This is a genomic window from Aequoribacter sp. (assembly GCF_965659035.1).
Taxonomy (GTDB): domain Bacteria; phylum Pseudomonadota; class Gammaproteobacteria; order Pseudomonadales; family Halieaceae; genus Aequoribacter.
This window is the reverse complement of the sequence record NZ_CBFHWH010000009.1, coordinates 1-51,486: the sequence shown is the minus strand read 5'-3', so window position 1 is coordinate 51,486 and position 51,486 is coordinate 1. Positions and strand designations below refer to the sequence as shown.

The 51,486-nt window shown below is 51.5% G+C and carries 64 protein-coding genes and 1 pseudogene; 52 read left to right on the top strand and 13 right to left on the bottom strand.

What is annotated here, in order from left to right:
• A pseudogene (tuf, locus tag ACTF5Z_RS03070) lies at positions 1 to 297 on the top strand (elongation factor Tu); the annotation flags it as partial.
• Positions 298 to 358: 61 nt separating this feature from the next.
• On the opposite strand, the gene ACTF5Z_RS03065 reads toward tuf, so the two are convergent.
• Positions 359 to 1,279 (bottom strand): DMT family transporter, encoded by a 921-nt coding sequence (locus ACTF5Z_RS03065; RefSeq protein ID WP_438984451.1) that lies wholly within the window; start codon positions 1,277 to 1,279, stop codon positions 359 to 361.
• Complete coding sequence (locus tag ACTF5Z_RS03060) at positions 1,273 to 1,689, bottom strand: NINE protein (protein WP_438984450.1); 417 nt, start codon at positions 1,687 to 1,689, stop codon at positions 1,273 to 1,275. The genes ACTF5Z_RS03065 and ACTF5Z_RS03060 overlap by 7 nt, the downstream gene beginning before the upstream one ends.
• 260 nt (positions 1,690 to 1,949) lie before the next feature.
• Here ACTF5Z_RS03060 and rpsJ point away from each other — a divergent pair, with 260 nt between their 5' ends.
• The 28 genes from rpsJ to rplQ all read left to right on the top strand — a co-directional run bounded on the left by rpsJ (position 1,950) and on the right by rplQ (position 15,720).
• Positions 1,950 to 2,261 (top strand): 30S ribosomal protein S10, encoded by a 312-nt coding sequence (gene rpsJ / locus ACTF5Z_RS03055; RefSeq protein ID WP_009577347.1) that lies wholly within the window; start codon positions 1,950 to 1,952, stop codon positions 2,259 to 2,261.
• A gap of 108 nt (positions 2,262 to 2,369) precedes the next feature.
• A complete protein-coding gene (gene rplC / locus ACTF5Z_RS03050) occupies positions 2,370 to 3,005 on the top strand; it encodes a 50S ribosomal protein L3 (RefSeq protein WP_438984449.1) in 636 nt (211 codons plus the stop codon).
• A 16-nt stretch (positions 3,006 to 3,021) separates the two neighbouring features.
• Positions 3,022 to 3,639 carry a 50S ribosomal protein L4 gene (rplD, locus tag ACTF5Z_RS03045; RefSeq protein ID WP_423848841.1) on the top strand — a complete coding sequence of 206 codons (618 nt, stop codon included), beginning with the start codon at positions 3,022 to 3,024 and terminating at the stop codon, positions 3,637 to 3,639.
• Entirely contained in the window at positions 3,636 to 3,932 is a 297-nt protein-coding gene (gene rplW, locus ACTF5Z_RS03040) for a 50S ribosomal protein L23 (RefSeq protein WP_423848840.1), read from the top strand. The genes rplD and rplW overlap by 4 nt, the downstream gene beginning before the upstream one ends.
• 10 nt (positions 3,933 to 3,942) lie before the next feature.
• Positions 3,943 to 4,770: a 50S ribosomal protein L2 gene (rplB, locus tag ACTF5Z_RS03035; protein ID WP_160195574.1), complete on the top strand. Its 828-nt coding sequence runs from the start codon at positions 3,943 to 3,945 to the stop codon at positions 4,768 to 4,770.
• Between the two features lie 32 nt (positions 4,771 to 4,802).
• On the top strand, positions 4,803 to 5,078 hold the full coding sequence (rpsS, locus tag ACTF5Z_RS03030) for a 30S ribosomal protein S19 (RefSeq protein ID WP_009577325.1): 276 nt from the start codon (positions 4,803 to 4,805) through the stop codon (positions 5,076 to 5,078).
• Between the two features lie 26 nt (positions 5,079 to 5,104).
• Positions 5,105 to 5,443: a 50S ribosomal protein L22 gene (gene rplV / locus ACTF5Z_RS03025; RefSeq protein WP_009577326.1), complete on the top strand. Its 339-nt coding sequence runs from the start codon at positions 5,105 to 5,107 to the stop codon at positions 5,441 to 5,443.
• Between the two features lie 11 nt (positions 5,444 to 5,454).
• Positions 5,455 to 6,129 carry a 30S ribosomal protein S3 gene (gene rpsC / locus ACTF5Z_RS03020; RefSeq protein ID WP_009577327.1) on the top strand — a complete coding sequence of 225 codons (675 nt, stop codon included), beginning with the start codon at positions 5,455 to 5,457 and terminating at the stop codon, positions 6,127 to 6,129.
• A gap of 11 nt (positions 6,130 to 6,140) precedes the next feature.
• On the top strand, positions 6,141 to 6,554 hold the full coding sequence (gene rplP / locus ACTF5Z_RS03015; protein WP_009577328.1) for a 50S ribosomal protein L16: 414 nt from the start codon (positions 6,141 to 6,143) through the stop codon (positions 6,552 to 6,554).
• Positions 6,554 to 6,748: a 50S ribosomal protein L29 gene (rpmC, locus tag ACTF5Z_RS03010; protein WP_160195575.1), complete on the top strand. Its 195-nt coding sequence runs from the start codon at positions 6,554 to 6,556 to the stop codon at positions 6,746 to 6,748. The genes rplP and rpmC overlap by 1 nt, the downstream gene beginning before the upstream one ends.
• Entirely contained in the window at positions 6,748 to 7,014 is a 267-nt protein-coding gene (gene rpsQ / locus ACTF5Z_RS03005; protein ID WP_009577415.1) for a 30S ribosomal protein S17, read from the top strand. The genes rpmC and rpsQ overlap by 1 nt, the downstream gene beginning before the upstream one ends.
• Positions 7,015 to 7,054: 40 nt before the next feature.
• Positions 7,055 to 7,423, top strand: coding sequence for a 50S ribosomal protein L14 (gene rplN / locus ACTF5Z_RS03000; RefSeq protein ID WP_009577414.1), 369 nt, complete (start codon positions 7,055 to 7,057; stop codon positions 7,421 to 7,423).
• Between the two features lie 27 nt (positions 7,424 to 7,450).
• Positions 7,451 to 7,762 (top strand): 50S ribosomal protein L24, encoded by a 312-nt coding sequence (gene rplX / locus ACTF5Z_RS02995; protein WP_423848838.1) that lies wholly within the window; start codon positions 7,451 to 7,453, stop codon positions 7,760 to 7,762.
• A gap of 28 nt (positions 7,763 to 7,790) precedes the next feature.
• The gene (gene rplE, locus ACTF5Z_RS02990) at positions 7,791 to 8,330 is read left to right on the top strand and encodes a 50S ribosomal protein L5 (protein WP_423848837.1); all 540 of its coding nucleotides are present in this window, start codon (positions 7,791 to 7,793) and stop codon (positions 8,328 to 8,330) included.
• A 13-nt stretch (positions 8,331 to 8,343) separates the two neighbouring features.
• Positions 8,344 to 8,649 carry a 30S ribosomal protein S14 gene (gene rpsN / locus ACTF5Z_RS02985; RefSeq protein WP_009577411.1) on the top strand — a complete coding sequence of 102 codons (306 nt, stop codon included), beginning with the start codon at positions 8,344 to 8,346 and terminating at the stop codon, positions 8,647 to 8,649.
• 16 nt (positions 8,650 to 8,665) lie between these two features.
• A complete protein-coding gene (gene rpsH / locus ACTF5Z_RS02980; RefSeq protein WP_438984448.1) occupies positions 8,666 to 9,061 on the top strand; it encodes a 30S ribosomal protein S8 in 396 nt (131 codons plus the stop codon).
• Between the two features lie 23 nt (positions 9,062 to 9,084).
• Positions 9,085 to 9,612, top strand: a complete 528-nt coding sequence (gene rplF / locus ACTF5Z_RS02975; protein WP_423848835.1) for a 50S ribosomal protein L6 — start codon at positions 9,085 to 9,087, stop codon at positions 9,610 to 9,612.
• A gap of 10 nt (positions 9,613 to 9,622) precedes the next feature.
• Entirely contained in the window at positions 9,623 to 9,973 is a 351-nt protein-coding gene (gene rplR / locus ACTF5Z_RS02970) for a 50S ribosomal protein L18 (RefSeq protein WP_423848834.1), read from the top strand.
• A 14-nt stretch (positions 9,974 to 9,987) separates the two neighbouring features.
• Positions 9,988 to 10,494 (top strand): 30S ribosomal protein S5, encoded by a 507-nt coding sequence (gene rpsE / locus ACTF5Z_RS02965; RefSeq protein ID WP_009574397.1) that lies wholly within the window; start codon positions 9,988 to 9,990, stop codon positions 10,492 to 10,494.
• 27 nt (positions 10,495 to 10,521) lie between these two features.
• The gene (rpmD, locus tag ACTF5Z_RS02960) at positions 10,522 to 10,704 is read left to right on the top strand and encodes a 50S ribosomal protein L30 (protein WP_423848833.1); all 183 of its coding nucleotides are present in this window, start codon (positions 10,522 to 10,524) and stop codon (positions 10,702 to 10,704) included.
• Between the two features lie 16 nt (positions 10,705 to 10,720).
• Positions 10,721 to 11,155, top strand: a complete 435-nt coding sequence (rplO, locus tag ACTF5Z_RS02955; protein WP_040815749.1) for a 50S ribosomal protein L15 — start codon at positions 10,721 to 10,723, stop codon at positions 11,153 to 11,155.
• Positions 11,156 to 12,487: a preprotein translocase subunit SecY gene (gene secY / locus ACTF5Z_RS02950; protein ID WP_438984447.1), complete on the top strand. Its 1,332-nt coding sequence runs from the start codon at positions 11,156 to 11,158 to the stop codon at positions 12,485 to 12,487.
• Positions 12,488 to 12,511: 24 nt separating this feature from the next.
• Positions 12,512 to 12,628: a 50S ribosomal protein L36 gene (rpmJ, locus tag ACTF5Z_RS02945; protein ID WP_083814305.1), complete on the top strand. Its 117-nt coding sequence runs from the start codon at positions 12,512 to 12,514 to the stop codon at positions 12,626 to 12,628.
• A 124-nt stretch (positions 12,629 to 12,752) separates the two neighbouring features.
• The gene (rpsM, locus tag ACTF5Z_RS02940; RefSeq protein ID WP_423848831.1) at positions 12,753 to 13,109 is read left to right on the top strand and encodes a 30S ribosomal protein S13; all 357 of its coding nucleotides are present in this window, start codon (positions 12,753 to 12,755) and stop codon (positions 13,107 to 13,109) included.
• A gap of 85 nt (positions 13,110 to 13,194) precedes the next feature.
• Positions 13,195 to 13,587: a 30S ribosomal protein S11 gene (gene rpsK / locus ACTF5Z_RS02935; protein ID WP_009574403.1), complete on the top strand. Its 393-nt coding sequence runs from the start codon at positions 13,195 to 13,197 to the stop codon at positions 13,585 to 13,587.
• Between the two features lie 20 nt (positions 13,588 to 13,607).
• Entirely contained in the window at positions 13,608 to 14,228 is a 621-nt protein-coding gene (gene rpsD / locus ACTF5Z_RS02930) for a 30S ribosomal protein S4 (RefSeq protein WP_423848830.1), read from the top strand.
• A gap of 33 nt (positions 14,229 to 14,261) precedes the next feature.
• Positions 14,262 to 15,266, top strand: coding sequence for a DNA-directed RNA polymerase subunit alpha (locus ACTF5Z_RS02925; RefSeq protein WP_009574405.1), 1,005 nt, complete (start codon positions 14,262 to 14,264; stop codon positions 15,264 to 15,266).
• A 58-nt stretch (positions 15,267 to 15,324) separates the two neighbouring features.
• Positions 15,325 to 15,720, top strand: a complete 396-nt coding sequence (gene rplQ / locus ACTF5Z_RS02920; RefSeq protein WP_423848829.1) for a 50S ribosomal protein L17 — start codon at positions 15,325 to 15,327, stop codon at positions 15,718 to 15,720.
• Positions 15,721 to 15,837: 117 nt separating this feature from the next.
• On the opposite strand, the gene uvrA is transcribed toward rplQ, so the two are convergent.
• Positions 15,838 to 18,663: an excinuclease ABC subunit UvrA gene (gene uvrA, locus ACTF5Z_RS02915; protein WP_438984446.1), complete on the bottom strand. Its 2,826-nt coding sequence runs from the start codon at positions 18,661 to 18,663 to the stop codon at positions 15,838 to 15,840.
• An 86-nt stretch (positions 18,664 to 18,749) separates the two neighbouring features.
• Here uvrA and ACTF5Z_RS02910 point away from each other — a divergent pair, with 86 nt between their 5' ends.
• The 5 genes from ACTF5Z_RS02910 (at position 18,750) to ACTF5Z_RS02890 (ending at position 23,172) form a co-directional block, all read left to right on the top strand.
• Complete coding sequence (locus tag ACTF5Z_RS02910; RefSeq protein ID WP_438984445.1) at positions 18,750 to 19,967, top strand: MFS transporter; 1,218 nt, start codon at positions 18,750 to 18,752, stop codon at positions 19,965 to 19,967.
• Between the two features lie 90 nt (positions 19,968 to 20,057).
• On the top strand, positions 20,058 to 20,549 hold the full coding sequence (gene ssb, locus ACTF5Z_RS02905) for a single-stranded DNA-binding protein (RefSeq protein ID WP_438984444.1): 492 nt from the start codon (positions 20,058 to 20,060) through the stop codon (positions 20,547 to 20,549).
• Between the two features lie 40 nt (positions 20,550 to 20,589).
• Positions 20,590 to 21,465, top strand: a complete 876-nt coding sequence (locus ACTF5Z_RS02900; protein ID WP_438984453.1) for a sugar nucleotide-binding protein — start codon at positions 20,590 to 20,592, stop codon at positions 21,463 to 21,465.
• Positions 21,458 to 21,976, top strand: a complete 519-nt coding sequence (moaB, locus tag ACTF5Z_RS02895; protein WP_423848825.1) for a molybdenum cofactor biosynthesis protein B — start codon at positions 21,458 to 21,460, stop codon at positions 21,974 to 21,976. Before ACTF5Z_RS02900 ends, moaB begins: the two co-directional genes overlap by 8 nt.
• Positions 21,973 to 23,172, top strand: coding sequence for a molybdopterin molybdotransferase MoeA (locus ACTF5Z_RS02890; protein ID WP_438984443.1), 1,200 nt, complete (start codon positions 21,973 to 21,975; stop codon positions 23,170 to 23,172). The genes moaB and ACTF5Z_RS02890 overlap by 4 nt, the downstream gene beginning before the upstream one ends.
• Here the strand turns inward: ACTF5Z_RS02890 and fabB are convergent.
• A complete protein-coding gene (fabB, locus tag ACTF5Z_RS02885) occupies positions 23,169 to 24,392 on the bottom strand; it encodes a beta-ketoacyl-ACP synthase I (RefSeq protein ID WP_438984442.1) in 1,224 nt (407 codons plus the stop codon). The genes ACTF5Z_RS02890 and fabB overlap by 4 nt on opposite strands.
• 3 nt (positions 24,393 to 24,395) lie before the next feature.
• Positions 24,396 to 24,911 carry a 3-hydroxyacyl-[acyl-carrier-protein] dehydratase FabA gene (fabA, locus tag ACTF5Z_RS02880; RefSeq protein WP_009574415.1) on the bottom strand — a complete coding sequence of 172 codons (516 nt, stop codon included), beginning with the start codon at positions 24,909 to 24,911 and terminating at the stop codon, positions 24,396 to 24,398.
• 186 nt (positions 24,912 to 25,097) lie between these two features.
• Here fabA and ACTF5Z_RS02875 point away from each other — a divergent pair, with 186 nt between their 5' ends.
• Together ACTF5Z_RS02875 and galU are read left to right on the top strand one after the other, a co-directional pair.
• Positions 25,098 to 26,522 (top strand): mannose-1-phosphate guanylyltransferase/mannose-6-phosphate isomerase, encoded by a 1,425-nt coding sequence (locus ACTF5Z_RS02875; protein ID WP_438984452.1) that lies wholly within the window; start codon positions 25,098 to 25,100, stop codon positions 26,520 to 26,522.
• Between the two features lie 18 nt (positions 26,523 to 26,540).
• Positions 26,541 to 27,371: a UTP--glucose-1-phosphate uridylyltransferase GalU gene (gene galU, locus ACTF5Z_RS02870; RefSeq protein WP_438984441.1), complete on the top strand. Its 831-nt coding sequence runs from the start codon at positions 26,541 to 26,543 to the stop codon at positions 27,369 to 27,371.
• On the opposite strand, the gene ACTF5Z_RS02865 is transcribed toward galU, so the two are convergent.
• A complete protein-coding gene (locus ACTF5Z_RS02865) occupies positions 27,368 to 28,330 on the bottom strand; it encodes a polyprenyl synthetase family protein (RefSeq protein WP_438984440.1) in 963 nt (320 codons plus the stop codon). The genes galU and ACTF5Z_RS02865 overlap by 4 nt on opposite strands.
• 238 nt (positions 28,331 to 28,568) lie before the next feature.
• On the opposite strand from ACTF5Z_RS02865, the gene rplU reads away from it, so the two are divergent.
• The 4 genes from rplU (at position 28,569) to proB (ending at position 31,560) form a co-directional block, all read left to right on the top strand.
• Complete coding sequence (gene rplU, locus ACTF5Z_RS02860) at positions 28,569 to 28,877, top strand: 50S ribosomal protein L21 (protein WP_423848819.1); 309 nt, start codon at positions 28,569 to 28,571, stop codon at positions 28,875 to 28,877.
• Between the two features lie 18 nt (positions 28,878 to 28,895).
• Complete coding sequence (gene rpmA / locus ACTF5Z_RS02855; RefSeq protein WP_009574420.1) at positions 28,896 to 29,153, top strand: 50S ribosomal protein L27; 258 nt, start codon at positions 28,896 to 28,898, stop codon at positions 29,151 to 29,153.
• 86 nt (positions 29,154 to 29,239) lie between these two features.
• Positions 29,240 to 30,427, top strand: coding sequence for an Obg family GTPase CgtA (gene cgtA, locus ACTF5Z_RS02850; RefSeq protein ID WP_438984439.1), 1,188 nt, complete (start codon positions 29,240 to 29,242; stop codon positions 30,425 to 30,427).
• Positions 30,427 to 31,560 (top strand): glutamate 5-kinase, encoded by a 1,134-nt coding sequence (gene proB / locus ACTF5Z_RS02845; protein WP_438984438.1) that lies wholly within the window; start codon positions 30,427 to 30,429, stop codon positions 31,558 to 31,560. Before cgtA ends, proB begins: the two co-directional genes overlap by 1 nt.
• 68 nt (positions 31,561 to 31,628) lie before the next feature.
• On the opposite strand, the gene rpsT is transcribed toward proB, so the two are convergent.
• Positions 31,629 to 31,895 (bottom strand): 30S ribosomal protein S20, encoded by a 267-nt coding sequence (rpsT, locus tag ACTF5Z_RS02840; RefSeq protein WP_009574424.1) that lies wholly within the window; start codon positions 31,893 to 31,895, stop codon positions 31,629 to 31,631.
• Between the two features lie 183 nt (positions 31,896 to 32,078).
• Between rpsT and ACTF5Z_RS02835 the strand changes: the two genes are divergently transcribed.
• Positions 32,079 to 32,855 carry a tyrosine-protein phosphatase gene (locus ACTF5Z_RS02835; protein ID WP_438984437.1) on the top strand — a complete coding sequence of 259 codons (777 nt, stop codon included), beginning with the start codon at positions 32,079 to 32,081 and terminating at the stop codon, positions 32,853 to 32,855.
• A 21-nt stretch (positions 32,856 to 32,876) separates the two neighbouring features.
• Here ACTF5Z_RS02835 and ACTF5Z_RS02830 read toward each other — a convergent pair whose 3' ends face one another.
• Together ACTF5Z_RS02830 and ACTF5Z_RS02825 are read right to left on the bottom strand one after the other, a co-directional pair.
• Positions 32,877 to 33,137: a hypothetical protein gene (locus ACTF5Z_RS02830; RefSeq protein WP_438984436.1), complete on the bottom strand. Its 261-nt coding sequence runs from the start codon at positions 33,135 to 33,137 to the stop codon at positions 32,877 to 32,879.
• Positions 33,138 to 33,261: 124 nt separating this feature from the next.
• Positions 33,262 to 33,483 carry a hypothetical protein gene (locus tag ACTF5Z_RS02825; RefSeq protein ID WP_423848814.1) on the bottom strand — a complete coding sequence of 74 codons (222 nt, stop codon included), beginning with the start codon at positions 33,481 to 33,483 and terminating at the stop codon, positions 33,262 to 33,264.
• A 187-nt stretch (positions 33,484 to 33,670) separates the two neighbouring features.
• On the opposite strand from ACTF5Z_RS02825, the gene ACTF5Z_RS02820 reads away from it, so the two are divergent.
• Genes ACTF5Z_RS02820 through ACTF5Z_RS02810 form a run of 3 tightly spaced genes read left to right on the top strand, consistent with a single transcriptional unit; the run spans position 33,671 to position 37,225 of the window.
• Positions 33,671 to 34,807, top strand: a complete 1,137-nt coding sequence (locus ACTF5Z_RS02820; protein WP_438984435.1) for a 1-acyl-sn-glycerol-3-phosphate acyltransferase — start codon at positions 33,671 to 33,673, stop codon at positions 34,805 to 34,807.
• The gene (dinG, locus tag ACTF5Z_RS02815) at positions 34,808 to 36,892 is read left to right on the top strand and encodes an ATP-dependent DNA helicase DinG (RefSeq protein WP_438984434.1); all 2,085 of its coding nucleotides are present in this window, start codon (positions 34,808 to 34,810) and stop codon (positions 36,890 to 36,892) included.
• 3 nt (positions 36,893 to 36,895) lie between these two features.
• Entirely contained in the window at positions 36,896 to 37,225 is a 330-nt protein-coding gene (locus ACTF5Z_RS02810; RefSeq protein WP_438984433.1) for a YqcC family protein, read from the top strand.
• A 13-nt stretch (positions 37,226 to 37,238) separates the two neighbouring features.
• Here ACTF5Z_RS02810 and ACTF5Z_RS02805 read toward each other — a convergent pair whose 3' ends face one another.
• From ACTF5Z_RS02805 to ACTF5Z_RS02790, 4 genes are all read right to left on the bottom strand, one after another.
• Complete coding sequence (locus tag ACTF5Z_RS02805; RefSeq protein WP_438984432.1) at positions 37,239 to 38,537, bottom strand: ribonucleotide-diphosphate reductase subunit beta; 1,299 nt, start codon at positions 38,535 to 38,537, stop codon at positions 37,239 to 37,241.
• 15 nt (positions 38,538 to 38,552) lie between these two features.
• Positions 38,553 to 41,420, bottom strand: coding sequence for a ribonucleoside-diphosphate reductase subunit alpha (locus ACTF5Z_RS02800; protein ID WP_438984431.1), 2,868 nt, complete (start codon positions 41,418 to 41,420; stop codon positions 38,553 to 38,555).
• Between the two features lie 314 nt (positions 41,421 to 41,734).
• Entirely contained in the window at positions 41,735 to 42,646 is a 912-nt protein-coding gene (gene argF / locus ACTF5Z_RS02795; protein WP_438984430.1) for an ornithine carbamoyltransferase, read from the bottom strand.
• A gap of 4 nt (positions 42,647 to 42,650) precedes the next feature.
• Positions 42,651 to 43,832: an aspartate aminotransferase family protein gene (locus ACTF5Z_RS02790; RefSeq protein WP_438984429.1), complete on the bottom strand. Its 1,182-nt coding sequence runs from the start codon at positions 43,830 to 43,832 to the stop codon at positions 42,651 to 42,653.
• A 182-nt stretch (positions 43,833 to 44,014) separates the two neighbouring features.
• Here ACTF5Z_RS02790 and grxD point away from each other — a divergent pair, with 182 nt between their 5' ends.
• The 8 genes from grxD (at position 44,015) to mltB (ending at position 51,329) form a co-directional block, all read left to right on the top strand.
• On the top strand, positions 44,015 to 44,344 hold the full coding sequence (gene grxD / locus ACTF5Z_RS02785) for a Grx4 family monothiol glutaredoxin (protein ID WP_438984428.1): 330 nt from the start codon (positions 44,015 to 44,017) through the stop codon (positions 44,342 to 44,344).
• A gap of 221 nt (positions 44,345 to 44,565) precedes the next feature.
• Positions 44,566 to 45,822, top strand: coding sequence for a glutamate-5-semialdehyde dehydrogenase (locus tag ACTF5Z_RS02780; RefSeq protein WP_423848805.1), 1,257 nt, complete (start codon positions 44,566 to 44,568; stop codon positions 45,820 to 45,822).
• Positions 45,819 to 46,463, top strand: a complete 645-nt coding sequence (nadD, locus tag ACTF5Z_RS02775) for a nicotinate-nucleotide adenylyltransferase (protein WP_438984427.1) — start codon at positions 45,819 to 45,821, stop codon at positions 46,461 to 46,463. Before ACTF5Z_RS02780 ends, nadD begins: the two co-directional genes overlap by 4 nt.
• A 30-nt stretch (positions 46,464 to 46,493) precedes the next feature.
• Entirely contained in the window at positions 46,494 to 46,841 is a 348-nt protein-coding gene (gene rsfS, locus ACTF5Z_RS02770; RefSeq protein WP_423848803.1) for a ribosome silencing factor, read from the top strand.
• The gene (gene rlmH, locus ACTF5Z_RS02765; protein WP_423848802.1) at positions 46,831 to 47,301 is read left to right on the top strand and encodes a 23S rRNA (pseudouridine(1915)-N(3))-methyltransferase RlmH; all 471 of its coding nucleotides are present in this window, start codon (positions 46,831 to 46,833) and stop codon (positions 47,299 to 47,301) included. The genes rsfS and rlmH overlap by 11 nt, the downstream gene beginning before the upstream one ends.
• Positions 47,302 to 47,318: 17 nt before the next feature.
• Positions 47,319 to 49,199: a penicillin-binding protein 2 gene (gene mrdA, locus ACTF5Z_RS02760; RefSeq protein ID WP_438984426.1), complete on the top strand. Its 1,881-nt coding sequence runs from the start codon at positions 47,319 to 47,321 to the stop codon at positions 49,197 to 49,199.
• Entirely contained in the window at positions 49,192 to 50,328 is a 1,137-nt protein-coding gene (rodA, locus tag ACTF5Z_RS02755; protein WP_438984425.1) for a rod shape-determining protein RodA, read from the top strand. The genes mrdA and rodA overlap by 8 nt, the downstream gene beginning before the upstream one ends.
• A gap of 11 nt (positions 50,329 to 50,339) precedes the next feature.
• Positions 50,340 to 51,329, top strand: coding sequence for a lytic murein transglycosylase B (gene mltB / locus ACTF5Z_RS02750; protein WP_438984424.1), 990 nt, complete (start codon positions 50,340 to 50,342; stop codon positions 51,327 to 51,329).
• Positions 51,330 to 51,486 lie beyond the last annotated feature (157 nt).

Sequence of the window (51,486 nt, the reverse complement as noted above, 5' to 3'; positions counted from 1 at the left end):
GGTAGCGTTAAGCCGCACACGAAGTTTGAAGCAGAAGTCTACGTATTGAGCAAAGATGAAGGTGGTCGTCACACGCCATTCTTCAAAGGCTACCGTCCTCAGTTTTACTTCCGTACGACGGACGTAACGGGTGCGTGTGAATTGCCTGATGGCGTAGAGATGGTTATGCCAGGTGACAACATTCAGATGGTTGTTACTCTGATTGCACCGATTGCGATGGAAGACGGTTTGCGATTTGCGATCCGTGAAGGTGGTCGTACGGTTGGTGCTGGCGTTGTAGCCAAAATCATCGAGTAATCGATACCAGCCTTGGGTTGGGGTGTTGCCCCAGCCCGCTGAGCCGAATGGCTGCTTGCAGTTATTCGGCTTTGTTGTTTATACGTCCTATAATTTGCTCATTTGGCACGATCCTTTTGCTAGCTCCCCGGATCTGAAAGACGCATGCGGCCACAATCAAGGCCGTGCCGCTGAGCGTATTTAGACTGATAGTTTCGTCAAATACAATCCATCCTAAGGCAGCGGCCCAGATGAAAGCAGTGTATTCCAGTGTTACCAAGCTCGCAGTGACTGCGTGTCGGTAAGCGTATGAAAAGCAGATGAGGGCACCTAAAGCTAAGCTTGCTGCCGTTGCGGCAAGAATACCTGTGCGTAAATCGGGTAATGGCTCAGCCCACCACGGTGCGAGTAATGCGAGGCCTACAAAGGTGACTAGTGTCTGATAAAAGCTGATTTCAAGTGGCTGCGCTATGAGGGCTTGTTGTCTCTGTAAAATCAGATTGTAAGCATACATTACGGCCGACAGAAGAACAGCTGCGCTGCCTAACAGCGATTGCATTTCAAATTTTAAAAGCTCCTCAAGTAAGAGCACGCCGACCCCAAGAAGCGCGATCACTGAGGCGATATAATCGTTTGGGACGATAGGCTCGTTAATGAGCCAGGCCGCCAAAAATAGGGCAATGATAGGGGCGATAAAGGAAAGCCCCACCGCCTGCGCCAGTGGGATCTGTGTTAGGCCCCAAAAAAATAGCGATGCCATCACCAGCGTAAGCGCCCCCCGTTTGACGTGAAGGCGGAGAGTATGGCGTGATGGCTTACTCGGTCTGCCGGTGAGATAGAGTGCGCCGATAATGATGATTCCGAAACTCATACGCCAGAACATGGCGTTATAAACGCCATGTTGAAGCGATAGTGATTTCATGGTCGCATCCATGCCAGAGAACAGTGCGACGCCGGCTGCGCCGGCTAAGAGGGCGAGTCTGCCTTGTGCGGGTGTTACCACGCGCGGCGTTGCGCGTTTTCTTGGGTGATTTGCTCGTTCAGGGTATACAAATCATAGAGCCACCCAAGCAAGAATAAGCCGCCAGTAAAAAGGTACAGTAAGCCCGTGAATATCTTGCCCATGTAAAAGCGATGAACTCCGAAAATGCCTAGAAAGGTCAACAAGATCCACGCCAGGCTGTAATTGATAGGCCCCTCAGTGAAACGCCAGTCAGCTTGCTTATCCATACTGGGAATTAAAAAAAGATCAACGATCCAGCCCACAAAGAACAAGCCCAAGGTGAAAAACCAAATGGTACCGCTCACCTGCTTACCGTAATAGAATCGGTGAGCGCCCATGAACCCAAAAATCCACAATAAATAGCCCATTAACATCGAATGCGTATTGGTATTGTTATTTGAAGGTGCCATAGAAAGATCCTCGTTTTAGAAGCGTCTAGCTTCTTCTATTTTCGGACTTTGGGCAACTGTGAGCGCGCCGAATCGATGGGGACTTGAGTTGGAAAGAACGCTTAGGTCCACTGTCGGGTAATTTTCCACTTCTCCCGAACTTTTTGTCTTTTCGGTGTAACTACGCTTGACAGCGCTTGGCCTCGTCTTTAGAATTCGCGTTCCTTTTTCGGGGGTCTCCTTGCGAGCTCTCGGTTATTTATATTTTGGAGACTAGTCACGTGCAAAACCAACGCATTCGTATTCGCCTGAAAGCTTTCGATCACCGTTTGATTGATGCTTCAACGCAAGAGATTGTTGAAACCGCGCGTCGCACTGGGGCTCAGGTTCGCGGACCTATCCCTTTGCCGACTCGTAAAGAGAAGTTTACTGTGTTGATTTCGCCTCACGTAAACAAGGATGCTCGTGACCAGTATGAGATTCGTACCCACAAACGGTTGCTCGACATCGTGGAGCCAACAGAAAAAACGGTTGACGCTTTGATGAAGCTCGACTTGGCAGCAGGTGTGGAAGTACAGATTAGTCTTGGTTAACGACAATTCGTAGCAAGACCTGCCCGCAGTACTCCAATCTGCGGGCGTGTAACGTTCAGCGATGGACGGCCATAGAGGGTTAGCCCCGTACACTGAGAGGTTAGAAAAATGACTATTGGTTTAGTCGGCCGTAAAACCGGTATGACTCGTGTTTTTACCGAAGACGGCGTATCAATTCCAGTAACCGTAGTGGAGGTGTCTCCAAACCGCGTTACTCAGATCAAAGAGCTTGATGCCGATGGGTATCGTGCTATTCAGGTAACAACTGGAACTCGCAAAGCAAGTCGCGTCAATAAATCTGCTGCTGGGCACTATGCTAAAGCTGGAGTTGAAGCGGGTGTTGGTTTGTGGGAGTTTCGCCTTGAAGCTGGTGAAGATGCTCCTGAAGTAGGTGCCGAGCTGACTGTAGGTCGATTCGAAGCAGGCCAGAAAGTTGACGTCGCTGGAAAGTCGAAGGGTAAGGGCTTTCAGGGTGGCGTGAAGCGTTGGAACTTTAAGATGCAGGACGCAACCCACGGTAACTCTTTGTCGCACCGTGCGCCAGGTTCTATCGGTCAGTGTCAGACACCGGGTCGCGTGTTTAAGGGTAAGAAAATGGCCGGCCAGATGGGTAATGTTGCTGTTACCACCCAGGGTCTCGAGGTTGTGCGTGTTGATGCAGAGCGCAACTTGTTATTAATCAAAGGTGCGGTTCCAGGTGCGCCAGGCGGTGATGTTGTTGTGCGTCCCGCTGTAAAGGCATAAGTTAGGGGATTCGAACGTGGAATTAAATGTATTGAAGCCCGGGAATGCATCAGCTGGCACAGTATCTGTGTCCGACGTTGCTTTTGCTCGTGAATACAATGAAGCTTTGGTTCACCAAGTTGTCACTGCCTACCTGGCAGGTGCTCGCCAAGGTACGCGTGCTCAGAAGACTCGTTCAGAAGTGAGCGGCGGTGGTAAGAAGCCATGGCGTCAGAAGGGTACAGGTCGCGCTCGAGCCGGAACCATCCGTTCGCCCATCTGGCGCACAGGTGGTGTGACTTTTGCGGCTAAGCCTCAGGATCACAGCCAAAAAGTTAATCGTAAAATGTATCGCGCGGCGATCCGTTCGATTCTGTCAGAGCTGGCTCGTCAAGAGCGTCTGTTGGTGGTTGAGTCAATGGATGTCGAGGCGCCCAAAACTAAGTTGCTGGTCAAGCAGTTGGGTGAGTTTGGTTTGGATAACGTGTTAATCGTCGCATCTGAGGTTAACGAAAACCTGTACCTTGCGTCTCGTAACTTGCACTCGGTTGATGTGCGTGACGTTGAAAGCGTGGATCCAGTGAGTTTGATTGCATATGACAAGGTTGTTGTAACTGTCGATGCTGTGAAAAAGTTTGAGGAGATGCTCGGATGAACCAGGAGCGATTGTTTCAAGTAATTAGAGCGCCTCACGTTTCTGAAAAGGCTGCGGTCGTTGCTGATATTAACAATCAGTACGTTTTCCGTGTAGCGCTCGATGCGAACAAGGCAGAAGTTAAGGCGGCTGTCGAGAAGTTTTTCAAAGTGAACGTAGAGTCTGTTAGCACCTTGCGTGTTAAAGGTAAAACTAAGCGTAATCGCTTCGGTTTTACGACTAAGCCAAGTTGGAAAAAGGCTTACGTTACGTTGGCGCAGGGTCAAGAAATTGACTTTGCTACCGTGGAATAAGGGGTAGGTCATGGCTGTATTAAAAAGTAAACCCACATCTGCCGGTCGCCGCCATGTCGTGCGCGTCGTCGAGCAGGATTTGCACAAGGGTGCACCCCATAAGCCTTTGCTGGAAAGCCAAAGTAAGTCAGGCGGTCGCAACAATAATGGTCGTATCACGACACGCCATGTCGGTGGTGGTCACAAGCAGCATTATCGCATCATTGACTTTAAACGTAACAAAGACGGTATGCCTGCGAAGGTTGAGCGGTTGGAATATGACCCAAATCGCACGTCGCACATCGCGTTGATTTTGTTCCCCGATGGCGAGCGTCGTTACATTCTCGCGCCCAAGGGTCTGAAGGCAGGTGATGTGGTGCAAAACGGTCCAGCAGCGCCGATCAAGGCGGGAAACTGCTTGCCCATCCGAAATATTCCTGTCGGCTCTGTCATTCATGCGATCGAGCTTAAGCCCGGTAAAGGTGCTCAGTTGGCGCGCTCGGCGGGTGCGGCAGTACAGTTGGTGGCCCGTGAAGGCGCGTACGCAACGATTCGTTTGCGCTCTGGTGAAATGCGTAAAGTGCTGAGCGACTGTCGCGCTACTATCGGCGAAGTGTCGAATTCAGAGCATAGCCTGCGCAAGCTGGGTAAAGCCGGTGCGAAGCGTTGGCGCGGCGTCCGTCCTACCGTACGCGGTGTGGCGATGAACCCGGTAGATCACCCGCATGGTGGTGGTGAGGGTAGAACATCTGGTGGACGTCACCCTGTCAGCCCATGGGGTACTCCGACTAAAGGTTATAAGACACGTTCTAACAAGCGTACCGATAAATTGATTGTTCGCCGTCGCGGCAAGAAGTAAGCGACTAGGTCGATAGGATAGAGGATAGTATTGTGCCCCGTTCATTAAAAAAAGGCCCCTTCATTGATCTGCACCTGCAGAAAAAAGTAGAAGCCGCACTTGAGAGCAACGACCGTCGTCCAATCAAAACCTGGTCGCGTCGTTCAATGGTATCGCCCGATATGGTTGGTTTGACCATCGCCGTCCACAACGGACGCCAGCATGTGCCTGTGTTGATCAACGAAGACATGGTAGGTCACAAGCTAGGTGAGTTCGCGGTCACGCGTACTTTCAAAGGGCACATCGTAGATAAGAAGGCGAAGCGTTAAGCGTCGCGTAGGAGAGGTAAGCAACCATGGAAGTGGCAGCAAAATTACGAGGAGCGCGAATCTCGGCACAGAAAGCCCGTTTGGTGGCTGACCAGGTTCGCGGCTTGCCCGTAGAAAAGGCATTAGACGTGCTTGCGTTCAGCCCTAAAAAAGCGGCGCATATAGTGAAAAAGGTGCTGGATTCCGCAATCGCAAATGCGGAAAACAACGAAGGTGCCGACGTGGATGAGTTGAAAGTATCAACCATCTTTGTGGATGAGGGTATGACAATGAAGCGCTTGCGTCCTCGCGCTAAAGGTCGTGCAGATCGTATTTTAAAGCGCACTTGTCACATCACTGTGAAAGTCGCAGACGGCGAAGGTTAGGAGAAGACCATATGGGTCAGAAAGTACATCCAACCGGTATTCGGTTAGGTATTGTTAAAGACCATAACTCAGTATGGTACGCGGATTCAAAAAATTACGCGCGTCAGCTGATCACTGATTTAGAAGTACGCCAGTACATCGAAAAAGTGCTAGACAATGCCTCTGTAAGCCGCATTTTGATCGAGCGTCCTGCACAGACAGCGCGTATTACGATTTCTACTGCGCGTCCAGGTATCGTTATTGGTAAGAAAGGCGAAGATGTCGATAAGTTGCGCAAAGATTTGAGCGCACGCATGGGTGTGCCCGTGAATATCAACATCGAAGAGATTCGTAAGCCTGATCTTGATGCGAAATTAGTTGCTCAAAACGTTGCTCAGCAGCTCGAGCGCCGCGTCATGTTCCGTCGCGCCATGAAGCGTGCGGTTCAGAACGCACTCCGTCAGGGTGCAGAGGGCGTAAAAATCCAAGTCAGTGGCCGTTTGGGCGGCGCTGAAATTGCACGGGCGGAATGGTACCGTGAAGGTCGAGTACCGCTGCACACTTTGCGTGCAGATATCGACTATGCAACATACGAAGCTTCTACTACTTACGGCATTATTGGCGTCAAGGTGTGGATTTTCAAAGGCGAGGTCATCGGCGGACAAGAGTCTGCACAAGATGGCGGCAAGAAACCAGCGGCTAATTAAGGTTCGGTGCTATGTTACAGCCTAAGCGTACAAAATTTAGAAAAATGCAGAAGGGCCGCAACCGCGGTTTGGCTCTGCGCGGTAGCAAGGTCAGTTTCGGTGAGTTTGGTCTGAAAGCGGTAGGTCGCGGTCGTATTACGGCGCGTCAAATCGAGGCTGCTCGTCGTGCAATGACACGTCACATTAAGCGTGGCGGTAAAATCTGGATTCGTGTGTTTCCAGACAAGCCTATCACTGGTAAGCCTTTAGAGGTTCGTCAGGGTAAAGGTAAGGGTAACGTCGAGTACTGGGTAGCTCAGGTTCAGCCTGGCAAGGTACTTTACGAAGTGCAGGGTGTTTCTGAGCAGTTGGCGCGTGAAGCGTTTACCTTGGCGGCAGCAAAGATTCCTGTGGCAACAAAATTTGTTAAGCGATCGGTGATGTGATGAAAACGAGTGAGTTGCGAGAAAAATCGGCGCAAGAACTCAATGAGACTTTGTTGAGTTTGCGTGAGGAGCAGTTCAAGTTGCGTATGCAAAAGGCAACCGGCCAGCTCGGACAGACACATTTATTGAAAGACAACCAGCGAGCGATTGCGCGTGTTAAGACGCTGCTCACTGAGAAAGGCGGTGAAGGCTGATGGCAACGACAGAAAAACGTATTCGTACGGCTACCGGCAGGGTAGTTAGTGACAAAATGGACAAAACAATCACAGTGTTGATTGAGCGTCGCGTTAAGCACCCGGTGTATGGCAAGTACATCACTCGCTCATCAAAGATCCACGCACACGACGAAGCAAACGAGTGTTCGATCGGAGATACAGTGGTTGTTCGTGAGAGTCGCCCTTTGTCAAAGTCTAAAACTTGGACTTTGGATCAAGTGGTAGAAAAGGCTGCGGAACTTTAAGTCAGCAAGAAACCGACCGTCAGGTCTTTCGGAGTAGAGCATGATTCAAACTCAGTCATATTTAGAAGTTGCTGACAACAGTGGTGCGCGTCGCGTGATGTGCATCAAGGTGTTGGGCGGCTCAAAGCGTCGATACGCTCGTGTTGGTGACTTGATTAAGGTTACCGTTAAAGAGGCGATTCCTCGCGGTAAGGTTAAAAAAGGTCAGGTAATGACCGCGGTTGTCGTTCGCACTCGCAAGGGTGTTCGTCGACCCGATGGTTCGTTGATTAAGTTCGACGACAACGCGGCGGTGTTGTTAAACAACAACCAGGCGCCGATTGGTACGCGTATTTTTGGCCCCGTAACCCGTGAATTGCGTGGCGAGAAGTTTATGAAGATTATTTCGCTTGCGCCGGAAGTTATTTAACCCGGCAGCAGACGACGAGGAATAGACATGAAAATTAAACGAGATGACGAAGTCATTGTGCTTGCCGGTAAAGATAAAGGTAAGCGTGGCAAGGTGCGTAAGGTAATTGGTAGCGATCGTTTGATTGTGACCGGTATCAACCGCGTGAAGAAGCACACCAAGCCTAACCCCCAGGCGGGTATTGCTGGTGGTATTGTGGAGCAGGAAGCCTCTATTCATGTCTCCAATGTTGCGATTTACAACGCGCAAACAAACAAGGCGGATCGTGTTGGTTACAAGGCCGAAGATGGCAAGAAAACGCGGATCTATAAATCAACTGGCGAAGCGATTGACGCGTAGCGCGAGCTGCGGATTGAGGTTGAAATAAATGGCCACTTTGAAACAAAAATATCGGGACGAACTCGCACCCGCTCTTAAAGAAGAGCTAGGCCTGCGTAACGTAATGGAAGTCCCACGCATAACCAAAATCACTCTGAATATGGGTGTGGGTGAAGCTGTCGGTGACAAGAAGGTGTTGGAAAACGCTGTTGCTGACATGACAAAGATTTCTGGACAGAAGCCTATCATTACCAAGGCTCGTCGTTCGATTGCAGGCTTCAAGATTCGTGATGGTTGGCCGATCGGTTGTAAGGTTACCTTGCGTTCGGATCGCATGTACGAGTTTTTGGAGCGTTTAATCGGCATCGCCATTCCTCGAATTCGTGATTTCCGCGGTATCACACCGAAAGCGTTTGACGGTCGCGGCAACTTTGCGATGGGTGTGACTGAGCAGATCATCTTCCCTGAAATCAACTACGATGAAGTCGACAAGTTGCGTGGTATGGATATTACCATCACAACAACGGCGCGCACTGACGACGAAGGTCGTGCACTGCTTCGCGCGTTCAACTTCCCGTTTAAAGGCTAAGAGGTAGATCCACATGGCAAAGAAATCCATGATTGCACGCGAAACCAAGCGCACCCGTACCGTCGCTAAATTTGCGGCGAAACGCGCTGAGTTGAAAGCGATTATCGCAGACGTCAATGCTTCAGAGGATGCGCGTTGGGATGCACAGGTCGCGTTGCAAAAGCTGCCTCGTAATGCTAGCCCAGTTCGTCAGCAGCGCCGGTGTCAGATAACGGGTCGTCCGCACGGTGTTTACCGTAAGTTCGGACTGTGTCGTAACAAGTTGCGCGAAGCAGCCATGCGTGGTGATGTGCCTGGCTTAGTTAAGTCTAGCTGGTAACAAGAGAGATTCGATTATGAGTATGCAAGATCCATTGGCTGATATGCTAACGCGAATTCGCAATGCACAAATGGCCGGCAAAAAAAGCGTTGAAATGCCAGCGTCAAAACTGAAAGCGGCTGTCGCGGCAGTATTGGTGGACGAAGGTTACATTGAGAGTGTTGAGACTCTGGAGCAGGACGGTAAAAAGCGTCTGGCGTTAACTTTGAAGTACTTCAACGGCAAGCCCGTGATCGCCGAGATCGACCGTAAGAGCCGACCTGGTTTGCGTCAATACTCTGCGCGTGACGGGTTGCCAAAGGTTCGCGGCGGTTTGGGTGTGGCGATTGTGTCCACTTCTAAGGGTGTAATGAGCGATCGCGCTGCGCGTGCTGCGGGTGTTGGTGGCGAAGTACTTTGCACCGTATTTTAATTTGATATTGAAGAGTTGGTTCTATGTCTAGAGTCGCAAAATCCCCAGTAAACGTGCCGAAAGGTGTTGAGGTCACGTTGAATGATCGCGCGCTAAGCGTTAAAGGTGGCAAAGGTTCTTTGTCGCTAGCGCTTACCGACGGTATTCAGGTGTTACAAGAAGGCGAAGAGTTGACGGTAAGCTACGACAGCGACGCGCAAAAAGCCATGGCAGGTACGACGCGTATGTTGGTGAACAACATGGTTGTTGGCGTAAGTACTGGCTGGCAGAAGAAATTGGTTTTGAACGGTGTGGGTTATCGTGCAAAAGCGGAAGGCAGCGTCTTAAACCTGACCTTAGGTTTATCGCACCCCGTTAATTACGAGTTGCCCGAGGGCGTTAGCGCCGAGACACCGACTCAAACAGAAGTTGTTGTGAGCGGTATCGACAAGCAAGCCGTAGGCCAGGCTGCAGCAGAGATTAGAGCGTTCCGTCCGCCGGAGCCTTACAAGGGCAAGGGTATTCGTTACGCGGATGAACACGTACGTCGTAAAGACGCTAAGAAGAAGTAGGTAAGCGCAAATGAATGAGAAGACAGTATCACGCCTGCGCCGCGCACGTAAGTCACGTGCCCGCATGAAGGCTGCAGAAGCGGTTCGCTTGACGGTTCACCGAACTCCACGTCACATTTATGCGCAAGTGTTGAATGCGGCCGGAGACAAGGTATTGGCTGCGGCGAGCACGCTGGATAAGTCACTTCGTGATGGAGCAACGGGTAACCAGGCCGCTGCTGCCGAAGTCGGCAAATTGATTGCACAGCGAGCCAAAGATGCCGGTGTAACGCAAGTTGCATTCGACCGCAGTGGCTTTCGCTACCATGGTCGCGTTAAGTCGCTTGCAGAAGCTGCGCGCGAAAACGGTTTGGAATTCTAGGGGCAGGCACGAATATGAGTGATCAAAGAAAGCAACAGACCGAGGGCGATCTGCAAGAGAAGCTGGTCCAGGTAAATCGTGTTGCGAAAGTGGTTAAAGGTGGTCGTATCTTTAGTTTTACTGCCTTAACGGTTGTTGGCGATGGAAACGGTAAAGTCGGTTTTGGTCGTGGTAAGGCGCGTGAAGTGCCGGTCGCGATTCAAAAAGCGATGGAAGCTGCCCGACGTAACATGATTCAGGTTGAGCTTGATGGTGGAACGATTCAGTACCCGATCAAGGCTCGCCACGGAGCGTCAAAAGTTTACATGCAGCCCGCATCTGAAGGTACTGGCGTAATCGCTGGTGGTGCAATGCGTGCCGTATTAGAAATTGCTGGTGTTGAGAACGTTTTAGCGAAGTGCTACGGCTCAACGAACCCAGTGAACGTTGTGCGTGCGACCTTCAATGGTCTACGTGATATGGCCTCTCCCGACGACGTTGCTGCTAAGCGTGGCAAAACCGTCGAAGAGATCTTGAATTAAGTATTGGTATAGGGTGGTCGCATAGCCATGGCTAAATCGACAGTAAAAGTTACACAGGTCAAGAGCCGTCACGGTCGTCAACGCACTCATCAAGCTTGCTTAGCAGGTTTAGGTTTGCGTCGAATTGGACACACAGTTGAGGTGGAAGACACGCCCTCAACGCGTGGCATGATCAACAAAGTGGCCTACATGGTCAAAGTTGAGGAGTAAAACAATGTCTGATGTGATGCGTTTAAACACACTCAGCCCGGCGGATGGTTCGCGTCCAGACGGTAAGCGTGTTGGTCGGGGTATTGGCAGTGGTTTGGGTAAAACCGCCGGCCGTGGCCACAAAGGCCAAAAAGCTCGCTCTGGTGGACGAGTTCGTCCTGGTTTTGAAGGCGGTCAGATGCCTTTGCAGAAGCGATTGCCGAAGTACGGCTTCAAATCACGCGTTGGTATGAAGACGGCGGAAGTGCGTTTGGGTGACCTGGCTCGCTTGACGGGCGACGTCGTTGATATGGACGCCCTTAAGGCGGCAGATTTGGTGCGCAATGACATGACGCGCGCTCGTATTTTCTTGGCTGGCAGCGTTGACCGCGCTTTGACGGTTAAGGGTCTGGGCGTTTCAAAAGGCGCTCGCGCTGCGATTGAGCAAGCTGGCGGCAAGGTCGAGGACTAAATGGCTAACGGGCAGCAGGTTCCAGGCATAAATACAGCCGGGTTAGGCGAGCTTTTTGCTCGCCTACGGTTCGTTTTAGTTGCGCTGATTATTTATCGTATCGGCACACATATTCCTGTGCCGGGTATTGATCCTGCGCAGTTGCAAGCCCTCTTTAATTCAAATCAAGGCACCATTTTGGGGTTGGCAAACATGTTCTCGGGCGGTGCGCTCGAGCGTATGAGTATTCTTGCGCTCGGCATTATGCCCTACATTTCTGCGTCAATTATTATGCAGTTGATGTCGGCCGTAACGCCGTCGCTAGAGCAGTTGAAGAAGGAAGGTGAGTCGGGTCGTCGCAAAATTTCGCAGTACACTCGTTACTTGACGGTCGGTTTAGCGATTATTCAGGCGACCGGCATGACGGTCGGCATGGCCAACCAAGGCATGGCGTATAGCGTTTCGCCTGTGTTTTATGTGATTGCGATTACGTCACTCGTGACTGGCGCTATTTTCATGATGTGGTTGGGTGAGCAGATTACAGAGCGCGGCGTAGGAAACGGTATCTCATTGCTGATATTCGCAGGCATCGTAGCGGGTCTACCTTCGGCAATCGGCCAGTCTTTGGAGCAGGCTCGCCAGGGCGAGCTCAATATACTCGTGTTGCTCGGTATTTTAGCGTTAGCGATCGTCGTAATTTATCTGATCATCTTCATAGAGCGTGGTCAGCGTAGAATCACCGTTAACTACGCTAAGCAGCAGCGCGGTAATCGTATGTACCAAGCGCAGAGTTCGCACTTGCCCCTGAAGGTGAATATGGCGGGGGTGATCCCGGCGATATTTGCGAGCAGTATTTTATTGTTCCCTGCATCGATTGCGCAGTGGTTTGGTAGTGGTAACTCGTCAGATTGGCTGCAAGACCTGGCTGTGGCGATTGGACCGGGGCAACCCTTGAATATTCTGTTGTTTACCGTATTCATTGTGTTTTTCTGTTTTTTCTATACCGCGTTAATGTTTAACCCAGTTGAAGTCTCCGATAACTTGAAACGCTCCGGTGCTTTTATTCCAGGTATTCGTCCTGGGCAGCAGACTGCCAACTTTATTGACGGTGTGTTGACGCGTTTGACTGTTTTTGGTGCGGCTTATATCGCACTCGTTTGTTTGCTGCCACAGTTTTTGGTAGTGACATGGAACGTGCCCTTTTACTTGGGTGGGACCTCTTTACTGATTGTTGTTGTGGTCGTGATGGACTTCATGGCTCAGGTTCAAAGCCACATGATGTCGCAGCAGTATGATTCAGTGATGAAGAAAGCCAACCTGAAAAATCATGGGTCTGCCGGCCGCGTTCGGTAAGACTTGTTGTAACGGAGAGAAGTGATGAAAGTTAGAGCATCAGTTAAGAAAATTTGCCGCAACTGCAAAGTGGTCCGCCGCGCAGGTGTGGTACGGGTGATTTGTTCTTCAGACCCACGCCATAAGCAGCGCCAGGGTTAAGGCAAGTCTTGAGTTGATTTTTAAGAGCGAAGTCGATAAACTGCCGCGCCTTTTGACGAGTGTCATGCGATTAGCGGTTTTAGCGATCCTTCGCACAATAGTAAAGTAATTTGGAGAAAGATGGATGGCACGTATCGCCGGCGTCAACATACCCGATAACAAACACGCTGTTATTTCTTTGACCTATATCTACGGTGTAGGCAAGACCAAAGCAAAAGCGCTTTGTGCAGCGACAAATATTGCAGAAGACACCAAAATCGGTGACTTGAGTGAAGCTCAAATGGACGAACTTCGCGGTAAAGTTGGCGAAATGATGGTCGAAGGTGATTTACGCCGGGAAGTGTCAATGAACATCAAGCGTTTGATGGACTTGGGCTGTAACCGTGGTTTGCGTCACCGTAAAGGTTTGCCCTTACGCGGTCAGCGTACGAAAACCAATGCGCGTACGCGTAAAGGTCCTCGTAAGCCGATCCGCAAGTAAGTAGGTAGTATGGCGAGCGCCTTGTGCGCTCACTTAGTGTAGCTACACCGCAGTGTAGTGTTGATATTAAAAGTAGGACGATTTTATGGCTAAGCCAAGCGCGAAAGCACCGCGTCGTAAGATTACCAAAACCGTCGTAGACGGTGTGGCGCACATTCACGCGTCATTTAACAATACCATTGTCACTATCACTGACCGTCAGGGTAACGCTCTTAGCTGGGCGACAGCTGGTGGCTCTGGATTCCGTGGTTCTCGTAAAAGCACACCGTTTGCGGCTCAGGTCGCTGCAGAGCGTGCTGGCGAGGCAGCAAAAGAATACGGCCTTAAAAACTTGGACGTCCAAGTCAAAGGTCCTGGTCCCGGTCGTGAGTCTGCGGTTCGTGCGCTGAATGGTTGTGGTTACAAAATCACTAACATTACCGACGTAACCCCGATTCCTCATAACGGATGTCGCCCACCCAAGAAGCGCCGCGTGTAAGGGCATAGGAAGGAACTAGTATGGCTCGATATATTGGACCAAAGTGTAAATTAGCTCGCCGCGAAGGCACTGATCTGTTTTTGAAAAGTGGTGCGCGTGCGTTAGAAAGCAAATGTAAATTGGAAACTGCCCCAGGTATGCACGGCGCTAGACGTGGCCGCTTGTCTGATTACGGGGTACAGTTACGTGAAAAGCAAAAAGTGCGTCGTATCTACGGCATTCTTGAAAAGCAATTCCGTGGCTACTACAAGGAAGCGGCGCGACGTAAAGGTGCGACTGGTGAAAACCTCCTGCAGCTGCTAGAGAGCCGCTTGGACAATGTTGTTTATCGCATGGGTTTTGCATCAACTCGCGCTGAAGCACGTCAGTTGGTGTCACACAAGGGTGTTCTGGTAAACGGCACCGTTGTGAACGTGCCTTCTTACCAAGTGCAGCCTGGTGATGTCGTTGCTGTTCGTGAAAAAGCGAAGAAGCAATTGCGTATTCAGTCGGCAGTGGCGCTCGCGGGTCAGCGTGCGGACATCGAATGGATCGACGTCAATACTGACAAATTAGAAGGTGTATTTAAGGCTCGCCCAGAGCGCGCTGAGCTTACTTCTGAGATCAACGAAAACTTGATCGTTGAATTGTACTCGAAGTAATACATCCGATTAATCTGACTGACAGGTGGCTACATGCAAAGTGCAGTAAATGAATTCTTGACTCCACGCGTTATTACCGTGGACGAAAAAAGTAATACGCGAGCTCTAGTGACTTTAGAGCCCCTAGAGCGTGGCTTTGGCCATACGCTTGGCAACGCACTGCGCCGTATTCTGTTATCGTCTATGCCAGGATGCGCAATTACCGAAGTGCAAATTGATGGTGTTTTGCATGAGTACAGCACCATTGAAGGCGTTCAAGAAGACGTGATTGAAATTCTTCTTAACCTCAAAGATGTCGCTGTGGTCCTTAACGGCAAAGATGAAGCTGAATTGACTTTGTCGAAGAAAGAGCCCGGTCCTGTAACGGCGGGTGATATCACGCTGGATCACGATGTTGAAATCTGCAACCCAGACCACGTCATCTGTAACGTTACAGGTGGCTCGGGTGTGAATCTGAAGCTGGTTGTGAGTCGTGGACGCGGTTACTCTCCAGCAGACTCGCGTGGAAATGAAGAAGACGAAACCCGTGCGATAGGCCGATTGCAGTTGGATGCGACGTTTTCGCCCATCCGCCGTGTGGCGTATGTGGTTGAGTCCGCTCGTGTCGAACAACGCACTGACTTGGATAAATTGGTCCTTGATTTGGAAACCAACGGAACAATTGATCCAGAAGAAGCAATTCGTCGCGCTGCGACGATCTTGCAGCAGCAGCTCGCGGTATTCGTTGACCTCGAGAGCGAAGGCGAAGCTGAAGCAGTCGTTGAGGAAGATGAAGTTGATCCGATCTTGTTGCGCCCCGTCGATGATTTGGAGTTGACGGTTCGTTCGGCAAATTGCTTGAAAGCAGAAAATATTTACTACATCGGTGACTTGGTGCAGCGTACTGAAGTCGAGCTTCTGAAAACCCCAAACCTGGGCAAGAAGTCGCTTACCGAAATTAAAGACGTGCTGGCGTCACGCGGTTTGTCGTTGGGTATGAGACTCGACAACTGGCCACCTGCAAGTCTGAAAAATGATGATCGAGTCTTAAGTCTTTAGGACTCGGAAACAGTTTGAATAGCTGCCAAAACGGCACACGAAGTAAAGGAAAATAGTCATGCGTCATCGTCACAGTGGACGTCAGTTAAACCGTAATAGCTCGCATCGCAAAGCGATGTTCCGCAACATGACGGCGTCTTTAGTTAAGCACGAGCTGATTAAGACGACTCTACCAAAGGCTAAGGAGCTGCGTAGCTACGCTGAGCCGATTATCACTTTGGCGAAGGAAGATAGCGTTGCAAACCGCCGTCTTGCTTTTAATCGCCTGCGTGATAAAGAGGTGGTTGGTAAGTTGTTCAGCGAAATTGGCCCTCGGTATCAGACTCGTCCGGGCGGCTATTTGCGTATCTTGAAGTGTGGTTTCCGCGCTGGAGATAACGCTCCAATGGCGTACGTTGAGTTGGTTGATCGTCCAGTTGTCGAAATTGATGATATGGATGACGGCGAAGAATAAGCCGATTCAGATGCCAAAAAGCCGCACTTGGTGCGGCTTTTTTTTGCCCGATCGCTTTGCGTGTCACCGTTCCGTTGTCACATCGAGCCCCTGGCTCTAGGGTTGAAGTTAGCTGATCTATGCGCGCTCTAAGATGGGCTTCAAGAACCGGCCGGTATGACTTTCTGGTACCTCGGCGACGGTCTCAGGAGTGCCTTGCGCGATGATCTGTCCACCGCCACTGCCGCCCTCGGGGCCTAAATCGATGATCCAGTCTGCTGTTTTAATAACGTCAAGGTTGTGTTCTATGATAACGACCGTATTGCCGTGACGTCGCAGCCGGTGCAAGACTTCGAGCAATTGACGGATATCTTCAAAATGCAGTCCGGTTGTGGGTTCGTCTAAGATATAGAGTGTTTTGCCTGTATCGCGTTTAGACAGTTCCCTAGATAATTTCACCCTTTGCGCTTCACCACCTGACAGCGTGGTTGCGGCTTGCCCTAGGCGAATATAGGACAAGCCTACATCCATCAGCGTCTGCAGCTTTCGCGCTATGGCTGGCACGGGTTCGAAGAACACCAGTGCATCTTCAACCGTCATTTCAAGCACTTCGTAGATGTTCTTGCCCTTGTATAAGACGTCCAATGTTTCTCGGTTATAGCGCTTACCTTTGCACTCATCGCAAGGCACGTAGATATCGGGTAGAAAGTGCATCTCTACTTTTGTGACTCCGTCGCCTTGGCACGCTTCGCAGCGGCCACCGCGAACGTTAAAACTGAAACGTCCCGGCTTGTAACCTCGGGCACGAGCTTCTTGGGTTCCCGCGAAGAGTTCACGCACGGGCGTGAAGATGCCGGTATACGTTGCTGGGTTGGATCGTGGTGTCCGACCGATGGGGCTTTGGTCGATATCAATGCACTTATCGATAAGATTCAGTCCGCTAATGCTGTCGTGTGCAGCCGCGGTGAGAGTGGTTGCGCCATTGAGTTCGGTCGCCGCAAGGGGATAAAGCGTGCTGTTGATCAACGTTGATTTGCCGGAACCCGAAACCCCGGTGATACACGTGAGTAGCCCGAGCGGTATGTCGAGATCAACATTCCTTAAATTATTGCCACGGGCACCCCTCAAACTCAGCAAGCGTATGCTGTCAGCTTGGTAGCGATGTTCGGGGACTTCGATTTGCATGCGTCCAGACAAGTAAGCACCCGTTGTAGACTTGTCGCAGGCAATAATTTCATCATAGGTGCCGGCGGCGACAATTTGACCGCCATGCACGCCAGCCCCGGGCCCTACGTCAATGATGTAGTCTGCTGCCCGAATGGCATCTTCGTCGTGTTCGACGACCAATACGGTATTGCCGAGGTCGCGAAGGTGGTTCAGAGTTTTGATGAGGCGCTCGTTATCGCGCTGATGTAGACCGATAGAGGGTTCGTCAAGAATGTACATGACGCCGACTAAGCCAGCTCCAATTTGTGAGGCCAGACGAATGCGTTGCGCCTCCCCTCCTGATAGGGTCTCGGCACTCCGGTCGAGCGACAAATAGTTTAGACCTACGTCAACTAAGAAGCGATAACGCGCTCGAATTTCCTTGAGAATTTTGCTGGCGATTTCACCTTTTCGTCCCGTCAAATTCAAGGTATCAAAATAGTCCGATGCCTCTCCAACCGGCATGGCGGTAATCTCGGGCAATCGAAGGTCATTGACGAACACGTGGCGAGCGTCTCTGCACAGACGTGTGCCATGGCAGTCGGGGCAGGGCTGGCTGGCAATGAACTTTGCAAGCTCGTCGCGAACAGATTGCGATTCTGTATCCCGATAGCGGCGTTCGAGGTTTGGGATAATGCCTTCAAACACGTGACGGTTTTTAAAAACAGTGCCGCGATCATTGACGTAGCTGAAGGCGATTTCTTCTTTGCCAGAGCCGTACAGAATAGTTCTTTGAATGTCCGCGGGCAGTTCATCAAAAGGCGTATCAATTGAAAACTCGTAGTGCTTCGCTAGCGACGACAACATGTGAAAATAGTAAACGTTCCGTCTATCCCAGCCGCGTATTGCACCCTCTGCTAGACTTGCCTCGGGGTGCATGACGACGCGATCGGCCTCGAAATATTGTTTGACGCCAAGGCCATCGCAGCTAGCGCACGCCCCCGCGGGGTTGTTAAATGAAAATAATCTTGGTTCTAAGCTATCAATACTGTGGCCGCATTCGGGGCAGGCAAAGCGCGAAGAAAATACGATTTCGTGATCGTCATCCATCGAGACGATACCCGCTAATCCGTCGGTTAGCTCCAGGGCGGTCTCAAATGATTCCGCAAGGCGCTGAGCTAGGTCTTCGCGCACTTTAAAGCGGTCTATGACTACTTCGATCGTGTGTTTTTTCTTTTTATCCAGTTCTGGCGCATCGTCTAAATCAGTCACGATGCCATCAATGCGCGCCCGAACGAATCCCTGACCGCGCAGGCTATCGAGCAGATGTAAGTGCTCACCTTTGCGGGCTTTTACCACGGGAGCAATCAACATCCAGCGACTCTCAGGTGCTTGTGCGAGTACCGTGTCTACCATTTGGCTCACTGTTTGTGCAGCAAGAGGCAGGTCGTGGTCTGGGCAGCGTGGTTCGCCGACTCGCGCAAACAAAAGGCGGAGGTAGTCGTAGATTTCGGTGATGGTGCCTACCGTGGATCGGGGGTTGTGCGAGGTGGATTTTTGTTCGATTGAAATGGCAGGCGACAAGCCCTCGATATGATCGACATCGGGCTTCTCCATCATGGATAGAAATTGTCTAGCGTAGGTTGACAATGATTCAACGTAACGGCGCTGACCCTCGGCGTACAGGGTGTCAAAGGCAAGCGATGATTTGCCAGACCCCGAGAGGCCCGTGATCACAACCAGCTTATCTCTGGGAATATCCAGATCGATATTCTTGAGGTTGTGAGTGCGCGCGCCGCGAACGTGAATGGTATCCATGGTGTTCCTTCCGAGTGCAATCCGCCAGTATAATTGCCCTAGGGCACGCTGACAAAAGCTGTTTGCGCTTATTTCGTGTTATCATAATGACTTTGTCGTTAGCAGAACTCCGTGTGATCACTCAAACCCCCTTCACTCAAAATGAGCGCCGTTCAGTCTTTGGTCTGGCGTCGTTATACAGCGTTCGGATGATCGGTTTGTTCATGGTTTTGCCCATACTGGTGGTTTACGGGCAAGAACTGCCCGATGCATCGCCTGCTCTGCTGGGGTTGGCTTTAGGTATCTATGGCTTGACCCAAGCTTTGTTACAAATACCACTGGGGGCCTTGTCAGACCGAATTGGTCGAAAGCCTGTGATTCTGGGCGGGTTGCTGGTGTTTGCAGCGGGCTCGGTTTTAGCCGCTTATGCGAGCTCAGTTTGGTGGCTAGTGCTAGGGCGTGCGCTGCAGGGAGCCGGCGCCATTGCCGGTGCAGTTATGGCGCTGCTGGCCGATTCTACTCGCAGCGAGCAACGTACAAAGGCTATGGCGATCGTTGGCATCTCGATTGGTGCATCGTTCGCTGTTGCCCTGATGCTGGGCCCAGTGCTGGCGGCATGGGGTGGTTTGCGCTTAGTTTTCTTGGTGACCGCAGGTCTGGCCATATTGGGCGTTCTTATTACTGTGTGGCGTATCCCTGCTGCGCCTGTTCTCGCTGACGTAATCGATGAGTCTGACACACGAATATGGTACAAAAACGCCGATTTGTGGCGCCTGAATGCTGGTGTGTTTGTCTTGCATTTTACATTGACAGCGGCATTTATGGTCGTGCCTCTATTGCTTCTAAACGATCTGTCGTTGTCGAAAGAACTGCATTGGCAAATTTACGCGCCGGTGTTGGTGGCGTCGATCATTGGTTTGGGGCTTTTGATGCGTTTAAGTGAGCGCGCGGGATACCCTAAAATAGCCTTTGGTTTGGCGGTGCTGTGCTTGAGTGCAGCTCTTTGGGTCTTTGAGTCCCAATTAGGTCACACTTACACCGGCGTGATTGGTGCTCTGTGGTGCTTTTTTGTTGGATTCAATTTCCTCGAGGCCTCACTTCCCTCACTGTTAAGTAAGCGTGTGACCCAGCAGCGTCGTGGTGCTGCAATGGGCAGTTTTTCGACCTCTCAGTTTGCTGGCGCCTTTTTAGGGGGCTCTGGCGGCGGGCTGATGCTGCAAAACACCAGCGCAGCCATTTTGCTCTTGGTTTGTGCTGCCCTGCTTGTGGCCTGGTTTTTGTGGCTCATACAAAGCCCGACATTGTTGGATAATGCGCTCAAGTGATGTGTAAATGCACTGCACAATAGGTGCTTTTGAACAGTGCAATTGCTATGATCTGTGCACTGATAGTAGATAACAGAATCGAGGGAAACTATGGCGACACGTGGCGTAAATAAGGTAATTTTGGTGGGCAATCTGGGTAATGACCCTGAGACCCGATTTATGCCCTCCGGTGGCGCGGTTACGAACGTCAGTCTTGCTACCTCAGAAACTTGGAAGGATAAGCAAACCGGACAACCACAAGAGCGTACCGAGTGGCACCGAGTCGTATTTTTTAACCGACTAGCTGAAATCGCGGGCGAGTATCTTAAAAAGGGCTCTAAAGTATACGTCGAGGGCGCATTGCGTACTCGAAAATGGCAAGATCAATCGGGCGCCGATCGATACTCCACAGAAATTGTCGCCAGCGAGATGCAAATGCTTGATAGTCGTGGTGACGGAGTGGGTGGAGGTATGGGTGGAGGTATGAGCGGCGGCAACCAGAGCCAAGGCTATGCGCCTCGCCAGGCCGCTGCGCCAGCGCCTGCTTCGCCTTCACAACCGCCTGCAGATTTCCCTGATTTCGACGACGATATTCCGTTTTAAACGCGGTTGCGGTTAAAGCGGGAGGTACAGCAGGTTGAGAGTGTTGATTTTAGGTGGCGATACCCCTTTGGGTATGGCCTTGGTGCGTATTCTGGATCAACAACAGCGTCATAGATGTGAGGCCACCACAGTTGCTGACAGTCGTTTCAAAAGCGAGCGGGTGGCGAAAAAGACAATCAAACGCCTGTCGCCCGAGTGTCTAATTGACCTGCGCCTAGATGCCCTCTTAGAAACCAGAGATACTATAAGCGATGGGGATATCCAGCGCACGCGATGGTTTGGTAAAGCGTGTCTGAGGAACGATATCGTTTATTTGTTTCAAAGCAGTGCTTGGGTATTTTCTGGCACTGTGAAAGACGCTCCCTGGACTGAAAGTGATCAGCCCGATGATGAGTCTCATTTAGGGCGGGTTCGTCGAGCAGCGGAGCAAGCGGTCAAAGATATGACCAAAAACTCCATTATTTTACGCTTGTCTCCCACTTACTCGGCACAAGGCGAAGGGGTGTTGGTAAAAATGCTGCAGCGTTTTGGGCGGGGGGAAAGAATAGCCTTGTCAGACAGCCAATACTTTAACCCGATATCCGCTGATGACGGGGCACGTGTGATCGCTGCAATCCTCGACCAAGTAGGCAGTGGCTCGAATAATCGCGGTATATTTCATTACGGAAGTAATGAACGTGCCTCTTACTATGAATTTGGTGAGGCGGTGTTCGCGGCGGCGAGTCAGTTCGCAAATATTGACTCGGGCGGTGTGGCGCGGTCATCCGACGCATCTCAACCGCAAGGTGATTGGACCTTAAGTACCCAAAGGATTTTCGATAGCTTTGGTGTCCACTCAACCTCGTGGCGACGCTTATTGGCACCCGCCGTGAAAGCGTTCTATCAGCATCAAAAGGTAAAAGCACATTATGAGTAATACTGGAGTCGCTCAAAGTTTAGGTGTGGCGGTATTGACGATATCCGATACCCGCAGCATTGACACCGATACATCGGGGCAGTATCTGGTAGAGCAGCTCAAGGCTGCCGGCCATTCGCTGCAGGATCGTCAAATTGTCATTGATGATGTGTACCAAATTAGGGCTAAAGTGTCTGCTTGGATAGCCGAGCCGGCAGTGCACGTGATTTTAACGACGGGCGGAACCGGATTTTCGGGTCGCGATTCCACTCCCGAAGCTGTGGCCCCTTTGTTTGATAAACACGTCGAAGGCTTTGGAGAGGTGTTCCGGGCCTTATCTTTGCAAGAAATAGGCAGTTCGACAGTGCAGTCTCGTGCATTGGGTGGTATGGCGAATAGAACCGTTATTTTTTGTATGCCGGGTTCTACCGGTGCCTGTCGCACCGCTTGGGAGGGTATTTTAAAAGAGCAGCTCGATGCGACTCATAAGCCCTGTAACTTTGTGGGTGTTTTGAATACAGCGCGGACATGAATCAGCTGATTCCTCTAGAGGAGGCCCTCGAGACAATATTGGCGGGCATCACTCCTGCGTGCCAGACCGAACGCCTTGAGGTGACTCAAGCGCTAGGTCGTGTCTTAGCTGAGCCTTTTATTGCGACAATGGATAGCCCGCCCTACACCAATTCAGCTATGGACGGCTTTGCCTTGAGAGTATCTGACTCAGGGGGGGAGCTTCAGGTTTCGCAGCGAATTGCGGCGGGTCAGGTACCTGAGCCCTTGGCGTTTGGCACCGCGGCGCGTATTTTTACTGGCGCACAGTTGCCTGATGGCGCTGATACTGTCGTGATGCAAGAGGAGTGTGAGGTTGAGGGTGATCGGGTCCGAGTCCCTTTAAGGCGTGAAGTCGGCGACAATGTGCGTTTGCGTGGCCACGAAATTAAAGCGGGGGAGTTACTGTTAGAGGCTGGTGAGCGCTTGGGTCCGCCCGCCCTAGGTTTATTGGCATCGCAAGGTTTGGCCACTGTTTTGTGCGCTAAGCAACCGCGAGTCGCGTTATTGCAGAGCGGCGATGAGCTGGTTGAACCCGGTAGCGCCGATTTACCCGCGGGTGCAATATATAACTCCAATAGAAGTTTACTTGAAGGTCTCGTTCAGCAAGCAGGCGGTCAAGTGGTCGGTGTTTGGCATTTGGCTGACACCTTTGACGCGACCTCTGAGGCTCTACGGCAAGCGGTTGACGCGGCAGACGTGGTCATTACAACGGGTGGTGTGTCGGTGGGTGAGGAAGATCACGTCAAGCCCGCAATTAGTGCCCTAGGTGAACTACACCTCTGGCGGTTGGCCCTAAAGCCAGGCAAGCCTTTTGCTTTTGGGCGAATTGCAGGCAAGCCAATTATCGGGTTGCCGGGTAACCCGAGTTCGGTACTGGTTACTTTTTCGTTACTTGCAAGACCCATACTCTTGGCTCTGCAGGGAGCACGTGATTTGGCCCCGTTTTCTCTTTGGCTAACAGCAGGTTTTGAGCGAAGAGGTGGTTTGCGAGCCGAATATCTGCGGGGTTCCATTGTCAGCGAGGGCGGGGTTTCTAAGGTTTACCCTGTTGCGAATCAAAGTTCAGGTGCCTTGTATGCGGCAACACAGAGCGACGTGCTTATTGTCGCTCCGGTCGGTCAGGATATTGCGGAAGGTGACGCTGTCGAGATTATTCCCCTGAAGTCCCTGTTTTAGTCGCGATAGCGCTGGAATACAAGTGACGCATTGGTGCCGCCAAACCCAAAGCTATTAGACATAATGCGATCTAGCTTTACGTTATCCATGCGTTCGCGCACGATCGGCATGCCCTCTGCGTCAGGATCCAAGTTCTCGACGTTAGCTGATGCCGAGATGAAACCATTTTGTTGCATCAATAGCGCGTAAATCGCTTCTTGTACGCCTGCCGCTCCAAGTGAATGCCCTGATAGCGACTTGGTGGAGTTAATATAGGGGATATCTTTGCCTTCAAACGCGGCCCTAACCGCTTTGATCTCTTGGATATCGCCCGCTGGCGTGCTGGTGCCGTGGGCGTTAATGTAATCGATCGGGCCATCCACGGTGGCAAGCGCTTGTTGCATGCAACGCATAGCGCCCTCGCCCGAGGGCGCTACCATATCGTAACCGTCAGAGGTTGCGCCGTAGCCCACCAATTCCGCGTAAATTTTGGCGCCTCGTGCGAGCGCGTGGTCCAATGATTCAACCACCAGCATGCCGCCGCCACCAGCTATTACAAAACCATCACGGTCAGCATCGTAGGCTCGTGAGGCTTTGCTCGGTGTGTCGTTGTATTTGGTCGACAAGGCGCCCATCGCGTCGAACAGGCTGCTCATGGTCCAATGCAGTTCTTCGCCGCCTCCAGCAAACACGACATCTTGCTTGCCGAGCTGGATTTGTTCGGCTGCGTTGCCAATACAATGCGCACTGGTTGAGCACGCAGAGGATATCGAGTAGTTAACGCCTTTAATTTGGAAAGGCGTTGCCAAACAGGCTGAGACCGTGCTGCCCATGGTCTGTGTAACACGGTAAGGGCCTACGCGCCGGATACCTTTCTCACGAAGAATATCCGCGGCTTCGGTTTGGCTGGAAGCCGATGCTCCGCCAGAGCCCGCAATAATTCCCGTACGCACGTTCGAGATTTGCTCATGGGTAAGGCCTGAGTCGTCGATGGCCTGCTGCATGGCGATGTAGGCATAGGCTGCCGCATCACCCATAAATCGCAGCTGCTTACGGTCGATATGTTCGGCGAAATCGACCGTGGGGCGTCCAGAAATGTGTGAACGCAAGCCCATTTCGATGTGGCTCTCATCGGTTTTTATGCCAGAGGTGCCATTGAGCAGCGATTCAGTGACGGTTTTCGCGTCATTACCCAGACACGATACAATTCCCAGGCCGGTAATAACGACTCTTTTTGTCATGGTTTAAAAACTCTCTGTCGAAGTGAACAAGCCGACCCTAAGGTCTTTTGCGGTATAAATTTCCTTGCCGTCAACGCTTAAGCTGCCGTCGGCGATACCCATGACAAGTTTACGTTCGATAACGCGCTTCATGGTGATTTTGTAAGTGACCTTGCTCGCCGTAGGTAGGACTTGTCCAAAGAATTTCACTTCACCGGACCCTAATGCACGACCACGTCCAGGGTTGCCGCGCCAGCCCAAAAAGAAACCCACTAATTGCCACATGGCATCAAGCCCCAAGCAGCCGGGCATTACGGGGTCGCTGGGGAAATGGCAGTCAAAGAACCACAGCTCTGGGTGAATGTCTAACTCGGCGATAATTTCGCCTTTACCATGCTCGCCACCTTCGTTGCTGATGTGGGTGATGCGATCTAGCATGAGCATATTGTCAACGGGGAGGCGAGCATTACCTTCGCCAAAGAGACGGCCGTGGCCGCAATCAATAAGTTCTTCCTTGGTGTAGGAGGATTGCGCTGTCATTAATCTTTCCAATTTAAGTGCTATGGTTGCCATGCTCTGCGGCTTGGTTCCTATCGCGCATTGTAAACGCTGCGACGGTGAAGTCCACTTTTGAATTACAAGAAGTTAAGTTTTGCGAGTTTCAAGCGAGAGCTTGAATCAGGTAAACTGCGTCTTTACCCGCAGTGTTTGAGGTTTTTGATGAGTTTGATTGTTCCTGTTGTATTATCTGGCGGCACTGGCAGCCGACTTTGGCCTGTATCTCGTGAAGGGCACCCGAAGCAGTTCCTTCCGTTAGTGACGGACGCCAGTTTGTTGCAGGATACCGTAAATCGCGTGAGTGGCATCACCGATCAAGCTCCAATCGTTGTGGGCAACGATGAGCATCGATTTATGTTAGCCGAACAGCTGCGTGCTATTGGCGTGAAACCAGCCGCGCTGATCCTCGAGCCGGCCGGTCGTAATACTGCGCCAGCCGTGGCCTTGGCGGCCCTGCATGCGCAGCGTTCAAATGCAGAGGACTGCTTGCTGCTAGTGCTGCCTGCTGATCACGCGATTAGTGATGTTGCCGCCTTTCAATCCGCTGTCGGTCAAGCTGCAGCGATAGCCGAACAAGGGCGCTTGACGACTTTTGGTGTGGTGCCAACGGCGCCTGAAACGGGTTATGGCTATATCAAAGCGGGTGCGGAGATTAGCGGGTCAGCAAAAGCCATTGAGGCCTTTGTTGAAAAGCCGGATGCAGAGTCAGCGAACCAGTACCTGCGTAGCGGAGATTATTTGTGGAATAGCGGTATGTTCCTCCTGCCTGCCAGCGTGTATCTCGACGAATTGCAGCGTTTGGCCCCCGATATTTACCAGGCTTGTGCAGAGGCTATGGCGGGTGGGGCTCAAGACTTAGATTTTTGTCGACCCGATGCGCAGGCATTTACGAGCTCTCCCTCAGACAGTATCGATTACGCGGTTATGGAGCACACTGAGAAAGGTGCTGTCGTACCTTTAGATTGTGGCTGGAGCGATGTGGGCGCCTGGTCAGCGCTGTGGTCGATTCAAGCCAAGGATGATCGGGGTAATGTGTCGCAGGGCGATGTCCTTTTGACCGACTGCGATAACTCGTATTTTCGATCGAGTGAACGGCTAATTGCCGGTGTCGGCCTGCAGGACATGGTGGTGGTGGAAACCGCTGATGCCATTCTTGTGTCACACCGAGATCAAGTGCAAGATGTTAAAACCATTGTCAGTACCCTCAAGGCGCAAAAGCGCTCGGAGGTGTCACTGCACCAAGAAGTGTTTCGGCCCTGGGGGTCTTACGAAACCCTCGTCTTGGCTGATCGTTTTCAGGTCAAACGCATTGTCGTGACACCGGGTGCTAAGCTGAGCTTGCAAATGCATCACCACCGCGCTGAGCATTGGATTGTGGTGAAAGGCACCGCCGAGGTGACCTGTGAAGACAAAGTATTTATGTTGGGCGAGGATGAATCGACCTACATTCCTCTGGGGCATAAACACCGACTGGCAAATCCTGGAAAGATTCCTTTGGAGTTGATCGAGGTGCAGTCGGGAAGTTACTTAGGCGAAGACGATATCGTTCGATTTGATGACACTTATGGGCGTGCCCCGCAAGGCAATGTATAAACCAAACAAGGATATTTCATGATCAAAAAATGTTTGTTTCCCGTGGCGGGCTATGGCACACGATTTTTGCCGGCGACGAAAAGTATGCCCAAGGAAATGTTGCCTGTTGTCAATAAGCCGCTCGTGCAATACGGCGTCGAAGAAGCGATTGAAGCAGGCATGACGACCTGTGCCATGGTGACGGGGCGGGGCAAGCGCGCGATTGCCGACCATTTTGATATTAACTACGAGCTTGAGCATCAAATTCAGGGAACCGGCAAAGAGATCTACTTAGAGAGCATACGTAATGTGCTCGACCAAGGTACCTTTACGATGGTGCGCCAGCGAGAAATGAAGGGTTTAGGACACGCGATTCTGACCGGTGAGTCGCTGATTGGTAATGAGCCTTTTGGCGTGATCCTATCCGATGATTTGTGTATTAACCCAGACGGTGATGGCGTGTTGGCGCAAATGGCAGCGCTTTACCGCCAGTTCCGCTGCTCCATCGTGGCTATTCAAGAAGTGCCTGAAGACGAGGTACACAAGTACGGCGTTATCGCTGGCGAACCTATGAAAGAGGGCTTGTATCGTGTTGAATCGATGGTCGAAAAGCCGAGCAAAGAAGATGCCCCGTCGAACCTAGCGATTATTGGGCGATATATCTTAACGCCCGATATTTTCGATATTATTCGAACCACTGAACCCGGCGCCAATGGTGAAATCCAGCTGACCGACGCGTTGATGAAACAGGCGCAAACGGGCTGTGTTATGGCCTACAAATTCAAGGGGCGCAGATTCGATTGCGGTAGTGTCCCCGGTTTTGTAGAGGCCACTAATTACGTCTTCGAGAATATTTACAGCGGCTATTAATGAATGCGCGATATCGCTTGTTGAGCTAGAGCGGTCAGCGCTTCTTTCATCTGGCCACCCGGTAGTTCTGAAATTGCCTGCTCCGCCTTGTGTTGAAACTCGAGTGCGCGCTCGCGAGAGTAGGCGAGAGAACCACTCGCGTGGATGATTTTTACCACGTCACTTAGTAAGGATTTATCCTTTTTAGTGATGGCGGTTCGAATAAGATCCGCGTCCGGGGTTTTGGCTGTTTGAATTGCATGAATCAGCGGGAGTGTGGGCTTTCCCTCCGCGAGGTCGTCGCCTAAGTTTTTACCCATGGTGGCGGGGTCGCCCTGGTAATCCAGGATGTCGTCGACAATCTGAAACGCAATGCCAAGATTGATGCCAAACTCCCGAAGCTCTTCGGCTTTGTATTCACTGGCGCCCGACAGCAGTGCGCCGCCGTAACAGGCTGCTCCAAACAGCACCGCAGTTTTGGCTTGAATGACTTCGTAGTATTGGGTTTCTGTCGTGTCGGCGTCGCCAGCTCGCACCAGCTGCAGCACTTCGCCCTCGGCGATACGATTGGTTGTATCAGCAATATCTTTAAGTATGCGCATGTCGCCGATATCCACCAGCAACTGGAAGGCGCGGCTGTAAATAAAGTCACCCACAAGCACGCTGGATGCATTGCCGTATGCCGCGTTTGCTGTTGGGCGCCCTCTTCGCAGTGAAGAGACGTCAACGACATCGTCGTGAAGAAGGGTCGCGGTGTGTAAAAATTCGATAACGACGGCAAAATGTTTATGCTGCTCCGAGATGTCGCCTAAGGCGGCACCGGTGAGTAGCGCCAACAGTGGCCGCATACGTTTACCGCCACCCGCCACAATGTATTGACCAATGTCTTCTACGAGCCCCACATCCGAGCGTAACCGTTCTACGATCAGAGTGTTTACGTCTTCAAACGCGTTGGCAATGACGGGGATAGATAGGGGCATGGGCCAATTATAAATACACAACAGGTCGCGATGCTAGGCGTGTGCATCGGTGGTGTCAAGAAGGATCCATTACTCAAACTTTGATTACCTTATTGGCTTGTGTCGAGACATTCGCTGCTATATAATTCGCGCCCCTGCCCCAACGTGGGCATGTGGATATTGTATAAACCGTGCCACGCTCTGCCCTCGAAATTGTCGAGTCTATGTATTTGCGAGATGGCTAACGAAGGAACAGATTATGTACGCAGTTATTGTAAGCGGTGGTAAGCAGCACCGCGTGGTAGAAGGCGAAACCCTGAAGCTCGAAAAAATCGAAGCAGCAACAGGTGAGTCGGTAGAGTTTGACCAAGTGCTTATGGTGGGTGGTGATTCGGTGAAAATCGGTACGCCAACGCTTGAAGGCGCGAAAGTAACGGCTGAAGTTGTGGCACAAGGTCGTCACGACAAGGTTAGAATCATGAAATTCAACCGTCGTAAACACCACATGAAGCAAGCGGGTCACCGCCAGTGGTATACCGAAGTTAAAATCACATCGATTACTGCGTAAAGATATAGGAGCAGCACAATGGCACACAAGAAAGCTGGTGGTAGTACTCGTAACGGTCGCGATTCCGAGAGTAAACGCTTAGGTGTAAAACGTTTTGGTGGTCAGATCGTTTCAGCTGGAAGCATTATTGTTCGTCAACGTGGCACGAAAATGCACGCGGGTGACAACGTAGGTTGTGGCAAAGATCACACTTTGTTTGCAAAGATTGACGGTCGAGTAGAGTTTGTTGAGCGCGGCCCACAAAATCGAAAGTTCGTACAAATCGTCGCTGTTTGAGGTCGACGCGCGGTATGAACGCGAGCCTCGTCAGCAGACGGGGCTTTTTTTTTGGGCGCAAATTAAAGACGCCCTAGGATTGAAAAATGAAATTTGTAGATGAGGCCATTATTGAGATTGCCGCGGGTAATGGCGGTAATGGCTGTCTGAGCTTTAGGCGAGAAAAATATATCCCCAAGGGTGGTCCCGACGGCGGTGATGGCGGTGACGGCGGCAGTGTTTTTTTAGAAGCCGATGAGAACCTTAACACCATGGTCGACTACCGTTTTCAGCGCAAGTTTCGCGCAGTCAACGGTGCCCCCGGCCAGGGTCGCAACTGTCGCGGCAGAAGTGGCGAAGATTTGATCCTAAAGGTACCCGTCGGCACCACCGTCATTGATATTGATACCGACGAAGTGCTGGGAGATTTGTCGGAGGCTGGGCAGCAGTTAAAAGTGGCTCAGGGGGGATTTCACGGTCTGGGTAATACGCGCTTCAAATCGAGTATTAATCGCGCACCTAGGCAGACGAGTCCTGGCTCCGAGGGCGAGAAACGGCGTTTGAAGCTCGAATTAAAAGTGTTGGCAGATGTCGGGTTGTTGGGCATGCCAAATGCCGGCAAATCGACTTTGATCCGCGCTATATCGGCGGCCAAGCCCAAAGTTGCAGACTACCCGTTTACCACAATGGTACCGAATTTAGGTGTTGTCCGAGTTGACCCGCTGCGTAGCTTTGTAGTGGCCGATATTCCCGGTCTTATTGAAGGGGCGGCCGAAGGCGCGGGTCTTGGGATACGTTTTTTAAAGCACTTAACGCGAAATCGTTTACTGCTGCATCTGGTTGATTTGGCGCCATGGGATGATGAGGCTCCCGCAGAGCATGCATGTGCTATTGTGCGTGAAATTGAGGCTTTTAGTCCTTTGTTAGCGGCGCGTCCGCGCTGGCTTGTGCTAAACAAAGCCGATGCTTTGGATGACGAAACTCGCGATCAGCGAGCACAAGAGGTTATCGATGCTCTAGATTGGCAGGGTCCGGTGTTTGTGATCTCGGCCTTGGCTGGAGAGGGCACGGAGGCCTTGTGCCAGGCGATCATGACGCAACTGGAAGAGTGGCGAGAGGCCGAGCGTTTGGATCCAGAGCTCGCAGAGCAGGAGCAGGCGCTACAGAGTGATTTGCAGGCCGAGGCTCGCGCCAGAATCGAACAGGGCCGTATTAAGGTCGTTGATCTTGAAGATGACGACGAAGATGAAGATGACGACGATGATTACGACGTCGAGGTGGAATACGTACATTAATGGCAGAGGTGAGTGCAGATCGCAGCGATATTGCGAACGCGAATCGCTGGGTGATTAAGTTGGGTTCGGCTCTGTTGACTGATGACGGAGAGGGCTTGAAGCCTGAAATTGTAGCCCGCATTGTGTCAATGTGTGAGCGCTTGCTGGATCAGGGTAAGCAAGTCGTTATTGTGTCAAGTGGCGCAGTTGCCGCCGGACTTGCGTACTTGTCGTGGGCAGAGCGACCTAAGAAATTGCACGATCTTCAGGCTGCTGCCGCGGTAGGTCAAACACACTTGGTTAAGGCCTATGAAGTCGCATTTGCTCGCTCTGGTCGAACGACCGCTCAGATTTTGTTAAGCCACGACGATGTGTTGAATCGCGATCGCTATTTGAACGCACGTAATACCCTGAACCGGCTGCTTGAGCTCAAGGTTGTTCCGATTATTAACGAGAATGATACGGTGGCAACCGACGAATTTCGGTTTGGTGACAATGATACCTTGGCGGCCTTGGTGGCTAACTTAATCGACGCCGATGCCGTTCTCTTGTTAACCGATCAGGAAGGGTTTTTCACCGCGGATCCACGCAAAGATGACACCGCCACTTTAATTTCAGTTTGCGATGTCGATGCGCCAGAGCTTGATTCGATGGCGGGCGGTAGCGGTCGCTTAGGTCAAGGCGGTATGCAAACGAAGTTGCGAGCAGCGCGATTGGCGGCGAGATCCGCAACGCAAACGATTATTGCCAATGGGCGGCGTCCGGAAGTGATTGCCGAGGTGGCAGGTGGCAAGTTAGTCGGAACTTGGCTGCGAGCAAATAAGCCATCTGTCGCGGCTCGCAAGCAGTGGTTGGCCGGTGTTCAAAGAGATTCGGGTGTTGTGACCATTGATGCCGGCGCAGTTCGAGTGATCCAAGATCAGGGAAGGAGTCTTCTGCCTGTTGGTGTGGTTGCCGTTTCTGGTAGCTTTCGGCGAGGAGATACGGTGCTGTGCGTTGGGCCATCAGGAGAGCGTATTGCTCGCGGTTTGGTCAACTTAGATTCTCAGGAGCTGTCGCTTGTAAAAGGCGTAAGCTCTAGCCGTTTGCCAGAGCTGCTCGGGTACGCTGTCGACCCCGAGCTGATTCACCGAGATAACTTGGTCTTGCTCTAAATTTCTGGGTGGCTTGCAAAGATAAAAAAACCGGCGATTAGCCGGTTTTTTTCAATACCAAAAAGCTATTACGCACCAAGCGCCTTAATTTTTGCGCTTAAACGGCTCTTGTGACGTGCTGCTTTGTTCTTGTGGATAATGCCCTTGTCCGCCAATCGGTCAATGACAGGTACCGCTGCTCCAAAAGCTTCTTGAGCAGATGTTTGGTCGCCGCTATCAATTGCCTTGATGACTTTCTTGATGACAGTACGACCCAACGAACGCAAGCTTGCGTTATGATTGCGACGTTTTTCAGCCTGACGGGCACGTTTTTTAGCTTGTGGGGAGTTCGCCACGATTTACCAACCTATACAAAATTTTAAGAGCGCGGATTATTGTCACTTTGCGCCTCAGTGTCAACTGTTGTCTGGGGATTTTGGTCTAAACTCCTAAAAAAAGTAGAGGATCGACCGGTGGCACTCGCTTGGGGTCCGTTGTGCTATTATGCGCGGGCATTTTTAACCGGATACAAAGCTAATATGAGTAGGCACATTCCCCTGGATGGCACTCCAAATTTTCGGGACTTTGGAGGGTACCCAGTTGCTCGGACGGGTCGTCGCGTTAAATATGGGCGCTTGTTTCGCGCCGGCCATTTGGCGGACCTCAGCCTCGCTGATCTGACGGTCGTAGCCGATCTTGGAATTAGCCACTTGTACGATTTTAGACGGAGCTTCGAGCAAGAGCACAAGCCCAACCATCCGTCGGTGTTAGCGACAGTTGATCACGTTATTCACTTGGACATTACGCCCGGGAATCACACAGGTAGTTTGGAGGTTGTAACCAGCACTGGGTCGCTACCTGCCGAGACTCATAAGTTCATGTGCGACATCAATCGAGAGCTTGCGCTGTCCCACCAATCGTCGTTTAAGCGTGTATTTGAGGGCCTGCTGGCTGATCCAGATGCGATTATTTTGGTGCATTGCGCTGCAGGAAAAGATCGCACAGGCTTTGCCGCTGCTCTTATCTTGTTGGCGTTGGGTGTCGAGCTGGACGTTGTGATGCAGGATTACCTGCTGACGCAGCGTTATTTTCTGCCGCACCAGCAAATCCCGGCCTTGCGTGACAAATATGGTTTCGACGGTGTCCAAGACGAGGTGCTAGAGCCTATTGTGGCCACGCGACGAGAGTATTTGCAGGCCGGCCTTGACGCTATGCTGGAACACTCTGGCAGTATTGATGGTTACTTGCTCGATGCGTTTGGTGTGGGAGAGGTAGAGCGACAGTTGTTGAGCGAGCGGCTTACCGAGACTGTTTAGTGTCTCGGCAAGCGCAGAGTCTTATTTGCAGGCTTTTTTGGCGACTTTCATTTTGCGTTTGCTGCAATAGTTCTCGTCGCCCACTAAACTGCAGAATTCGTTGCTGGTAGTTTGTGTCATTTCAACAACGCGCTTGTCTGAGCATTGCACTTCGTAGCGTTTACTCAGTTTTTCATTGTTTTCAATTTCGGCGATAAAGCGAATTGATGTGGGTTTCGCTGCCATGGCACTTGTTGTGCTGGCAAGTAAAGCTGTGGCTAAAGCCATTTTGATCAGTTTCATAATGCTTCCTCAATAAAGCGGCAGATGTGGACTGTGTGCGGATGATACCGCTTTTTGAGAAAATTAGTAACAAGTCAGGCGGCCTGGTAACAAAGTTGTTACGTTTCCCCGCCTTTTGTTGACCTTATGCAAGAAAAATAAGAACCCAACCTGCAATAGCGAGTAAAATAGCTTGGCCGGCTTTGTCGAGTTGAAACAAAGCGAATAGGTAAGAAACGGGTGGCAGTAGTACTGTGAATAAGCCCCACGCGTAATCTTCTTTCCAGCTGGTTATAAGTAGCATTACCCAGCTTGCTAAAAGAAGTGCTAAGCCAAAAACAAACAAAGTCGCTGATCCTGCAGCCATGGTGGTATCCCCCGAATTTGAACACTATCGGGTGCGGAGTTTAGCAGAAAACAGCCTGCAAGCGAGTACTAAGTTGCGCACTGTTGATCGCAATCACGCAAAGCTGATGCGCTTTGATTACTGTGAATGCTGATCGAGTGTGCTTGTCACGCTAAGGTGGCTATGCCGAGACACAATAGGAGAGTGTGTGAGCGATCGTTTTGCTGAAATCAGACCCTATGATGATCACGAGGTCGGTGCCGTGATCAATCGCTTGAAGTCGGATACTGAGCTATTAGACAGCATCATTAACCTGCGTTTGGGAGGTAAGACCCTCTGGCTGACACCTTTGCTTCGCCCCGTGGTGCGCTGGGGGTTGGGGCGTCAGTTGCGAGGTGTACATGATGTCGCCTCATTTCAGTCTTTGGTGCGATCTTACATGGAGCAAATGATCAACACGACCACGGCCGGTTTTGAGGTTTCTGGTCTCGACGAATTACCAGATGGGCCGTATTTATTTGTCAGTAACCATCGTGACATCGCGCTTGATCCCGCGTTTACTAACTATGCGCTACACACGCGTGGTCGCGACACTTGTCGTATTGCGATCGGTGATAATTTGCTGTCAAAGCCCTGGATTGCCGATCTAATGCGTGTCAACAAAAGTTTTATCGTAAAGCGTGCACTGCAGGGTCCAAGACAGCTATTGGCAGCGAGTAAGTTATTGTCTGAGTACATAGGTGCGTCAATTAGTGACGATAAAAGTCCCGTATGGATTGCTCAGCGAGAGGGGCGTGCTAAAAACGGCCTTGATTCAACTGAGCCTGCGGTCATTAAAATGTTATTGCTAGGCCGGGATAAAACGCTGGATTTTGGCGAGGCGCTTGCAAAGTTGCGCATTGTACCCGTATCTATTTCCTACGAGCTCGATCCCTGCGACGCGATGAAGGCACACGAGTTAGCTACGCTTGCTCGAGATGGCAGCTACAGCAAGGCGGAACACGAAGATGCAAAGTCGATCGCGGTCGGTATCTCGGGTAGTAAGGGAATGGTTAGCATTCGCTTCGGTTCGATGATAGGTGCAGACTACGAGTCTGTAGAGCAGGTGGTGAATGAGATCGACCGTCAGATAATACAACACTACCAACTGCACCCGAGTAATATTTGGGCTTGGCAGCGACTCAATCCAGGTGAGGAACTGCCACAGGGATTACGGGTCTCTAAAGGTTCGATCTCTAAGGCGCAATTTAATTGCCGTGTCGACGCATTGAGTCCCGACGAGCAACCTTTCATGTTGGCGATGTACGCAAATTCTGTCGAGCAAGCGATAAAGATGGGTGCGTGAATGCTAACCGATGCGGTAAAAGATAAAATTCGGTCGGCTTATAACCAGCTGGTACAAGAGAGAAACCTGCAGCCACGCTGGGGGCAACGGCAAATGATTGCCGAGGTATCGAAAGCGTTGGCCCGAGATGGGTTCTCTTCGCGTCCGCCTATTGCGGTTATCGAGGCGGGTACCGGTACAGGAAAGACAATCGCTTATACCATTGCCGCTGTGCCTGTCGCTCAGGCAAGAGACAAACGGCTAGTCATTTCTACCGCTACTGTCGCGTTGCAAGAGCAATTGATTTACCAAGATTTACCCGACATTGCCAAACTTTCCGGTTTAGAGTTCAGCGTCGCTTTGGCAAAGGGGCGTCGTCGTTATGTTTGCTTATCGCGCTTAGATCAAGCCTTGAATAACCGCTCTGCTGGTCAAACCATTCCTTTATATCCCGATGAGTATGATTGGAATACCGATGGTGATATGGGAGTTTACGAAGCCTGCATGGCGTCCTTGGCGCGGGGGGACTGGGATGGGGACCGTGACAACTGGCCCGACACGATTGAGGATCGAGTTTGGTTTCCCATTACCAGTGATCATGCTCAGTGCACGGGGCGTCGATGCGCTTATATATCGCAATGCAGCTTTTTTAAGGCGCGCGACCAGTTGGCTGACGCCGATGTGATCGTAACCAATCATGATTTGGTGTTGTCCGACTTGTCGATTGGGGGTGGCGTTGTGTTGCCGGCTCCGGAGGACACTTTGTATGTCTTTGACGAGGGGCACCACCTAGCCGAAAAAGCCAAAAACCATAGCACCGCTTTTTGTCACATACACAGTACCAAGCAGTGGATCATCGACACGGTCTCATGGCTGGAAAAGGCACAGTCGGTCTATGTGGAATACAAGCTGGATGATCTCATTGAGAAGATTGCAAAGTATTTTCACGATTTGATGTCGGCGGTCGAGACTCTGGAGGCAGAGTCCGTCAGTCTGCGGCCGGACTCTTTCGACGGCAACAGCCAAGAATTACGGTTTGAGCATGGTAAGGTGCCTGAGGATTTACGTGCTGCATCACTGTCTTGTGCCCAATTAGGTGCCAAGGTACTGGGTGTGGCCGAGCGTTTGGTCATTGAATGTGAAGACCTGCTGGACGAGGAGGGCGGTGACACCGAGGCAGTCGACGCTTTGCTGAGCGCTTGTCAGAGTCTGACCGGGCGTTTAACGCTGACTCAAGCCTTGTGGTCCGATTTCGCGCACAGTGCCGATGGCGAGCCGCCGCCTGCACGCTGGCTTCGTTATAACGATTCAGGTAATCAATTGGCGATCAGCTGTCATTCAAGTCCGACATTGGCGACGGCCTTTTTGCAAGATAACTTGTGGGATCGTGCTGCTGGTGTATTAATTACCTCTGCGTCAATTACAGCTTTGGGTAAATTTGATCGTTTTCGGCTACATGCCGGTACTCCCGAAGATGCCGTATACACTGCCGTGGCAAGTCCGTTCGATTATCAGCGTGGCCGCTTACATATTCCCGCGCATTTGCCAGAAGCCAACCAGGCTCAAGCCCACACCGACGCGATAGTTGAGTATTTGCCAACTGTGTTCGACTTAGCCAGAGGTACCTTGGTCTTATTTGCGTCTCGGCGTCAGATGCGAGAGGTATACGAGGCGTTCAAGTCGGATCTTCAGGGCACGATATTGATGCAAGATTCTCAGTCCAAGAAGGCCTTGTTAGAGGCCCATAAAGCAAAAATTGACGTCGGTGATCGCAGTATTCTGTTCGGGCTCGCAAGCTTTGCTGAGGGTGTAGATTTACCCGCCGAATATTGTGAGCACGTAATCATTGCGAAGATCCCTTTTGCGGTGCCAGATGATCCACGTGAGGCAGCCTTGAGTGAATGGATTGAGCGCGGGGGTGGCAACGCTTTCAGGGAAATTTCTGTTCCCGATGCTGGAGCTAAGCTCCTGCAGGCTTGTGGTCGCTTGTTGCGAACAGAATCGGATCAAGGTCAGATTAGTATTTTAGATACGCGGTTGTTGACCAAGCATTATGGTCGTGAGCTGCTCGCCTCTTTGCCACCATTTGCGCGGATAACAGATTAAGCTGTGGCGACAGAGCGCATAAAAATTGCTGAGTTGTTGCTCGACTTAGAATGTCTAATGCGCCAGCGTGGTTTTTGGTCGCACTCACCACCACCCTCCTCGGGTTATTTGAGCCAGGTCCCGTTTGCGGCCGATTGCTGGCGTCTTGAGCAATGGTTACAGTTTACGTTTATCCCCAAAATTAGAGCGATACTAGAGGGCAACGAGCCTCTACCAGAGCGTTGTTCTGTGGCGCCCATGGTAATGAGTCAGGGGTGTGGGGTGGGGATTGATTTGACGTGTTTGGAGCCGTTGCTCAAGGCGCTTGACGAGGCGATCTCGCAAGCACCTTAAGGCTAACGTAGCTTTAGTCCCAAGACAGGGCGCCGCCTGTTTGATATTCGATAACGCGCGTTTCAAAGAAGTTCTTTTCTTTACGCAGATCCATGATTTCAGACATCCATGGGAAGGGGTTTTGGACCCCGGGAAACTGCTCGGGCAAGCCCAGCTGCGCTAATCGACGGTTGCAAATAAACTGCAAGTACTCTTCCATCATGGCTGCATTCATACCTAAGACACCGCGTGGCATAGTGTCGCGTGCATATTCGATTTCGATTTGAGTACCTTCGAGCAACATTTGAATGACTTCTTTTTGGAAATCTTCGGTCCACAGATGCGGGTTTTCCAGTTTGATCTGGTTGATGACATCAATACCAAAGTTCAAGTGCATCGATTCATCGCGCAGGATGTACTGAAACTGCTCGGCAACACCTGTCATCTTGTTGCGGCGGCCCATCGACAAGATTTGTGTAAATCCACAGTAGAAGAAAATACCCTCGGTTACAGCGTAAAATCCAATCAGGTTGCGCAGTAGGGTTTGGTCATCTTCGATGGTGCCGGTTTTGAAGTTGGGGTCGCTCAGGCTGTGAGTATGAGACAAGCTCCAAGTGGCTTTTTTAGCAACACTTGGGACTTCGCGGTACATGTTGAATACTTCGCCTTCGTCCATGCCAAGCGACTCAATGCAATATTGATACGCGTGGGTGTGGATGGCTTCTTCAAACGCTTGGCGCAATAAATACTGGCGGCATTCAGGGTTGGTAATGAGCCGATAAATACCCAGCACTAGGTTGTTGGCTACCAGTGAATCTGCCGTAGAGAAGTAGCCTAAGCTGCGCATAACGATGCGGCGCTCGTCGTCGCTCAGCACGTCTGCGCTTTTCCAGGTCGCTACATCGGCGGTCATGTTAATTTCTTGGGGCATCCAATGGTTGGCACAACCATCGATGTATTTTTGCCACGCCCAATCGTACTTAAAGGGTACGAGTTGGTTGAGGTCCGCACGACAGTTAATCATCGCTTTTTCATCGACCGATACGCGTGCCGCGCCCATCTCGAGCTCTTCTAAACCTGGCGCTACATCCATTGCTGCCACCGCGTCGGCTGCGCGCTCGAGTACTTCAGCAGTGTCTACGTTGACAGTATCGGGTAGCTCTTCGGGCTGTGCAGGAGCCGCTGGTGCAGTCGCTTGCTGCTGTCGTGCCGCCGCTTCTTTTTGCCGCTCTGCGGCGAGGGCGGCCTCACGCGCCGTTGCTTCAGCTGCCGCCTTGACGGTAGCGGCTGTGTCGAGAGTATCTTCTTTGTGGTATTCGTCCCAGCTTAACATCGAGTATCTCCTTGTTTATTGGCAAGCTTCGCAATCGGGGTCGTCTAGCGAGCATGCTTGTGGTACGGGTGCTGGCTGTGGTGCAGCTGCGGCGGCAACCGCGTTTAATGTACCCTTGTCGACAGTTGATTTTTCGGTACCTGTCGCTGCAAGTGAGCGCAAGTAATACGTGGTTTTTAATCCGCTCAGCCAGGCCATTCGATAGGTTACGTCGAGCTTTTTACCGCTGGCGTTGTTGATGTACAGGTTCAATGATTGAGCCTGGTCAATCCACTTCTGACGGCGGCTAGCTGCCTCGACAATCCAGCGCGGCTCAACCTCAAAGGCGGTTGCGTAAATCGCTTTTAAGTCGGCCGGAATACGGTCGATAGCCTGCGCGCTGCCATCGTAGTATTTCAGGTCATTAACCATGACCTTATCCCATAAATTGCGGGCCTTAAGATCATTCACCAAGTAAGGATTCACCACCGTGAACTCGCCCGACAAGTTCGATTTAACGTACAAGTTTTGGTAGGTGGGCTCTATTGATTGCGACACGCCTGTAATGTTCGCGATGGTTGCTGTTGGTGCGATCGCCATGACGTTAGAGTTGCGCATCCCTTTCGCACGAACGCGCTCGCGCAGCGTATCCCAATCCAGAGTTTGAGTGCGATCTATTTGCAGATACTGGTCACCCCGAGACTCAGCCAGGCGCTCGAGTGAGTCGATGGGCAAAATCCCCTGGCTCCATAACGAACCCTCAAAGCTAGAGTACGTACCGCGTTCTTCAGCTAAAGCCGATGAAGCTTGGATGGCGTAGTAGCTAATGGCTTCCATCGAACGGTCTGCAAATTCTACTGCTTCAGGTGAGCTGTAGGCGATGTGCTGCTTGTACAAGGCATCTTGGAAGCCCATGAGGCCCAGTCCCACTGGACGGTGACGGAAATTCGAGCGCTCTGCTTGTGGTACCGAGTAGTAATTAATGTCGATGACGTTATCGAGCATACGCACGGCGGTAGTAACAGTCTTTTGCAGTTTATCTAGGTTTAAACCGTTTTCGTCGATGTGTTGAGGTAGGTTTACCGAACCTAAGTTACACACCGCGATTTCTTCATCGCTGGTATTCAGCGTGATTTCGGTACACAGGTTAGACGAGTGCACAACACCTACGTGTGACTGTGGTGATCGCAAGTTACAAGGGTCCTTGAACGTGATCCAAGGGTGGCCTGTTTCGAACAGCATCCCCAACATTTTGCGCCACAGGTTTTCGGCTTTTACGCGCTTAAACAGTTTCAGTTCGCCGCTACGAGTTTGTGCCTCGTAAGCTTCGTATTTGGCTTCAAAGTCGGCGCCGTACGAATCGTGCAAATCTGGGGTGTCGTTAGGCGAAAACAGTGTCCACTCGCCACCTTCAAAAACGCGTTTCATGAATAGGTCCGGAATCCAGTTGGCGCTATTCATGTCGTGTGTGCGACGGCGGTCATCACCGGTATTTTTACGCAGTTCCAGGAACTCTTCGATGTCTAGGTGCCAAGTTTCTAAATAAGCACACACCGCGCCTTTGCGTTTGCCGCCTTGGTTTACAGCGACCGCAGTGTCATTAACGACTTTTAAGAAGGGCACAACACCCTGCGACTTTCCGTTAGTGCCTTTGATATAGGAGCCCAATGCGCGCACCGGCGTCCAGTCGTTGCCCAAACCACCTGCCCATTTTGACAGTAACGCGTTATCTCGAATTGCACCGTAAATACCGCTTAAGTCATCAGGCACTGTGGTGAGATAGCAAGATGAGAGCTGTGGGCGCAGGGTGCCGGCGTTAAACAGTGTCGGTGTCGAGCTCATATAGTCAAATGACGAGAGCAGCTGATAGAACTCGATAGCCCGCGCGTTTTTGTCGTCCTCACGAACCGCGAGTCCCATGGCGATACGCATAAAAAACACTTGGGGTAACTCAAAACGTGTTTCGTTGCTGTGAATGAAGTAACGGTCATATAGTGTCTGCAAACCCAAGTAGGTGAATTGTAAATCTCGCTCGGGCTGGATGGCCGCACCCAGTCGGGCGATATCAAAATCAGCTAACTCTGGGCTTAATAGCTCTAGTTGGATGCCTTTGGCAATGTAGGCTTGTAATGCTTGTGGGTAGTAAATCGCCATTTCTTGCTGAGTGGCGCGTTGTGCTACGCCCAGGAATTCTAAGGCTTCGCCTCGCAAGTCATCGCACAGTAAGCGGGCCGCTGCATAGGTGTAGTTGGGTTCTTGCTCGATCAGTGTGCGCGCGGTAATCACCAGCGAGGTAGTCACTTCATCGAGTGTTACGCCATCGTAAAGGTTGCGCAGTGCTTCTTCTAAAATTTTTGATGCGCTGACATCGGCCAAATCGGCGCAAGCTTCAGAGACCACAGTTTGTAAGCGTTCGATGTCGAGCGGCGCGCGGCTACCGTCTGGCTGTAATACTGAGATCGCACCTGCTGCGCGCTCTGCCTCGGCTGAAAGAGCGCGTTTTTGAGCGCGCTTGCGTGCCTGTTCTTCGCGGTAAATAACATAGTCACGTGCAATTTTGTGTTCACCTGCCCGCATGAGCGCGAGTTCGACCTGGTCCTGAATGTCTTCTATGTGAATGGTGCCGCCTGATGGCATTCGGCGCTCAAAGGTGCCCATCACTTGTGTCGTCAATTTCGCGACGGTTTCGTGAATTCGACTAGACGCTGCAGCTGTACCACCTTCAACCGCTAAGAATGCCTTCGTAATCGCGACCGAAATTTTGCTGTTGTCGAAAGGAACAACTTGACCGTTGCGCTTGATAACTTTCAGCGTGCCGGGAGCGGTTGCTTCGATGGGTGTCGCGGTAGGACTGGCGGTCGTTTTGCTGGTCGATGGCGATATTGGTGTACTTGTTGTTTCCATGCTTGCTCCGGCGCTCTTGCTTGTAGGGTCGATTTTAAGTCTAGACACCATATGTGGTGCTTTGAGTTATTATGCCACACAAGATACTGGTGTCTATGCGGCAATGCAATAGGCATATCTCGGGTAAAGCTTGTGTATAGATTGTGGGTAAAATAGATTGTTAGTGGTCACTAACCTTGATGGCTTGTGTGTTTGCGGGTCGAGTATGGTAGGGGGTGTAGAGGGCCAGATCGGATTAATTTGATCTAACGAAAAGGGTTTTTAGCGCCAAGTGTTATTTAGCAAATGGCGCGCACCAAGATGGATCTTTTGTATTACTTTTGTTGCAGTAAGAACTCGATTAAGGCCTTTTGGGCGTGCAGCCGATTCTCGGCTTCATCCCAGATTACAGTGCTTGGGTCGTCCATTAAGTCGGCGCTAATTTCCTCCCCGCGATGCGCGGGTAAGCAGTGTAGGTAAATGGCGTCTGGGTTAGCCAGATTTAATAACTCGCGGTTGAGCTCGAAGCCTTCGAAAGCTGCGATGCGTGCTTTCGCCTCTTGCTCTTGTCCCATCGATGCCCATACGTCGGTCGCTAGGAGATCAGATCCCCTTGCTGCGCTTGCTGGGTCTCGCGTCAACGTTATGCAGTGAGCGTATTCGTCGAGTAAGGCTTGATCTGGGTCGAAGCCATCTGGGCAGGCGATATTTAAATGGAAGCCAAATAGATGCGCGGCGCGAATGAATGAGTGGCACATGTTATTGCCATCGCCAATCCAGCTTGCTGTTTTACCCTGCATGTCACCTCGGTGTTCATACCACGTCATCATATCGGCCAGCAATTGGCAGGGATGCGATTCGTCAGACAAAGCGTTAATCACGGGTACTCTAGAATTTTGAGCGAACACCTCCAGCCGTTCGTGCGCAGAGGTGCGAATCATCACGATATCGACCATTCGCGAAATGACTTTGGCAGTATCTTCGATGGGTTCGCCGCGGCCTAGCTGAGTGTCGTTGGGAGAGAGAAATAAGGCGTGTCCGCCAAACTGTGCCATACCGGCTTCGAATGAGACTCGTGTGCGCGTCGACGCCTTCTCAAAAATCATGGCCATGGTAGCATTTGGAAACAAGGCGTGTTGTTCGCCTTTTTGCTGCATGGATTTGAGCTCGATAGCGCGTTGTATCAGCGTTTTTAACTCGCTCGAGCTTAAGTCGGTGAGTCTCAGAAAATGTCGAGTTGTGGTCATGGTGTTAACCCTTTATTTGCCACGCGTAGGTGTCGATGACTCCCGCAAGTCGTTCACCGATCAAGATTGCCTCGTCGTCGGTCAGAGTCAAGGCGGGAAGCAGGCGAACCACATTGCCCGCTGTCACGTTGATGAGAAGCTTTTGCTCTAACGCAAGCGATACCAATTCAGGGCAATCCTGCGACATAACAAAGCCTAGCATAAGTCCTTGGCCTGACTCGGTTTTGATTAGGTCTGTCGCTGCCTGGCTTTGCTGATACAGTGACTCGCTAATGAGTTTGCGGATAATGGGAACTCGCTGCGTGAGGTTGTCTTGTTCTATGGTGTTGATCACGGCCATAGCCGCGGCACTCGCGAGCGGGTTGCCGCCATAGGTGGAGCCGTGATTCCCAGCTCCTAGCACTCTGGCCGCCTTACCTTGCGCTAGGCAGGCGCCGATGGGTACGCCGTTGCCTAAGCCTTTTGCGGTCGTTACCACGTCGGGCTTGAAATTCAGGCCTAAATAGGCAAAGTAAGTGCCCACTCTGCCGTTACCGGATTGAACTTCATCGAACATGAGCAGCCAGTTATTGCGGTCGCACTGTTCGCGGAGCCCGCGCAAATAGTCATCGTTCAATCGTCTCACACCGCCCTCGCCTTGTACCGGTTCGGCCAAGACTGCAACAATGTTGGCATTGTTTGCGAGCGCGGCAATCGCTTCGATATCGCCTGCGGGAACTCGGATAAAGCCGGGCACTAGAGGTTCAAAACCCTTCTGTACAGCGGCGTTACCGGTGGCGGTCAAAGTTGCCATGGTGCGGCCGTGGAAGGCGTGTTCCAGAACGATAATAGTCGGTGACTCGATACCGTTTTGATGCCCGTAAAGGCGGGCAAGCTTGATGGCTGCTTCGTTTGCTTCGGCGCCAGAATTGCCAAAAAATACGGCATCCATGCCCGCGATGCGGCACAGTGTCTCGGCCAGTACTTCCTGTGTCGGAATGTGATAAAGATTCGAGCAATGCATGAGGGTTTGGGCTTGCTTTGCCAATGCTGCACTGACGGCAGGATGGCAGTGGCCAAGTCCAGTCACAGCAATACCCGTCAGCGCATCCAAATATGCAGTATCGCTGGCATCATAGAGCCAGGCACCCTGTCCGCGGACGAATTGCACCGGCAAACGCTTGTAGGTCGGCATTATGGACGACACGGCGGATCCTCTTTGCAAAGTAAAAAGGCAGCGAGTGCTGCCCAAGGACTTAATGTTACCCCTGGATCGAAACAGGGGCAATGAAGAGCGCCGGTAAATTTGGCAAAATTACGTTACTAGCCCTTGAGTTTCTGGTGTTTGTGGCCATGTAGGCTACAATACGGTTTTCACAGGAGAGTGTTATGAGCGATGTAATCGAGACCCTTAAAGAGCAAATCGAGAACAATCCGATTTTGTTGTACATGAAAGGCTCACCAAATCAGCCACAGTGTGGCTTTTCAGCCAGAACAGTGCAGGCGCTGATGGCCTGCGGTGAACGCTTTGCCTACGTTGATGTGTTATCGAATCCCGATGTTCGCGCTCATTTGCCCGCGTATGCGAATTGGCCTACTTTCCCGCAGCTGTGGGTTCAAGGTGAGTTGATTGGAGGGTGCGATATCGTGACTGAAATGTATGAAACCGGCGAGCTTCAAACGCTTATTAAAGAAGCGGCTACTGCGCAGAACGGTTGATTTCATCGGCGGGTACGCTGTGTCGTGTACTCGCCATCTTGATAACGGTCTCGTTGGACTGGCAACATATACGTTTAGACTCCTTAAAATTATAGAAAATCCTCAGAAGCCTGTCGTCATCTCAGTGGGTTAAATAGCACCCTTCGCGACACTTAACGCGTCATAGAGGTAAGGCGTGATTGATTAGCGTATACTGAGCACGAGAACAACGGAAACGAATTATGGATGTCTCTGACTACATGCTCGGCTTGGGACAACAAGCCAAGCGAGCGGCGCGCGTCTTGGCATTAAGTAGCTTAAGTCAACGCAACCATGCACTGTGGTGTATTGCACAACGTATCGATTCACAGCGAGAGCTCATATTGGCTGCGAATGCGAAAGATCTGGCGGCAGCCAAATCTCAGGGGCTTGATGATGCAATGTGTGATCGCTTGGCCCTGAATGCCGGTCGTATTGACGGTATGATCGCTAATTTAGAGCAAGTTGCCTCACTCCCCGACCCGATCGGTGCAACCGACCAAATTCGCACCATGCCGTCAGGTATTCGCGTTGGTAAGATGCGTGTGCCTTTGGGAGTGGTCGGTATTATTTATGAGTCTCGACCAAACGTTACGATTGAAGCCAGCAGTTTGTGCATCAAATCGGGCAATTCGACGATCTTGCGCGGAGGATCCGAGTCTATTCACTCAAACGGCGCAATCGCTCGCTGTATTGAGGCGGGGCTGGCTGACGCCGGCATGCCTGAAACGGCGGTGCAAGTGGTGAACACGACCGATCGCGCTGCAGTGGGCGCGTTGATTACAATGGATAAGTTCGTTGATGTGATCGTCCCGCGCGGTGGTAAAGGACTTATTGAGCGCATCACCGCTGAAGCTCGTATTCCCGTAATCAAACACCTAGATGGCGTTTGTCACGTGTTCATTGATGCGGGTGCAGATTTATCCATGGCAAATGCCATCGCCATCAACGCTAAGACGCATCGTTATGGCACCTGTAACACCATGGAAACGCTGTTACTTGACCGGTCGGTGGCGGCAGACGCGCTAGCTCTGATCGGCCCCGAGTTGCAGTCTAAGGGCGTTGAGGTTCGCGGTTGTTCTGAAACCTGTCGAATACTGAATTGGGCGGTAGTCGCCACAGAAGCTGATTGGTACGCCGAGTACTTGGCGCCTATTTTAGCGGTGCGAATTGTTGCGGGTTTGGCTGAGGCCATAGACCACATCAACGCCTATGGTTCACATCATACTGATGCTATTGTGACCAACAACCATGCGCATGCTGAGCAATTTATGCGCGAGGTGGATTCGAGCTCGGTCATGGTGAATGCCTCAACGCGTTTTGCCGATGGGTTTGAATATGGGTTAGGGGCTGAGATCGGTATTTCGACCGACAAAATCCACGCTCGGGGCCCGGTGGGCTTGGAGGGACTCACCTCACAAAAATACGTCGTGTTCGGAACAGGGCAGGTTCGTTCTTGAGTCTAGGTTCAAGAGCAAAAGCGTTTATGGGAGGCACCTTTGATCCCATCCACAACGGGCATATTCGAATGGCCGTTGAATCTTGCGAGGCTCTGGGGCTGTCGAGCATAACGCTGGTGCCCGCGGCCGACCCGCCGCATCGCGATGCGCCGCGAGTAAATGCTGCAAGGCGTTTAGCGATGGTGGCGGAATCGGTAAAAGATATTGCTCAGCTTGAGGTCGATAGTCGCGAATTGCAGCGCTCGGGCAAGTCATACAGTTTTGCTACCGCCTGCGAATTTCGCGCCGAGGTAGGCATTGACGCCAGTTTGACCATGATTATGGGGGCCGATGCGTTCTTGGGGTTTACATCGTGGCACCGCTGGCAGGAGTTTTTAGAGATACTTAATATCTTAGTTTTGGCGAGGCCCGGCTGGGCTTGGCCTGAGCAGGGCGAGTTAGCGAGCTGGGTAAGCAAATACCGAGCTGATGTTAATGCCTTGCCCCGGCAATCGTGTGGGGGCGTTGCTTTTTTGTCGTCCCGATTGCTGGATATTTCAGCCTCAGACATTCGCGAACGACTGCAGGCCGGTTTATCGATTGATGGGTTGGTTCCCGATGTTGTGCGACACTATATCGCGCAGCAAAAATTATACGTATAGGCCTAAAGGGCTTGAAAAGGTGATACTTGAATGATGGATTCTTTGGCTGTTAAAGAACTAGCACAAGCGGCATTAGACGATTTAAAGGCAGTCAATGTCGAGGTCTTGGATGTCGGCGCTTTAACAGATGTTATGGAGTATTTGGTCGTGGCTAGCGGTACCTCAAACCGTCACGTTAAGTCATTGGCTGATAACGTAATCGTAGCCGCTAAAAAGGCGGGAATGCCGCCCCTGGGCGTGGAAGGCCAAGATACTGGTGAATGGGTGCTAGTGGACTTGGGTGGTGTTGTGGTTCACGTTATGTTGCCTGCTACCCGAGCTTTTTATGATATTGAGCGCTTGTGGTCGGTAGACGCCCCAGCTCGCCGTGAAGATTAGAGTTTTAACTATCGCTGGCAAAATGCCCTCTTGGGTTGAGGCTGGGGTGGCCGATTACGACAAGCGTTTGCCGCGTGATGTGAAAATCGATTGGGTCAGTTTACCGCTAGCGACACGCCGCAAAGACCGCAAAGCCGAGCATTATTTAGCAACTGAGGCGCAATCGATTCTGAAGCAGATTCGCGAAGACGACTTCGTCGTTGCTCTCGATGTTCGAGGCAAGTCATGCTCCAGCGAGGAATTGGCCGAGAACTGGCAGGCGTGGCAAGCTCACAGGGGTGACCTCGTGATTCTGATCGGAGGCCCTGACGGACTGGATCAAAGCTGTTTGGCGCGTGCGAATCAAAGATTGTCACTCAGTGCCTTGACACTGCCCCACGCGCTCGTCAGAGTGGTATTGGCCGAGCAGCTCTATCGGGCGTGGTCACTATCGATAGGGCACCCATATCATCGCGCATAACTCTAAGAGATCGAACGGTGGCAGCTGAGCGCAACTTATTGAAAGACGCCAATCGCGAAGGCCGAATCTTCGCGGACCGTTTGGTCGTTACTTTAGTGATTTTTGCCGTCATGCTCGGGTTGATCGTGATTCGCTACTACCATTTGCAGATCGTTGATCATGCGATTTACGCAACGCAATCTGATCAAAACCGACTGCAGACCCAGCCTTTGCCGCCTCGCCGCGGATTAATTCGAGACCGAGCGGGTCGTTTAATTGCTGAAAATGAACCTTCGTTCGTTCTGTCGGTTGTGGTAGAGAGAACGGGGGGGCTCGATGAGATCATTGAGCGTTTGCAGCAAATCATCGAGTTGTCGGATGACGATGTAGCGGCCTTTCAGCGTCGCCGCCCTAGCACACGACCCTATGCGCCTGTACCTCTTAAGTTCCGTATCTCGGAAGACGAGAGAGCTCGTATTGCGGTAAATAGTCACGAATTACCAGGCGTTGAAATCGAGGCTCAGCTGATTAGATCTTATCCGTTGGCCGATCTATTTGCCCATGCAGTCGGCTATGTCGGCCGGATTAACGAACGCGAACTGCAAACGCTGCCGGAGGGGCCTTACGAGGGTACCTTCCACATTGGCAAAACAGGCATTGAAAAGTATTACGAGACAGCACTATTGGGTCAGGTGGGTGTGCAAACTGTCGAGACGGATGCGCGCGGCCGTATCATGCGACTGGTTGAAAAAACACCCCCTGTACCGGGGAAGGATTTAACGCTGAATCTGGATGCTGATTTACAGCTTGCTGCGGCGCAAGCCCTTCAGGGGCAGCGTGGTGCAGTTGTGGCTATTGATCCCCGAGATGGCGGCGTTCTGGCGCTCTATTCAAGTCCAAGTTTTGACCCCAACTCTTTTGTGAATGGCATTAGTTTTAAAGAGTACGCAGAGTTGCGGGATTCGCCCGATGTCCCCTTGTTTAACAGAGCGCTGCAGGGGCAGTATCCGCCTGGTTCAACGGTCAAGCCCGCGATTGGGCTAGCGGGCTTACACATGGGATTAGTGACACCGCAATCAAAAGTCGCCGATCCAGGGTGGTATACCATCCCCGGAGACGACCGACGTTACCGCGATTGGGTGTTGCGTATTCGAGGTCGTGGACATGCCGATAAGGTTGATTTGCACATGGCGATTGCCGAATCGTGTGATGTGTACTTTTATGACCTGGCGCGCAATATGACGGTCGATCGCATGCATGATTTCTTGCAAGATTTTAATTTGGGTGCTCGAACAGGTGTGGATACGATCAATGAGCGTCCGGGGGTTTTGCCCTCGTCGGAATGGAAATTACAGAATCGGGGGCGCCCCTGGTACCCAGGTGAGACCTTAAGCGTGGGGATTGGTCAGGGTTATATGTTGGCCACACCCATGCAGCTGGCTTTAATGACGTCGGTTCTCGCAAATCGAGGGTATGCCTATAAACCTTCGCTGGTGGCCGAAGTCGATGGCGTAGTGCCTGAAACTAGGCGTCTGCAGCTGCCTGATATTGAACCATCACATTGGCAGGCGATCATAGAAGGTATGGAGGCTGTTGTGCACGAGCGCAGTGGAACTGCACATGCCATGGCCAAAGGTTTACAGTACCGAGTGGCGTCAAAAACCGGCACAGCGCAAGTGATTGGGATTGCTCAAGATGAAGAATACGATGAAGATGAGATCGCCGAACGGCATCGAAACCACGGTCTGTTTATTGCGTTTGCACCTATCGAAGCGCCTACGATTGCGCTTGCGGTGATTGTCGAAAACGGTGGCGGTAGTAGTGCGGCCGTTCCGGTTGCTAGGGCTGTGCTGGACGCATGGTTGGCGAACCCAGATAAAGGCGTTATGCGAAATGTAGGGCTGGCGAGCAATGGCTGAGTATCTGCGTCGCATGCCCGATAGCGGTGACGCTTTTCGCCGCAGCTCAACGGTTTGGTCTATTTTAAAGCTGGACCCCTGGTTGCTCAGCGGTTTATTGGTACTGGCTGGTTTTGGCTTAACAGTGTTGAATAGTGCGGTTGATGGCAGTAACGCAGCCATTCAGCGGCAGTCTGTGTATTTGCTGATAGGCTTTTGTGGCATGTTAGTGGCCGCTCAGATTCCAGTCTATCGGTATGCGCGCTTGGCGCCTTGGATGTATCTTGTTGGGATACTGGCATTGATTGCCGTGTTGTTTGTCGGTGTGGGCGCTAAAGGCGCGCAACGCTGGCTTTCGCTGGGGGGATTCCGGTTTCAGCCCTCGGAAATTATGAAACTTGCGGTGCCCCTGACAGTGGCCTGGTATTTGGCTAAACGCAGTTTGCCGCCCAATCCAAAGTATGTGGGTGCTACCCTTATTTTGATGGGGCTCCCTGCGGTGTTGATTTTTTTGCAACCCGATTTGGGTACGGCTATTCTCGTTGCAGTATCAGGTTTTTTTGTGTTGTTCTTAGCCGGTCTGTCTTGGCGATACCTCCTGACTGCCGCTGGTATCGGAGTGGCGTCGATCTGGCCGTTGTGGTCCTTTGTGATGAAAGATTATCAAAGGCAGCGGGTTCTGACCTTACTGGACCCCGAGAGCGATCGGCTCGGTGCTGGCTGGAACATCATACAAAGTAAAACAGCGATAGGGTCAGGAGGCTGGTCGGGTAAAGGCTATATGCAAGGCACTCAGACGCTGTTAGATTTTCTACCCGAGAGCAACACCGATTTTATTATTGCGGTGCTCGCAGAAGAATATGGTCTTCAGGGCGTACTTTGGCTGGTGATGCTCTATCTGTTTATTTGTTTGCGCGGTTTCTGGATTAGTTACAATGCGCAGTCGACCTATGGCCGATTGGTTGGAGCAAGCATTACCCTAACGTTTTTTGTGTATGTATTCGTTAATATGGGGATGGTTGCGGGCATTTTACCCGTAGTGGGCGTGCCCTTGCCCTTGGTCAGCGCCGGCGGGACATCTATTGTGACTCTGCTGGCAGGTTTCGGTATCCTGATGTCGATTAGTCAAGATAAGCGCCAAGTAAATTGATGAGGTATGTGATGGTTAAAAGATTGCGGTGGTTTGGTTTAGTGTTAGCGATTTCAGGAACCGGCGTCTGGGCCGATTACAGCGATCACCCAGAATTAAAGCTTTCAGAGCTTACATCACAGTTAGAGGCCTTTGGTTATACTGAGTCCGAGTTGGTCGAACTCTTTCGTGCAGCCGAGAAAAAACAGTCGATCATCGATGCAATCTCTCGGCCCGCTGAAAAGGTGTTGGCTTGGCACGAGTACCAAAATATCTTCTTAACGGAGCGCCGTATCAAAGAAGGCTTGGAATTCATGCGGGCTCATCAAGAGACCTTAGCGCGTGCAGAGCGAGAGCTTGGTGTCCCCGCTGAAGTAATGGCCGCAATTATCGGAGTAGAAACCTACTACGGTCGCATAGCAGGTTCTTATCGAGTGATTGATGCTTTATCGACCTTGGCTTTTGACTACCCCAAGCGATCAAAGTTTTTTCGCAAGCAGTTGGTCGAATATTTGCAGTTAGCTAAAGAACAAAAAATTAACCCATTAGAGCCGAAAGGCTCTTATGCAGGAGCCATGGGTTTTGGGCAGTTTATGCCCAGTAGCTATCGGGCGTACGCAATCGATTTTGATGGCGATGACTTCGTTGATATTTGGAATAATGAGGCCGACGCGATAGGTAGCGTGGGGCACTATCTAAAAAGGCACGGTTGGAAAGCAGGGCAACCGATTACACTGCCGCTGAAAACTGAACAGTTTTTGGCCCCAGAGTGGCTTACTGACGATTTAAAGCTCAGCTACACTATCGCTGAGCTACCTGCCGAGGCTGCCGCACTCCTTAGCCCAAGTTTGCCGTCAGATAGTTTGATTGAGCCTATTGAGATGGAAACCGAAGTTGGGCCACAGCAGTGGCTGGTGTTCAACAACTTTTATGCTATTACCCGTTACAACCACAGTCGCATGTACGCTATGGCGGTCACTGAATTGTCGGAGGCATTAGCTGCGGGGTTGCGAGAGCAGTGATTCGGTGGGCCTTAATTGGGCTGCTCTCGATCGCGATCGTCGGCTGTACCGATGGGCGCTATCGTATGCGTCAAGACAGGGCACCTGTCGTACCTGTTCTGGCTCATCAGGTCGCCGACGCAGTCCCTCGCGCCGAGGCAATCCGAGCCGCTGGCAA

Coding starts and splice junctions, on each gene's coding strand:
- ACTF5Z_RS03060 (WP_438984450.1), bottom strand. CDS start 1,689: ATGGCACCTTCAAATAACAATACCAATACGCATTCGATGTTAATGGGC.
- rplC (WP_438984449.1), top strand. CDS start 2,370: ATGACTATTGGTTTAGTCGGCCGTAAAACCGGTATGACTCGTGTTTTT.
- rplW (WP_423848840.1), top strand. CDS start 3,636: ATGAACCAGGAGCGATTGTTTCAAGTAATTAGAGCGCCTCACGTTTCT.
- rplB (WP_160195574.1), top strand. CDS start 3,943: ATGGCTGTATTAAAAAGTAAACCCACATCTGCCGGTCGCCGCCATGTC.
- rplV (WP_009577326.1), top strand. CDS start 5,105: ATGGAAGTGGCAGCAAAATTACGAGGAGCGCGAATCTCGGCACAGAAA.
- rpsC (WP_009577327.1), top strand. CDS start 5,455: ATGGGTCAGAAAGTACATCCAACCGGTATTCGGTTAGGTATTGTTAAA.
- rplP (WP_009577328.1), top strand. CDS start 6,141: ATGTTACAGCCTAAGCGTACAAAATTTAGAAAAATGCAGAAGGGCCGC.
- rpmC (WP_160195575.1), top strand. CDS start 6,554: ATGAAAACGAGTGAGTTGCGAGAAAAATCGGCGCAAGAACTCAATGAG.
- rpsQ (WP_009577415.1), top strand. CDS start 6,748: ATGGCAACGACAGAAAAACGTATTCGTACGGCTACCGGCAGGGTAGTT.
- rplN (WP_009577414.1), top strand. CDS start 7,055: ATGATTCAAACTCAGTCATATTTAGAAGTTGCTGACAACAGTGGTGCG.
- rplX (WP_423848838.1), top strand. CDS start 7,451: ATGAAAATTAAACGAGATGACGAAGTCATTGTGCTTGCCGGTAAAGAT.
- rplE (WP_423848837.1), top strand. CDS start 7,791: ATGGCCACTTTGAAACAAAAATATCGGGACGAACTCGCACCCGCTCTT.
- rpsN (WP_009577411.1), top strand. CDS start 8,344: ATGGCAAAGAAATCCATGATTGCACGCGAAACCAAGCGCACCCGTACC.
- rpsH (WP_438984448.1), top strand. CDS start 8,666: ATGAGTATGCAAGATCCATTGGCTGATATGCTAACGCGAATTCGCAAT.
- rplF (WP_423848835.1), top strand. CDS start 9,085: ATGTCTAGAGTCGCAAAATCCCCAGTAAACGTGCCGAAAGGTGTTGAG.
- rplR (WP_423848834.1), top strand. CDS start 9,623: ATGAATGAGAAGACAGTATCACGCCTGCGCCGCGCACGTAAGTCACGT.
- rpsE (WP_009574397.1), top strand. CDS start 9,988: ATGAGTGATCAAAGAAAGCAACAGACCGAGGGCGATCTGCAAGAGAAG.
- rpmD (WP_423848833.1), top strand. CDS start 10,522: ATGGCTAAATCGACAGTAAAAGTTACACAGGTCAAGAGCCGTCACGGT.
- rplO (WP_040815749.1), top strand. CDS start 10,721: ATGCGTTTAAACACACTCAGCCCGGCGGATGGTTCGCGTCCAGACGGT.
- secY (WP_438984447.1), top strand. CDS start 11,156: ATGGCTAACGGGCAGCAGGTTCCAGGCATAAATACAGCCGGGTTAGGC.
- rpmJ (WP_083814305.1), top strand. CDS start 12,512: ATGAAAGTTAGAGCATCAGTTAAGAAAATTTGCCGCAACTGCAAAGTG.
- rpsM (WP_423848831.1), top strand. CDS start 12,753: ATGGCACGTATCGCCGGCGTCAACATACCCGATAACAAACACGCTGTT.
- rpsK (WP_009574403.1), top strand. CDS start 13,195: ATGGCTAAGCCAAGCGCGAAAGCACCGCGTCGTAAGATTACCAAAACC.
- rpsD (WP_423848830.1), top strand. CDS start 13,608: ATGGCTCGATATATTGGACCAAAGTGTAAATTAGCTCGCCGCGAAGGC.
- ACTF5Z_RS02925 (WP_009574405.1), top strand. CDS start 14,262: ATGCAAAGTGCAGTAAATGAATTCTTGACTCCACGCGTTATTACCGTG.
- rplQ (WP_423848829.1), top strand. CDS start 15,325: ATGCGTCATCGTCACAGTGGACGTCAGTTAAACCGTAATAGCTCGCAT.
- uvrA (WP_438984446.1), bottom strand. CDS start 18,663: ATGGATACCATTCACGTTCGCGGCGCGCGCACTCACAACCTCAAGAAT.
- ACTF5Z_RS02910 (WP_438984445.1), top strand. CDS start 18,750: ATGACTTTGTCGTTAGCAGAACTCCGTGTGATCACTCAAACCCCCTTC.
- ssb (WP_438984444.1), top strand. CDS start 20,058: ATGGCGACACGTGGCGTAAATAAGGTAATTTTGGTGGGCAATCTGGGT.
- moaB (WP_423848825.1), top strand. CDS start 21,458: ATGAGTAATACTGGAGTCGCTCAAAGTTTAGGTGTGGCGGTATTGACG.
- ACTF5Z_RS02890 (WP_438984443.1), top strand. CDS start 21,973: ATGAATCAGCTGATTCCTCTAGAGGAGGCCCTCGAGACAATATTGGCG.
- fabB (WP_438984442.1), bottom strand. CDS start 24,392: ATGACAAAAAGAGTCGTTATTACCGGCCTGGGAATTGTATCGTGTCTG.
- fabA (WP_009574415.1), bottom strand. CDS start 24,911: ATGACAGCGCAATCCTCCTACACCAAGGAAGAACTTATTGATTGCGGC.
- galU (WP_438984441.1), top strand. CDS start 26,541: ATGATCAAAAAATGTTTGTTTCCCGTGGCGGGCTATGGCACACGATTT.
- ACTF5Z_RS02865 (WP_438984440.1), bottom strand. CDS start 28,330: ATGCCCCTATCTATCCCCGTCATTGCCAACGCGTTTGAAGACGTAAAC.
- rplU (WP_423848819.1), top strand. CDS start 28,569: ATGTACGCAGTTATTGTAAGCGGTGGTAAGCAGCACCGCGTGGTAGAA.
- rpmA (WP_009574420.1), top strand. CDS start 28,896: ATGGCACACAAGAAAGCTGGTGGTAGTACTCGTAACGGTCGCGATTCC.
- cgtA (WP_438984439.1), top strand. CDS start 29,240: ATGAAATTTGTAGATGAGGCCATTATTGAGATTGCCGCGGGTAATGGC.
- proB (WP_438984438.1), top strand. CDS start 30,427: ATGGCAGAGGTGAGTGCAGATCGCAGCGATATTGCGAACGCGAATCGC.
- ACTF5Z_RS02835 (WP_438984437.1), top strand. CDS start 32,079: ATGAGTAGGCACATTCCCCTGGATGGCACTCCAAATTTTCGGGACTTT.
- ACTF5Z_RS02830 (WP_438984436.1), bottom strand. CDS start 33,137: ATGAAACTGATCAAAATGGCTTTAGCCACAGCTTTACTTGCCAGCACA.
- ACTF5Z_RS02825 (WP_423848814.1), bottom strand. CDS start 33,483: ATGGCTGCAGGATCAGCGACTTTGTTTGTTTTTGGCTTAGCACTTCTT.
- dinG (WP_438984434.1), top strand. CDS start 34,808: ATGCTAACCGATGCGGTAAAAGATAAAATTCGGTCGGCTTATAACCAG.
- ACTF5Z_RS02805 (WP_438984432.1), bottom strand. CDS start 38,537: ATGTTAAGCTGGGACGAATACCACAAAGAAGATACTCTCGACACAGCC.
- ACTF5Z_RS02800 (WP_438984431.1), bottom strand. CDS start 41,420: ATGGAAACAACAAGTACACCAATATCGCCATCGACCAGCAAAACGACC.
- argF (WP_438984430.1), bottom strand. CDS start 42,646: ATGACCACAACTCGACATTTTCTGAGACTCACCGACTTAAGCTCGAGC.
- grxD (WP_438984428.1), top strand. CDS start 44,015: ATGAGCGATGTAATCGAGACCCTTAAAGAGCAAATCGAGAACAATCCG.
- ACTF5Z_RS02780 (WP_423848805.1), top strand. CDS start 44,566: ATGGATGTCTCTGACTACATGCTCGGCTTGGGACAACAAGCCAAGCGA.
- rsfS (WP_423848803.1), top strand. CDS start 46,494: ATGATGGATTCTTTGGCTGTTAAAGAACTAGCACAAGCGGCATTAGAC.
- rodA (WP_438984425.1), top strand. CDS start 49,192: ATGGCTGAGTATCTGCGTCGCATGCCCGATAGCGGTGACGCTTTTCGC.
- mltB (WP_438984424.1), top strand. CDS start 50,340: ATGGTTAAAAGATTGCGGTGGTTTGGTTTAGTGTTAGCGATTTCAGGA.